The organism is Streptomyces sp. NPDC006012, assembly GCF_042871185.1.
In the GTDB taxonomy this organism is placed as follows: domain Bacteria; phylum Actinomycetota; class Actinomycetes; order Streptomycetales; family Streptomycetaceae; genus Streptomyces.
On the sequence record NZ_JBIAIE010000003.1, the window covers coordinates 472925 to 529782 of the forward strand.

47 protein-coding genes and 2 pseudogenes (1 of these 49 cut by a window edge) are annotated in these 56858 nt (G+C 71.9%); 29 read left to right on the plus strand and 20 right to left on the minus strand.

Annotated features, from left to right (window positions below):
• Positions 1-44 precede the first annotated feature (44 nt).
• The 3 genes from ACFYPJ_RS09055 to afsQ1 are packed head-to-tail and all read right to left on the minus strand — an operon-like array spanning position 45 to position 2979.
• The gene (locus tag ACFYPJ_RS09055; protein WP_389012720.1) at positions 45-647 is read right to left on the minus strand and encodes a hypothetical protein; all 603 of its coding nucleotides are present in this window, start codon (positions 645-647) and stop codon (positions 45-47) included.
• Positions 647-2305 carry an ATP-binding protein gene (locus ACFYPJ_RS09060; RefSeq protein ID WP_389012723.1) on the minus strand — a complete coding sequence of 553 codons (1659 nt, stop codon included), beginning with the start codon at positions 2303-2305 and terminating at the stop codon, positions 647-649. Before ACFYPJ_RS09060 ends, ACFYPJ_RS09055 begins: the two co-directional genes overlap by 1 nt.
• The gene (gene afsQ1, locus ACFYPJ_RS09065) at positions 2302-2979 is read right to left on the minus strand and encodes a two-component system response regulator AfsQ1 (protein WP_389012726.1); all 678 of its coding nucleotides are present in this window, start codon (positions 2977-2979) and stop codon (positions 2302-2304) included. The genes ACFYPJ_RS09060 and afsQ1 overlap by 4 nt, the downstream gene beginning before the upstream one ends.
• Positions 2980-3207: 228 nt before the next feature.
• Here afsQ1 and ACFYPJ_RS09070 point away from each other — a divergent pair, with 228 nt between their 5' ends.
• Complete coding sequence (locus tag ACFYPJ_RS09070) at positions 3208-3972, plus strand: SigE family RNA polymerase sigma factor (protein WP_389012729.1); 765 nt, start codon at positions 3208-3210, stop codon at positions 3970-3972.
• Positions 3973-4179: 207 nt separating this feature from the next.
• Here ACFYPJ_RS09070 and ACFYPJ_RS09075 read toward each other — a convergent pair whose 3' ends face one another.
• Positions 4180-4824 carry a uridine kinase gene (locus ACFYPJ_RS09075; RefSeq protein WP_389012983.1) on the minus strand — a complete coding sequence of 215 codons (645 nt, stop codon included), beginning with the start codon at positions 4822-4824 and terminating at the stop codon, positions 4180-4182.
• 161 nt (positions 4825-4985) lie between these two features.
• On the opposite strand from ACFYPJ_RS09075, the gene ACFYPJ_RS09080 reads away from it, so the two are divergent.
• The gene (locus ACFYPJ_RS09080; protein WP_389012732.1) at positions 4986-5396 is read left to right on the plus strand and encodes a hypothetical protein; all 411 of its coding nucleotides are present in this window, start codon (positions 4986-4988) and stop codon (positions 5394-5396) included.
• A gap of 135 nt (positions 5397-5531) precedes the next feature.
• On the opposite strand, the gene ACFYPJ_RS09085 is transcribed toward ACFYPJ_RS09080, so the two are convergent.
• From ACFYPJ_RS09085 to deoC, 3 genes are read right to left on the minus strand one after another with little or no spacing between them, the layout of a single operon-like run.
• Positions 5532-6497 (minus strand): aldehyde dehydrogenase family protein, encoded by a 966-nt coding sequence (locus ACFYPJ_RS09085; protein ID WP_389012734.1) that lies wholly within the window; start codon positions 6495-6497, stop codon positions 5532-5534.
• Positions 6490-7920, minus strand: a complete 1431-nt coding sequence (locus tag ACFYPJ_RS09090; protein ID WP_389012737.1) for an aldehyde dehydrogenase family protein — start codon at positions 7918-7920, stop codon at positions 6490-6492. The genes ACFYPJ_RS09085 and ACFYPJ_RS09090 overlap by 8 nt, the downstream gene beginning before the upstream one ends.
• 3 nt (positions 7921-7923) lie before the next feature.
• Positions 7924-8889 carry a deoxyribose-phosphate aldolase gene (gene deoC / locus ACFYPJ_RS09095; protein WP_389012986.1) on the minus strand — a complete coding sequence of 322 codons (966 nt, stop codon included), beginning with the start codon at positions 8887-8889 and terminating at the stop codon, positions 7924-7926.
• A gap of 191 nt (positions 8890-9080) precedes the next feature.
• On the opposite strand from deoC, the gene ACFYPJ_RS09100 reads away from it, so the two are divergent.
• From ACFYPJ_RS09100 to ACFYPJ_RS09150, 11 genes are all read left to right on the plus strand, one after another.
• Positions 9081-9827 (plus strand): PH domain-containing protein, encoded by a 747-nt coding sequence (locus ACFYPJ_RS09100; protein WP_389012740.1) that lies wholly within the window; start codon positions 9081-9083, stop codon positions 9825-9827.
• Positions 9828-10078: 251 nt separating this feature from the next.
• On the plus strand, positions 10079-10471 hold the full coding sequence (locus tag ACFYPJ_RS09105) for a hypothetical protein (RefSeq protein ID WP_389012743.1): 393 nt from the start codon (positions 10079-10081) through the stop codon (positions 10469-10471).
• Positions 10472-11021: 550 nt separating this feature from the next.
• Positions 11022-12038 carry a phosphate ABC transporter permease subunit PstC gene (gene pstC / locus ACFYPJ_RS09110; RefSeq protein WP_389012989.1) on the plus strand — a complete coding sequence of 339 codons (1017 nt, stop codon included), beginning with the start codon at positions 11022-11024 and terminating at the stop codon, positions 12036-12038.
• Between the two features lie 80 nt (positions 12039-12118).
• Positions 12119-13381: a phosphate ABC transporter permease PstA gene (gene pstA / locus ACFYPJ_RS09115; RefSeq protein WP_389012746.1), complete on the plus strand. Its 1263-nt coding sequence runs from the start codon at positions 12119-12121 to the stop codon at positions 13379-13381.
• Positions 13378-15078, plus strand: coding sequence for a phosphate ABC transporter substrate-binding protein PstS (gene pstS, locus ACFYPJ_RS09120; RefSeq protein WP_389012748.1), 1701 nt, complete (start codon positions 13378-13380; stop codon positions 15076-15078). Before pstA ends, pstS begins: the two co-directional genes overlap by 4 nt.
• Positions 15078-17537, plus strand: coding sequence for a hypothetical protein (locus tag ACFYPJ_RS09125; RefSeq protein ID WP_389012751.1), 2460 nt, complete (start codon positions 15078-15080; stop codon positions 17535-17537). The genes pstS and ACFYPJ_RS09125 overlap by 1 nt, the downstream gene beginning before the upstream one ends.
• 250 nt (positions 17538-17787) lie before the next feature.
• On the plus strand, positions 17788-18714 hold the full coding sequence (locus ACFYPJ_RS09130; protein ID WP_389012755.1) for a substrate-binding domain-containing protein: 927 nt from the start codon (positions 17788-17790) through the stop codon (positions 18712-18714).
• A gap of 100 nt (positions 18715-18814) precedes the next feature.
• Positions 18815-20494, plus strand: coding sequence for an Ig-like domain-containing protein (locus tag ACFYPJ_RS09135; RefSeq protein ID WP_389012757.1), 1680 nt, complete (start codon positions 18815-18817; stop codon positions 20492-20494).
• 252 nt (positions 20495-20746) lie between these two features.
• Positions 20747-21709 (plus strand): sortase, encoded by a 963-nt coding sequence (locus ACFYPJ_RS09140; RefSeq protein WP_389012760.1) that lies wholly within the window; start codon positions 20747-20749, stop codon positions 21707-21709.
• Positions 21710-21744: 35 nt separating this feature from the next.
• Positions 21745-22623, plus strand: coding sequence for a phosphate ABC transporter ATP-binding protein (locus ACFYPJ_RS09145; RefSeq protein WP_389012763.1), 879 nt, complete (start codon positions 21745-21747; stop codon positions 22621-22623).
• Positions 22620-23405, plus strand: coding sequence for a hypothetical protein (locus ACFYPJ_RS09150; RefSeq protein WP_389012766.1), 786 nt, complete (start codon positions 22620-22622; stop codon positions 23403-23405). Before ACFYPJ_RS09145 ends, ACFYPJ_RS09150 begins: the two co-directional genes overlap by 4 nt.
• Positions 23406-23578: 173 nt before the next feature.
• On the opposite strand, the gene ACFYPJ_RS09155 is transcribed toward ACFYPJ_RS09150, so the two are convergent.
• The 4 genes from ACFYPJ_RS09155 to ACFYPJ_RS09170 all read right to left on the minus strand — a co-directional run bounded on the left by ACFYPJ_RS09155 (position 23579) and on the right by ACFYPJ_RS09170 (position 28361).
• Positions 23579-24772 (minus strand): hypothetical protein, encoded by a 1194-nt coding sequence (locus ACFYPJ_RS09155; RefSeq protein ID WP_389012769.1) that lies wholly within the window; start codon positions 24770-24772, stop codon positions 23579-23581.
• Positions 24773-24925: 153 nt separating this feature from the next.
• Positions 24926-26557, minus strand: coding sequence for a phospho-sugar mutase (locus tag ACFYPJ_RS09160; RefSeq protein ID WP_389012772.1), 1632 nt, complete (start codon positions 26555-26557; stop codon positions 24926-24928).
• A gap of 192 nt (positions 26558-26749) precedes the next feature.
• Positions 26750-27574, minus strand: coding sequence for a purine-nucleoside phosphorylase (locus ACFYPJ_RS09165; RefSeq protein WP_389012775.1), 825 nt, complete (start codon positions 27572-27574; stop codon positions 26750-26752).
• A gap of 349 nt (positions 27575-27923) precedes the next feature.
• The gene (locus tag ACFYPJ_RS09170) at positions 27924-28361 is read right to left on the minus strand and encodes a gamma-glutamylcyclotransferase (RefSeq protein ID WP_389012777.1); all 438 of its coding nucleotides are present in this window, start codon (positions 28359-28361) and stop codon (positions 27924-27926) included.
• Between the two features lie 350 nt (positions 28362-28711).
• Between ACFYPJ_RS09170 and ACFYPJ_RS09175 the strand changes: the two genes are divergently transcribed.
• Both ACFYPJ_RS09175 and ACFYPJ_RS09180 read left to right on the plus strand, forming a co-directional pair.
• A complete protein-coding gene (locus tag ACFYPJ_RS09175) occupies positions 28712-30160 on the plus strand; it encodes an NAD(P)H-quinone dehydrogenase (RefSeq protein WP_389012780.1) in 1449 nt (482 codons plus the stop codon).
• 204 nt (positions 30161-30364) lie between these two features.
• A complete protein-coding gene (locus tag ACFYPJ_RS09180) occupies positions 30365-31285 on the plus strand; it encodes a DeoR/GlpR family DNA-binding transcription regulator (protein WP_389012783.1) in 921 nt (306 codons plus the stop codon).
• A 71-nt stretch (positions 31286-31356) separates the two neighbouring features.
• On the opposite strand, the gene ACFYPJ_RS09185 is transcribed toward ACFYPJ_RS09180, so the two are convergent.
• On the minus strand, positions 31357-31911 hold the full coding sequence (locus ACFYPJ_RS09185; protein ID WP_389012992.1) for a TetR/AcrR family transcriptional regulator: 555 nt from the start codon (positions 31909-31911) through the stop codon (positions 31357-31359).
• A gap of 424 nt (positions 31912-32335) precedes the next feature.
• Entirely contained in the window at positions 32336-34108 is a 1773-nt protein-coding gene (locus ACFYPJ_RS09190) for an acetyl/propionyl/methylcrotonyl-CoA carboxylase subunit alpha (protein ID WP_389012786.1), read from the minus strand.
• A 372-nt stretch (positions 34109-34480) separates the two neighbouring features.
• On the opposite strand from ACFYPJ_RS09190, the pseudogene ACFYPJ_RS09195 reads away from it, so the two are divergent.
• Positions 34481-34972 (plus strand): annotated as a pseudogene (locus ACFYPJ_RS09195) (hypothetical protein); the annotation flags it as partial.
• A gap of 100 nt (positions 34973-35072) precedes the next feature.
• Here ACFYPJ_RS09195 and ACFYPJ_RS09200 read toward each other — a convergent pair.
• The 4 genes from ACFYPJ_RS09200 to ACFYPJ_RS09215 form a co-directional block, all read right to left on the minus strand.
• A complete protein-coding gene (locus ACFYPJ_RS09200; protein WP_389012789.1) occupies positions 35073-35690 on the minus strand; it encodes a Maf family protein in 618 nt (205 codons plus the stop codon).
• Between the two features lie 74 nt (positions 35691-35764).
• A complete protein-coding gene (mmpB, locus tag ACFYPJ_RS09205) occupies positions 35765-35893 on the minus strand; it encodes a morphogenic membrane protein MmpB (RefSeq protein WP_389012792.1) in 129 nt (42 codons plus the stop codon).
• A 212-nt stretch (positions 35894-36105) separates the two neighbouring features.
• Positions 36106-36315, minus strand: a complete 210-nt coding sequence (locus ACFYPJ_RS09210) for an acyl-CoA carboxylase epsilon subunit (protein WP_389012795.1) — start codon at positions 36313-36315, stop codon at positions 36106-36108.
• Positions 36316-36359: 44 nt separating this feature from the next.
• The gene (locus ACFYPJ_RS09215; RefSeq protein ID WP_389012798.1) at positions 36360-37952 is read right to left on the minus strand and encodes an acyl-CoA carboxylase subunit beta; all 1593 of its coding nucleotides are present in this window, start codon (positions 37950-37952) and stop codon (positions 36360-36362) included.
• 113 nt (positions 37953-38065) lie between these two features.
• Between ACFYPJ_RS09215 and ACFYPJ_RS09220 the strand changes: the two genes are divergently transcribed.
• Both ACFYPJ_RS09220 and ACFYPJ_RS09225 read left to right on the plus strand, forming a co-directional pair.
• On the plus strand, positions 38066-38932 hold the full coding sequence (locus tag ACFYPJ_RS09220) for a biotin--[acetyl-CoA-carboxylase] ligase (RefSeq protein ID WP_389012801.1): 867 nt from the start codon (positions 38066-38068) through the stop codon (positions 38930-38932).
• A 332-nt stretch (positions 38933-39264) separates the two neighbouring features.
• A complete protein-coding gene (locus ACFYPJ_RS09225; protein ID WP_389012804.1) occupies positions 39265-40521 on the plus strand; it encodes an adenylate/guanylate cyclase domain-containing protein in 1257 nt (418 codons plus the stop codon).
• 12 nt (positions 40522-40533) lie between these two features.
• On the opposite strand, the gene ACFYPJ_RS09230 is transcribed toward ACFYPJ_RS09225, so the two are convergent.
• Positions 40534-41445, minus strand: a complete 912-nt coding sequence (locus ACFYPJ_RS09230; RefSeq protein ID WP_389012807.1) for a hypothetical protein — start codon at positions 41443-41445, stop codon at positions 40534-40536.
• 191 nt (positions 41446-41636) lie between these two features.
• Between ACFYPJ_RS09230 and ACFYPJ_RS09235 the strand changes: the two genes are divergently transcribed.
• The 3 genes from ACFYPJ_RS09235 to hutH all read left to right on the plus strand — a co-directional run bounded on the left by ACFYPJ_RS09235 (position 41637) and on the right by hutH (position 45400).
• The gene (locus ACFYPJ_RS09235) at positions 41637-42431 is read left to right on the plus strand and encodes an enoyl-CoA hydratase/isomerase family protein (RefSeq protein ID WP_389012809.1); all 795 of its coding nucleotides are present in this window, start codon (positions 41637-41639) and stop codon (positions 42429-42431) included.
• Positions 42432-42525: 94 nt separating this feature from the next.
• A complete protein-coding gene (locus tag ACFYPJ_RS09240) occupies positions 42526-43668 on the plus strand; it encodes a diguanylate cyclase domain-containing protein (RefSeq protein WP_389012812.1) in 1143 nt (380 codons plus the stop codon).
• A gap of 154 nt (positions 43669-43822) precedes the next feature.
• Positions 43823-45400, plus strand: a complete 1578-nt coding sequence (gene hutH, locus ACFYPJ_RS09245; RefSeq protein ID WP_389012995.1) for a histidine ammonia-lyase — start codon at positions 43823-43825, stop codon at positions 45398-45400.
• 84 nt (positions 45401-45484) lie between these two features.
• On the opposite strand, the gene ACFYPJ_RS09250 is transcribed toward hutH, so the two are convergent.
• On the minus strand, positions 45485-45826 hold the full coding sequence (locus ACFYPJ_RS09250; RefSeq protein WP_389012815.1) for an LAETG motif-containing sortase-dependent surface protein: 342 nt from the start codon (positions 45824-45826) through the stop codon (positions 45485-45487).
• Positions 45827-45935: 109 nt separating this feature from the next.
• Between ACFYPJ_RS09250 and ACFYPJ_RS09255 the strand changes: the two genes are divergently transcribed.
• The 5 genes from ACFYPJ_RS09255 (at position 45936) to ACFYPJ_RS09275 (ending at position 53686) form a co-directional block, all read left to right on the plus strand.
• Positions 45936-46280 (plus strand): hypothetical protein, encoded by a 345-nt coding sequence (locus ACFYPJ_RS09255; protein WP_389012818.1) that lies wholly within the window; start codon positions 45936-45938, stop codon positions 46278-46280.
• Positions 46281-46502: 222 nt separating this feature from the next.
• Complete coding sequence (locus ACFYPJ_RS09260; protein ID WP_389012821.1) at positions 46503-47747, plus strand: Ig-like domain-containing protein; 1245 nt, start codon at positions 46503-46505, stop codon at positions 47745-47747.
• A gap of 171 nt (positions 47748-47918) precedes the next feature.
• On the plus strand, positions 47919-49382 hold the full coding sequence (locus ACFYPJ_RS09265; RefSeq protein ID WP_389012824.1) for an ABC transporter permease: 1464 nt from the start codon (positions 47919-47921) through the stop codon (positions 49380-49382).
• Between the two features lie 65 nt (positions 49383-49447).
• Positions 49448-50131: an ABC transporter ATP-binding protein gene (locus tag ACFYPJ_RS09270; RefSeq protein ID WP_389012827.1), complete on the plus strand. Its 684-nt coding sequence runs from the start codon at positions 49448-49450 to the stop codon at positions 50129-50131.
• 309 nt (positions 50132-50440) lie between these two features.
• Entirely contained in the window at positions 50441-53686 is a 3246-nt protein-coding gene (locus tag ACFYPJ_RS09275; protein WP_389012998.1) for a S8 family serine peptidase, read from the plus strand.
• Positions 53687-53882: 196 nt separating this feature from the next.
• Here ACFYPJ_RS09275 and ACFYPJ_RS09280 read toward each other — a convergent pair.
• A pseudogene (locus ACFYPJ_RS09280) lies at positions 53883-54152 on the minus strand (hypothetical protein); the annotation flags it as partial.
• A 157-nt stretch (positions 54153-54309) separates the two neighbouring features.
• Here ACFYPJ_RS09280 and ACFYPJ_RS09285 point away from each other — a divergent pair.
• The 3 genes from ACFYPJ_RS09285 to ACFYPJ_RS09295 all read left to right on the plus strand — a co-directional run.
• Positions 54310-55356: an NAD(P)-dependent alcohol dehydrogenase gene (locus ACFYPJ_RS09285; RefSeq protein ID WP_389012830.1), complete on the plus strand. Its 1047-nt coding sequence runs from the start codon at positions 54310-54312 to the stop codon at positions 55354-55356.
• Positions 55357-55492: 136 nt separating this feature from the next.
• Positions 55493-55876, plus strand: coding sequence for a VOC family protein (locus ACFYPJ_RS09290; RefSeq protein ID WP_389012833.1), 384 nt, complete (start codon positions 55493-55495; stop codon positions 55874-55876).
• Positions 55877-56241: 365 nt separating this feature from the next.
• On the plus strand, positions 56242-56858 hold the 5' portion of the coding sequence (locus tag ACFYPJ_RS09295; protein WP_389012836.1) for a helix-turn-helix transcriptional regulator. The gene runs 208 nt beyond the window's last position; only the first 617 of its 825 coding nucleotides appear in the window; its start codon is at positions 56242-56244; its stop codon lies beyond the right edge, outside the window.

Consider the following 56858-nt stretch of genomic DNA (forward strand, 5'->3'; position numbering starts at 1 on the left):
CCGGGTCGGATCGTGCGGGCCGGGTTCCACTGGCCCCGCGCGGCTCAGGCGGCCGGCACCTCGCTGGACGGCGGCCGTGTGGTGCCCGGGCGGGAGCGGACGTCGTCGCTGCACTCGTAGCGGCGCAGCGGCCCGCCGTCCGGGCCGCCCAGGATCACCGAGCCGTCGCCCTCGGCCGCCGTGGAGTCGGAGAAGGTGCAGACGACCTGGGCGAGCGCGTACGAGGCCAGCTGCTCGGGTGCCGTGCTCAGCCGCAGCGTGTCCTCGGGGTCCTTGGCCCGCGGCCCGCTCACCGTCATGCCGCCCCGCACATACGTCGCGTAGCCCGCGTTCCGCTCGCCGTCGGACGGGGTCCGCGCGAGCTGGTCCAGCAGCGCCTGCGCCACCAGCACCCGGCGCCGGCTGTCCGCCGTGCCGGCCGGGACGGTCACCGAACGGTCCACGGTCACCAGGGACGAACCGCACAGCAGGAACACCTGCACGGGCACACCCCGCGTGGTCTGCGCCGACGGGTCCGGCTCCGACAGCGAGCACGGCACCCGTGAGGGCGCCCCGCCGAAGTCCGTCGGCACCTGTGTGGCGCGGATCCCGCAGCCGGCCAGCAGCACGGCGAGCACGGGGACGGCCAGCAGCCGCCGTATCCGCATCACGCCTCCCCCGCGTCGTCGCCCCGGCCGCCGCCGGCGTCGGCGGCGGCCGTCTCCTCGGTCCGCCGTGTCAGCTCGGAGGCGTCCCGGGGCAGCCGCAGCGTGAACACCGCACCGCCCTCGGGCGAGTTGGCGGCGCTGATCTCGCCGCCGTGGATGTGGGCGTTCTCCATGGCGATGGACAGGCCGAGCCCGCTGCCGTCGGAGCGCGGGCGGGACGCGCTGGCCTTGTAGAAGCGGTCGAAGACGTGCGGCAGCACGTCCTCGGGGATGCCGGGCCCGTGGTCGCGGACGGCGATGACGATCTGCGAGCCCTCGTGCGCCCCTGCTGCCCCGTCGGCCCCCTCGCCCCGGTCGGCCCCGTCGTCCGGTTGCTCGGCCACCCGCACCGAGACCCGCACCGGCGAACCGCCGTGCTTGAGCGCGTTGCCGATCAGGTTGGCGAGGATGACGTCGAGGCGGCGCGGGTCGAGCCGGGCGTGGATGCCGCGCTCGGCGTCCAGTTCCACCGCGTCCAGCCAGGCCCGGGCGTCGATGCAGGCCGTGATCTGGTCGGCGAGGTCCACGTCGTCCAGGACCAGCCGGGCGGTGCCCGCGTCGAACCGGGTGACCTCCATCAGGTTCTCGACCAGGTTGTTCAGCCGCCGTGTCTCGCTCACCACCAGCCGCACCGCGGGCTCGATCATCGGGTCCACGCTCCCGGACTCCGACTCCAGCTCCTCCTCCAGCACCTCCGTCACGGCGGTGATGGCGGTCAGCGGGGTACGCAGCTCGTGGCTCATGTCGGCGACGAAGCGCCGGGACGCCTCGTCCCGGGCGGCCATGTCGGCGACCCGCTTCTCCAGCGCCTCCGCCGCGTTGTTGAACGTCCGGGAGAGATCGGCCAGTTCGTCCGTGCCGGACACCCGCAGCCGGGTGTCCAGCCGGCCCTCGCCGAGCCGCCGGGCGGCCACGCCCAGCCGGTGCACCGGCTTCAGCACGGTCGTCGCGGCGGCCTGCGCGAGCAGCGCCGCGCCGATCAGCGCGAGCCCGGTGGCGATGCCGAGCGACCAGGCCAGGGAGTTGAGGTCCTTCGCCTCCGCCTCCAGGGACTTGAGCATGTAGCCGGTCGGACCGCCGCCGATCACCTTCGTGCCGGCCACCAGATACGGGGTGCCGTGCTCGTCGATGCGCTGCCAGTACAAGTGGTACGGGGACTTGTTGCCGGTGCCGTTGCCCGGCGCCTGCTGCTTGCCCACGGCGGTGCGCAGCGACTCGGGCACGTCCTCCAGCGCGAATCCGTTCAGCCCGCCGGAGTTCCCGTACACCGTCTTGCCGGTTGCGTCCTGGCCGACCAGCAGCACGCTGAAGCGCTCGCTGCCGCCCGCCATCTGGCTCGCGGTGCGCTGCAGTTCGTCCTGGGTGGGCTGCGCGGGCAGCGTACCCGCGCGGTTGTGCATCTCCTGCCGGAAGTCGCGCAGCGCCGAGTCCTGGGTCCGGGTGAGCACGGCCTCCCGGTTGAGCCAGTAGGCGATGCCGGACGCCGACACCGCGGCCGTCAGCGCGACCAGTGCGAAGACCACGACCAGCCGCAGCCGCAGACTGGTGAAACGCAGCCGTGACAAGGCTCCCCTGCGACCGTCGGCCCAGCCGCGGAGCCCTCGTTGCGCGTTGGTCACTGAGGGTCGTCCAGGCGGTAGCCGACACCACGGACGGTACGGATCAGCGTCGGGGAGGACGGCACGTCCTCGACCTTGGCGCGCAGCCGCTGGACGCACGCGTCGACCAGCCGCGAGTCACCGAGGTAGTCGTGTTCCCACACCAGCCGCAGCAACTGCTGGCGGGACAGCGCCTGGCCGGGCCGCCGGCTCAGCTCCAGCAGCAGCCGCAGCTCGGTCGGGGTGAGCTGGAGGTCCTCGCCGTTCTTGGTCACGGTCATCGCCGAACGGTCGATGACGAGGTTCCCGAACGTCGCCGAGTCGCTGGACTCCCGCTCCCCGCGGCGCAGCACGGCCCGGATCCGGGCGTCCAGCACCCGGCCCTGCACCGGCTTGACGACGTAGTCGTCGGCGCCGGACTCCAGCCCGACCACCACATCGATGTCGTCGTTGCGCGCGGTCAGCAGGATGATCGGCAACTGGTCCGTGCGCCGGATCCGCCGGCACACCTCGAATCCGTCGATGCCGGGCAGCATCACGTCCAGCACGATCAGATCCGGCCGCTGCTCACGCAGCAGTTTCAGACCGTCCTCGCCGGTGGCAGCGGTGGCCACCCGGTGTCCCTGGCGCGTCAGTGAGAGCTCCAGGGCCGTCCGGATGGCGTCGTCGTCCTCGATCAGCAACAGGGAAGGCACGAGGCTCATTCTGGCCCATGGAGGGGGTGTCGTACGACCTGTGGGTCGAGCGGATGCCCGGAAACCCCTATACCGCCACGGCCCGTGCACGCTCTGTGAATCCAGCGTGCCGGGCCCCTGTGACACGTCTGTGACAGTCGGGGGACATGGCCATGAAGTCGCCCCGGCAGGCTTTTCGGCACAGGCAAGGAAGAACCGAACACCGAAGTCCACGACAGGGGGCGTGAGATGAACACGCTGCACGGTATGAGCACCACCGCAGTGGTCACGCGCCTGCACGACGTGAACCGGGGTTCGGAGAAGTCCGGTGCCGGCACCTCGCTGCTCGGGGGAGGGCGGGGGTGCGTCCGCGGTGCCGGGCGCCAGCACACCGCGTACATGGCGGTGGTCGACGCACGTACGGGGGCCGGCAGCACCGAGGCCCACGGGGGAGCCGCGTACGGGGAGGACTCGGGGGAGCGCCGTTCGTCCAGCGAGGCGGAGTTCACCGCCTACGTCGAGGAGCGCCGCGCCTCCCTGTACGCCACTGCCTACCACCTGACCGGTGACCGGTTCGAGGCCGAGGACCTGCTGCAGAGCGCGCTGTTCTCGACGTACCGGGCGTGGGACCGGATCAGCGACAAGGCGGCGGTCGGCGGATACCTCCGCCGGACCATGACCAACCTGCACATCAGCGCCTGGCGGCGCCGCAAGCTCAACGAGTACCCGACCGAGGAACTGCCGGAGACGCCCACCGACACGGACGCGATGCGCGGCACCGAACTGCGTGCGGTCCTGTGGCAGGCGCTGGCCCGGCTGCCCGAACTCCAGCGCACCATGCTGGTCCTGCGCTACTACGAGGGCCGTACAGACCCGGAGATCTCGGACATACTCGGCATAAGTGTCGGCACGGTCAAGTCCAGCATCTGGCGGTCGCTGCGGCGGCTGCGTGAGGACGAGGTCCTCAGCTTCGGCCGTGACGAGGAGAGCGCCTTCGGCGAACTGGTCGCCTGAAGGTAGGGGGGCACGGGGGTCCCGAGGGGGGACACGGGGGCACGGGGGATACGGGGGAGACCTCGGGGGATGAGCGGGACTGGAGGGCCGGGGGGTCCGTCCAGTCCCGCTTTCCGTGTGTCCGGCCGGTCTCGCCCGCCCGTGTGCGCGTGCGGTTCCGCTTCCCGTGGGGCGGGGCGGCCGTGCCGGGGCCGGCCGTCGCGGCGCCTACGCCGGTGTCTGCCTCTGGTCCTCCGGCTGTGTCCGGGGGCGGGCCCCCGTCGCGGGCCGGGGCCGCGGGGCCGTGGCCGCCGAGGCCAGCCGGCCCAGCGCCTCGTCCCGGTCGCAGGCGTGCGCGCCCAGCGACACCTGGCGCGCGACGATCGACCGCTCCGCACGCATCAGCCGGACACCGCGGCGCAGCAGGAAGGGCACCGACTTGCGGCCCTCCCTCAGGTCCCGCAGGAAACGGCCGCTGAACGTGGCGAGCGGACCGCGGCTCAGGCACAGCGCGTCGGCCAGCAGGCCGAGTTCACGGCAGCGTGACACGATCTCGGCCGCGAAGACGCCCTCCGCCACGAACAGCGGGGTGCGCCCGATGTGCAGCGCCGTCTCGGCGGTGCGGGCGCTGCGCGCGATGTCGTAGACCGGGACGGTCGTCGACCCCGTGGCGCACAGCCGGGCGATGGCCTCGACGGCGACGTCGGCGTCCCAGGACAGCGGATGGTCCCAGTCGATGTCCGAACTTCCCGCCACCCGTGGCAGCGTCGGGTCGTCGCCCTCCTTGTAGAAGTCGTCGAGGCGCAGCACGGGCAGCCCGGAACGGGCGGCGACGCGGGACTTTCCCGAGCCCGAGGGGCCGCACAACAGCACCACGCGGGCGGGAGACGGGGGATGAATGCTCACGGAACACCAGTTTGACGTAAGACTCGGCTCTTGCCGACCCCGCGGGTCGGCTTTGGAGCGCACACCACACCTCAACTACCCTATGTGTCGAAATTGTTACTCTTTGCACTCATAAGGTGGCATCAGTGATGGCCGGACGCACCTCCTCCCAGCACCGCACGGCGCAGCGCGCCCTGATCGCCCTCGCGACCGCCTCGGCAGCCCTGGGCGCGGGTACGGCGACGGCGGCCGCGGCCACCGAACCGGCCGTGGACCTGCCGCAGCAGCCGGCCTCGCTCGGCCGCCTCGACGCGCAGGCGGGCCTGGCGGGCGTCACCGGCTCGGTCCCGTACGTCACCGGACCGGTCACCGGGCTCAAGCCCAACCCCCTCGCGGGCACCGGTGTCGATCCCCTCGACAACGGTGTCGGCACCCAGCTCGCCGACTTCAAGCCGCTGAACAGCCAGGCCGTGACCCGGCCGGTGGCCCAGGCCCAGTCGGTCGGCGCGATGCCGGTGGTGGGGCAGGCGGCGGGGCTGGTCGGGGGTGGGCAGGGCTGAGGTCCGTACACGACGGCGTACCGGGCGCCGGTCTCCTCCCGCGCGCCGGGAGGTGATCGGCCGCCCGGAGAGGAGAGCCGCGCCTCCCCCGGACGGAGGGGAGACGCGGCTCTCGGTTCGGGGCGCGGGCGGTGCTCAGTACGACGAGCCCGACGCGCCCAGCGAGCCCGTCGGATGCCAGACCGTCTTCGTCTCCAGGAACGCCGTCATGCGGTCGGTGCCCGGCACCGCCGACCAGTCGTCCACAGGCTGTGGACGCAGGACGCGCTTCAGGTTGTCCGCCGCCGCGATCTCCAGCTCCTTCGCCAGATCGGCGTCCGCGCCGGCCAGGTCGACCGCGTTGACGTCCTGGTGCGCGGCCAGCGGCGCCGCGATCTCCGCCGTACGGCCGGAGAGCACATTGACGACACCGCCGGGCACGTCCGAGGTGGCCAGCACCTCGGCGAGGGAGAGCGCCGGGAGGGGGGCGCGCTCGCTCGCCACGACCACCGCGGTGTTGCCGGTCGCGATCACCGGGGCGAGCACCGAGACCAGGCCCAGGAAGGACGACTCCTGCGGGGCCAGCACGGCGACCACGCCCGTCGGCTCCGGCGAGGAGAGGTTGAAGAACGGGCCCGCGACCGGGTTCCCGCCGCCGACCACCTGGGCGATCTTGTCGGTCCAGCCCGCGTACCAGACCCAGCGGTCGATCGCCGCGTCCACCTGCGCGGCGGCCTGCGCCGCCGACAGGCCCTCGGCGTCGGCGACCTCGCGCACGAACTGCTCGCGGCGGCCCTCCAGCATCTCCGCGACGCGGTAGAGGACCTGGCCCCGGTTGTACGCGGTCGCGCCGGACCACCCGCCGAACGCCTTGCGCGCGGCCACCACCGCGTCACGGGCGTCCTTGCGCGAGGCCAGGGGCGCGTTCGCCAGCCACTCGCCCTTCCCCGCCGCGTCCGCGGCTGATGCTCCTGCTGTCACCTCGTACACCCGGCCGCTCTCGGAACGCGGGAACTTGCCTCCCACGTACAGCTTGTAGGTCTTGAAGACGCTGAGACGGTTGCTGGGACTGCTGCTGGGACGCCGTGCGGCGGAGCCGCTCAGGGACACGTGGTCAGACATCGAGGTACGCCTCCAGGCCGTGGCGGCCGCCCTCGCGGCCGAAGCCCGACTCCTTGTAGCCGCCGAACGGCGAGGTCGGATCGAACTTGTTGAACGTGTTGGACCAGATCACCCCGGCCCGCAGCCGGTTGGCCACCGCCAGGATGCGGGAGCCCTTCTCCGTCCAGATGCCCGCCGACAGGCCGTACGGCGTGTTGTTGGCCTTGGCGACGGCCTCCTCCGGTGTGCGGAAGGTGAGCACCGACAGCACCGGGCCGAAGATCTCGTCGCGGGCGACGGTGTGCGCCTGGGTGACGTTCGTGAACAGCGTCGGGGCGAACCAGTAGCCGGCGGACGGGAGGTCGCAGGCCGGGGACCAGCGTTCGGCGCCCTCCGCCTCGCCCTGCTCGGCGAGCGCGGTGATCCGGGCCAGCTGCTCGGCGGAGTTGATCGCACCGATGTCGGTGTTCTTGTCCAGCGGGTCCCCGAGGCGCAGGGTGGCGAGCCTGCGCTTGAGCGAGTCCAGCAGCTCGTCGTGGATCGACTCCTGGACCAGCAGCCGCGAGCCCGCGCAGCAGACCTGGCCCTGGTTGAAGAAGATGCCGTTCACGATGCCCTCGACCGCCTGGTCGACGGGGGCGTCGTCGAAGACGATGTTGGCGCCCTTGCCGCCGAGTTCGAGGGTGAGCTTCTTGCGGGTGCCCGCGACCGTGCGGGCGATCGCCTTGCCGACGGCCGTGGAGCCGGTGAAGGCGACCTTGTCGACGTCCGGGTGCGCGACGAGGGCCGCGCCGGTCCTGCCGTCACCGGTCACGATGTTGACGACACCCCTGGGCAGGCCCGCCTGGCGGCAGATGTCCGCGAAGAAGAGGGCGGACAGCGGCGTCGTCTCGGCGGGCTTGAGGACCACCGTGTTGCCGGTCGCGAGCGCCGGGGCGATCTTCCACGCCAGCATCAGCAGCGGGAAGTTCCACGGGATGACCTGGCCGGCCACGCCCAGCGGCCGCGGCGACGGGCCGAAACCGGCGTGGTCCAGCTTGTCCGCCCAGCCCGCGTAGTAGAAGAAGTGCGCGGCCACCAGCGGCAGGTCGGCGTCCCTCGTCTCCCGGATGGGCTTGCCGTTGTCCAGCGTCTCCAGGACGGCGAGTTCGCGGCTGCGCTCCTGGATGATCCGGGCGATGCGGAAGAGGTACTTGGCGCGCTCGGCGCCGGGCAGCGCCGACCACGTCCCGAACGCCTTCCGGGCGGCGCCGACCGCGCGGTCGACGTCCTGAGCGGTGGCCTGCGTGTACTCCGAGAGCACTTCCTCGGTGGCCGGCGAGACCGTCTTGACCAGGTCTCCGCCCGAACCGTCGACGAACTCCCCGTCGATGAAGAGGCCGTACGACGGGGCGATGTCGACGATCGCGCGCGACTCGGGCGCGGGCGCGTACTCGAATGCCATGGGTCAGTCCACCGTTACGTAGTCGGGGCCGGAGTAGCGGCCGGTGGCCAGCTTCTGGCGCTGCATCAGCAGATCGTTCAGGAGCGAGGAGGCGCCGAAGCGGAACCAGTGGTTGTCCAGCCAGTCCGGGCCGGCCGTCTCGTTGACCAGGACGAGGAACTTGATCGCGTCCTTGCTGGTGCGGATGGAGCCGGCGGGCTTCACGCCGACCTGCACGCCGGTCTGGGCACGGAAGTCGCGCACCGCCTGGAGCATCAGCAGGGTGTTCGCGGGCGTGGCGTTGACGGCGACCTTGCCCGTGGAGGTCTTGATGAAGTCGGCGCCCGCCAGCATGCCGAGCCAGGACGCGCGCCGGATGTTGTCGTACGTGGCCAGCTCACCCGTCTCGAAGATGACCTTCAGGCGGGCCTGCGCGCCGCAGGACTCCTTCACGGCGACGATCTCGTCGTACACCTTCAGATACCGGCCGGCCAGGAACGCGCCGCGGTCGATGACCATGTCGATCTCGTCGGCGCCCGCGGCGACGGCCTCGCGCACGTCGGCCAGCTTGACGTCCAGCGCGGCACGGCCGGCCGGGAAGGCGGTGGCGACCGAGGCGACCTTGACGCCGGAGCCCGCGACGGCCTCCTTGGCGACGGCGGCCATGTCGGGGTAGACGCAGACGGCCGCGACCGTCGGGGTCGCATGGTCCGTCGGGTCCGGGTGGACCGCCTTGGCGCCGAGCGCCCGGACCTTGCCCGGGGTGTCCGCGCCTTCCAGCGTCGTCAGGTCGACCATCGAGATGGCGAGGTCGAGGGCGTACGCTTTCGCGGTGGTCTTGATGGAACGGGTACCGAGCGAGGCGGCGCGCGCCTCCAGGCCGACCGCGTCGACGCCGGGCAGCCCGTGCAGGAAGCGGCGCAGTGTGCTGTCGGACGCCGTGACGTCGGCGAGAGCGTGGGCCGCGAGTGCGGGATCAGTGGTGGGCATGGTCACCAGACGAGCATATCTACGCGCGTAGCGGCTGTACAGCCCCCTGAACAGGGCGGACGCGGGCGGCCGGCCGGTCCCGGCAGCCGCCCCGTTTCGCCCTGCGGACCACCCCTCTTCCGGCGCGCGGGCCGGGGCCCGACCAGGTGCCGCGGGGAGGTCCGCCGACGGCGTCGGGCAGAATCGGGACCATGACGACCCCGGACCACCCGTCTCCCACGCCGCAGTCCCCGCTGCCCACCGCCAAGGACCGGGTGTACCGTTCGCCCGCCGCGCTCGCCGGCGGGGTGCTGCTGCTCGCCCTCATGCTGTGGCTCGGCTTCGACGCGCTGTTCACCGGGCACGGCCGGGCCCCGTGGCTGGCCCTCGCCACGATGATCCTCCTCGCGCCGCTGCTGGCCGCCTTCACCCTGCGTCCGGCCGTGTTCGCGGGCGAGGACCGGCTGCGGGTGCGCAACCCGTTCCGGGTGATCACCCTGCCCTGGGGCGAGATCACCGGACTGCGCTCCGGTTACTCGAACGAGGTCGTCGTCAAGTCCGGCGCCAAGTACCAGCTGTGGGCCATCCCCGTCTCGCTGCGAGCCCGCAAGAAGGCGGTCCGGCGGCAGGCGCGGGCCGAGACGGCGGCGCGTCCCGGCGGCCGGTCCGGCGGGTCGGGCGAGTCCGGCACGTCCGGCCGCAGCCGGGCGGGCGCGGTGGCCGGTGCGGGCAGCGGCGCGGCCTTCGGCTTCGGCGGCGGCCAGGCGGACGGCGCCGAGCCGTCCGCGCCGGTGCGGGCGGAGACCGACCAGATCATGGACTACCTGCGCGAGACGCTGGAGCGCCGGCAGCAGGAGCGGACCGCCCAGGGCGAGATCACGGTGCGCTGGGCGTACGAGGTCGCGGGCCCGATGGTGGCCGGGGCGGTCCTGCTGGCGATCCTGCTCGCGATGGGCTGACCCGGGACGGCCGCCGGGGGACGGGCCGGGGGCCCTCGGCCGTCCGCGCGGCAACGTCGCCCCGACGCCTCGGTGAGCGCTTTCCCCGTGTCTTTCCTAGAGGTTGCCAAGGGGATACATCCGGATGAAGCGTGGCCGCGGCCGTCAGTTTTGTCCGCGCGCCCGTACTCCTGTCTCAGTAGATTGCAGGTGCCGCCCATAACGCCGTACCTGCGGGTTTTACTCTTCTATTGGGCGGCGGGGGTGGGGACATGGAGCGGTCCGGAGAGACGGCGAGACCCGCCGTCGCCGCGGCGGGAATGAGATGTCAGGTCGACATCGACGGCCAGGGCAGATTCGGCTGGCGCCTGGTGGCGCCCAACGGGCGGTCGGTGGCGGTGTCGCTCACCTGGCACGACACCCACGCCCGATGTCGCGCCGCGTTATACCGGCTGTGCACGTGCCACGCCGACATGGGCGGTGGTGTGCAGCACAGCTCCGACGGTGGCGGCTGGGTGTGGGCCGTGTGGGACCGGACGGGCCGGCACCTGGCCGGCTCGGCGCGTACCTACGAACGGCACGCGACGTGCCGAGCCTCCTACGACCGCTTCCGCGCCCTGCTGGCCGAACTGTCCCTGGCGGGGCCCGAATTGTGGGGCGATTGATCTGTGCCTCGGGCTGAGGCCCGAGGATTCCGGCCTTCTCGATCGTGCCGTGCCGCTACGCAGCTCCGGGCTCGGTCGGGAATCCGTGGCTTCCTGTCTTTTTGCGCTGCGCCGGGACCGCTCCTGGTCCTGCCGGTGCTCCGCAGGCCGATACCGCCGGTCCGGCGGCCGTCTTCACGTTGATCGCGGCGTTGGTGTCCCGGGGCATTCCCGTGTGCCGGCATATCGGCATACCGGCAGCCCCCGCGACGGGCCCGGGCCGAGCCGGCGTACTGGCACGGCCCGGTACCGGCCGCCCGGCCGAGGCGTGCCCGGCTGGATTGCCGGACCGCTCGCGCGGGCGGTCCGTGCGGGGCGGCCGGTGGGGGTGGAGCCCGGCCGGAGTCCGGGTACCGGACGGTTCTCGTGCGGCGCCCTAATCCCAACTGGTCTTGTTCGAGGGCTGGTTGAGGGTGGGAGGGGCGCGACGGATGTTGCCCTTAAGGGGGCTGTAGTTAACCTCTCGGGATGCGCATGTCAATGGACCGACCGCAGCGTCGGGGGCGTGCCCATGTTGAAGAGACAGCCCCTGCCCGCGTCCGCGGGGGCCGATGACGTACCGAGACGCCTGTACGCCGACCCTGGCCTGCCCGACCGGATCTTCCGCTTGGTGCTGCGCGGCGGCGGTGGCCTCGTGCTGGCCGTCATGCTGCTCGTGGGCGGTTTCCTGCTCTACCGGGCCTGGCTGGCGCTGGACAAGGCCGGCCTGTCCTTCCTGACCACCGCCCAATGGGCGCCGGACGCCGGACGGTTCGGTATCGCGGCCGTGCTCGTCGGCACCGTGCTGATCGCCGTCGTCGCTGTGGCGGTGGCCGTGCCGCTGGCCACCGGCGCGGCGCTGTACATCGCCGAGTACGCCCCGCCACGGCTGCGCCAGACGCTGATCAGCGTCGTCGACCTGATGGCCGCGGTGCCGTCGGTGGTCTACGGCCTGTGGGGCGTGTTCTTCCTCCAGGACAAGGTCCTGCCCACCGCCCGCTGGATCTCCGCGTACTTCGGCTGGATCCCCGTCTTCGATGTGAAGGGGGCCGAGGCGGACGATCCGCTGGCACCCGAGAGCGTCTACACCTCCTCGACCTTCATCGCGGGTCTGGTGGTCGGCATGATGATCGCGCCGATCATCTGCTCGATCATGCGCGAGGTCTTCTCCCAGGCGCCCGCCGGCGAACGCGAGGGCGCCTACGCGCTCGGTGCGACCCGCTGGGGGATGATCCGCAGCGTGGTGCTGCCCTTCGGGCGCGGCGGAATGATCGGCGGCACGATGCTCGGGCTCGGCCGCGCGCTCGGCGAGACGATCGCCGTGTACATGATCATCTCGCTGACCTTCGACATCCAGTGGCACGTCCTGCAGGCCGGTACCAGCTCGGTCTCCTCACTGATCGCCCTGCGCTACGGCGAGGCGAGCAAGTTCGGCATGTCCGCCCTGATGGCGGCCGGTTTCACCCTGTTCGTCATGACCTTGATCGTCAACTTCGCCGCCTCGACCATCGTCGCCCGCTCCCGTTCGGGCGCGGCGAGCGACGCCTGAGGCCGGCTTCTTCCCCTGCACCGCCAACCCCCCCACGGCGCGCGCCCGCAGTCCCTTACGCCACACAGGAATGAGCGACCATGACCGTTGCCCCTGAAGCGCCCGGTGCGCGTCAGGCGACCGGCCGCCCGCGCACCACACTGCCGGGCCCGTCCCGCAGCGCCGGTCCGGGCGGGGAGCGCCGTCGTGCCCTGACCCAGCTGCGTGCCTCCGACACGTACGCGATGGCCGGCGCCGCCGCCTCCGCGCTGTCCCTGACCTGGCTGCTGTTCGCCTGGCTGCTGCCCTTCGACGGCGCCGTCGGCTTCGTCGTCCTGGCCTACGGCCTCTTCCTCCTGATCTACGCCCTGCTGGTCTCCTTCGACGAGGACGGGCCCGCCATCGTCGACCGGATCGCGGCGGCGATCGTGCGGTCGATGGCCCTGCTGCTCGTGGTGATCCTCGCGTTCGTCGTGTGCTACGCGCTCGTCGAGGGCCGCAGCGCGCTGGTGCACCTGAACTTCTTCACCCAGGACATGAAGCTGGCCGGCCCGCTGGACCCGCTCAGCGTGGGCGGGGCGCTGCACGCGGCGGCCGGCACCCTGATCATGATCGTGATGGCGCTGGTGATCACGGTGCCGGCCGGAGTGGTCTGCGCGGTGTTCCTGAGCGAGGTGCCCGGTCCGTTCGCCCGGTTCGTGCGCACCATCGTCGAGGCGATGACCGCGTTGCCGTCGATCGTCGCCGGCCTGTTCATCTACGCGACCGCGATCCTGGGCCTCGGCCTGGACCAGTCGGGTCTGGCCGCCTCCCTCGCCCTCTCGGTGATGATGCTGCCGATCATCATCCGGGCCGCCGACGTCGTCATCCGGCTGGTGCCCGGCACCCTGCGCGAGGCCGGCTACGCGATGGGCACGAGCCGCTGGCGCACGGTCTGGCACGTGGTGCTGCCGACCTGCCGCTCCGGTCTGACCACCGCCGTGATCCTCGGCACCGCACGCGGCATCGGCGAGACCTCCCCGGTGCTGCTGACCGCGGGCTACACCAACGAACTCAACCTCGATCCGCTGCACGGCCCGATGGTCTCCCTGCCGCTCGCCACCTTCGAGTTCGTCAAGTCGCCCGAGCCGGCGATGGTCTCGCGCGGCTTCGGCACGGCGGCCCTGCTCATGGCGCTGGTGCTGCTGCTGTTCGTCGCCGCCCGCATCATCGGCGGCCGCGGACCGGGCCGGCTGTCCCGCCGCCAGGAACACCGGCGGGTGCTCGCCTCGCGACGTGACGCGCGTCGATTCGCCGAGCGCCCGGCGGCCCCCGCACCCACCCCGCACTCCGTCCTCCGTACCGAACCCGGGAGTTCGTCGTGAAACCCGCCACTCGTTTCCGTCTGGCGGCCACCGTGCTGTCATTGCTGTGCGCCCTGCTGGCCGTCCAGACGCCTGCCCACGCGGCCTCCTACGCGAAGATCACCGGTTCCGGTTCGACCTGGAGCTCCAACGCCCTCCAGCAGTGGATCCGCAACGTCAAGGCCAACTACGGCATGACGGTCAACTTCACGGCCAACGGTTCCTCGCCGGGCCGTGAGCAGTTCAGGAACAACACCGTCGACTTCGCGGTCTCCGAGATCCCCTACGGCCTCAAGGAGCAGGGCGTCACGGACGTGCCGCCGCAGCGCGGCTACGCCTATATGCCGATCGTGGCCGGTGGTACGGCGTTCATGTACAACCTCAAGATCAACGGCAAGATGGTCACCAACCTGCGGCTGTCCGGCGACGTCATCACCAGGATCTTCACGGGAAAGATCACCCGCTGGAACGACAAGGCGATCGTCGCGGACAACCCGGGCCTGAACCTGCCGCCCATCACGGTCGTCCCGGTGGTCCGCTCCGACGGCTCCGGTACCAGCGCCCAGTTCACCATGTGGATGTCCGATCAGTACCCGGACCTGTGGCGCGACTACTGCTCGCGCACCGGCCGCGGCAGCGGCAACTGCGGCATGACCTCCAACTACCCGCTGCTCAGCGGCTCCGCGATGATCTCCAAGGCCACGTCCCTCGGTGTCTCCGGCCACGTCCGCCAGCCCTCCGGCGAGGGGGCGATCACCTACGTCGAGTACTCCTACGCCAAGAACACCGGCTTCCCGGTGGCCAAGGTGCTCAACAGGGCCGACTACTACGTCGAGCCGACCGCCTCCAGTGTCGCCGTGGCCCTGACCAAGGCCCAGATCAACCAGAACAAGCAGTCCGTCAACTATCTGACGCAGCAACTCGGCAATGTCTACACCTACGGCGACGCCCGCACCTACCCGCTGTCCAGCTACAGCTACATGATCCTGCCGACGAAGGAGGAGTCCGGCTTCACCAAGGCCAAGGGCAACTCCCTGGGCACCTTCGGCCGTTACTTCCTGTGCGACGGCCAGCAGCAGGCGGACGACCTGGGCTACTCGCCGCTGCCGAAGAACCTCGTCGAGGCGGGCTTCGACCAGCTCCGCAAGGTGCCGGGCGCACCCACCGCCTCCATCAACATCAACGACTGCCGCAACCCCACCTTCTCGGGCGGCGTCAACACCCTGATCAAGAACGCCCCCTATCCCAAGAGCTGCGACAAGAAGGGGCCCACCCAGTGCACCACCGGTACCGCGGGCGCCGCGGGCACCAACACCCCGGTGAAGCCGGGCGCGCAGGGAGGTAACGGCTCGGGCGGCTCCGGATCGTCGTCCGGCGGCGGGTCCTCGGGCGGCTCCTCCGCCACGGGCGGCGCCACCGGCGGTACGGACACCGACGGCGACGGCAGGCCCGACAGCACCGCGAGCGCCGCGGCCGCCGCCGGTACCTCCGGGGGCGCCGTCGACCCCGACACCGGCCAGGTGGTCAGCGGCGACGGGACCGGCACCGGCGACACGTCCGTCGCCGCCAACCCGGTGAGCCTCGCCTCCGGCAACACCCTCGGGATGCGTGGCGCCCTGATGGCCCTGTCGGCCGTACTGCTCGTCGCGGTGGTCGTCGGACCACCGCTCACCGCGCGGGCACTGGCAGCCCGTGCACGCCGTAAGGGAGAGCTGTGATGAAGGGGTCGACGGCAGGGATGCCACCGGGCGGACGGCGGGTGGGCGCGGGCATCGTCTGCCTGCTGTCCGCGCTGCTGCTCGCGGTGCTGCCGCTGCCCCGGGCGCAGCAGGCGCAGGCGGCCACGACCGACAGCTCGGCGGTGACCAAGAGCGGCGCGAAGGGGAAGTACGACGACTTCTCCGGCCTCAAGGTCACGGTGCATCAGACGAAGGGGCTGAACTGGCAGGGCGTCAAGGTGTCCTGGACCGGCGGGAAGCCCGCGCCGAAGAACGCCAACAAGTACAACTTCCTGCAGCTCATGCAGTGCTGGGGCGACGACCCGGTGAAGGGGCCGGATCGCAGGCAGTGCGAGTTCGGCAACGAGGCCAGGGTCCCGCCGGGCGGCGGGCGGCTGGTCTCGCCCACGACCGACCCGCTGGAGACGGACGACTTCGAGACGGGCGACTTCGGGCAGACCTTCGCCCCCTTCCGCCCGGTGTCGGGGAAGGCGACCAGAACGGCGCTCGACACCACCTACTTCAGCTCGGGGGACACCAACTCCGTGTCGTGGCTGCCCAATGACGGCAGCGGCAGCGGCGAGACGGTCTTCGAGATGAAGTCCGCGCTCGAAGCGGAGTACCTGGGCTGCGGGGCGCGCAGGAGCCCGAGCGGAGCGATCGAGCCCTGCTGGCTCGTCGTGGTGCCCCGGGGCGAGCACGAGCCGGACGGCACCTCGAAGACCGGCACGGGGGTCATCACCTCGGCGCTCAGCCAGTCGAACTGGAACCAGCGGATCGTCTTCCGCCTCGACTTCCAGCCGGTCACGGACACCTGTGACCCGGACAAGCCGGAGCGCGTGATCATGGGCTCCGAGCTGGCCACCGACGCGGTCACCTCGTGGCAGAGCGCGCTGTGCGAGAGCGGCGCCGGCCGGTTCACCTACACCCAGTCCGGCGAGCCGCAGGCCCGCGCCGCCATCACGGCACCCGGTGCCTCCTCGGCGGGACTCGCCATGACGGTGGATCCGGTCGAGTCGGCCGCGGGCACGCCCCCGGTGGTGCACGCCCCCGTCGCGGTCAGCGGCCTGACGATCGGCTTCATCTGGATGTACGACGGGCAGCCCTTCGACTACGGACCGCTGAACGAGGTCAAGCTCAACCAGCGACTGCTGGCCAAGCTGCTCACCCAGTCCTACTCCAGCAGCCTGGTCTCCAACCAGGAACCCCAGCCCGCATACCTCTCGGGCAATCCGAAATACATCGGCGGGGACCCGGAATTCAAGAAACTCAACCCCGCCTTCGCGGGCGCCGATTACCAGTCGCCGATCGGTCTGGTGGTCAGTTCGGAGAACACCGACTCGGCCCGCATGGTCTGGGATTACATCCTGGCGGATCCGGCCGCGAAGAAGTTTATCGAAGGGGCGAAGGACCCCTGGGGTATGAAGGTCAATCCCGAATACCTCAAGGACGGGGTGGTCTCGGGCTCCCTGGACTACTTCCCCAAGGCGGACCTCACGTCCACGACGATCCCGTGCCCCGGCGGGCAGGCCGGACTGACGGCGGCCCGTACCGGGCTGGACGTGGTCCCCTACTCGCAGGACATGCACGACACGGCGGTGCGGGTCCGCCGCGGTGACATCGGCACCGCCTACGAGTGCAGCGCCACCCAGAACATCACCAGACTGACCCCGGTCGAGCGTGCGTATCCGGTGGACCAGCGCCAGATGGGCGTCGTGGACAGCGCGTCCGCCACGCGGTACCAGCTGAAGGCCGCCGCCCTGCCCAACGCCGACGGGGACTACGTCAAGCCGAGCGGCGACTCGCTGCTCAAGGCGGTCGCCAGGATGCCCGACCCGGACGTGGCGGGTGTCAAGACGCCCGATCCCGCCAAGATGACCGGCGGTGCCTATCCGCTGACCGCCGTGGTGTACGCGGCGGCCTCGCTGGACCAGGCGAAGGACGCGCGCCAGGACTACGCCAGGGTGATCCGGTACGCGGCCGGCCAGGGCCAGATCCAGGGCTCGGTGCGGGGCCGGCTGCCCTTCGGGTACGCGCCGCTGCCCACGGCCATGCGCAAGCAGGCGGAGCAGGCGGCCGACCGGCTGGAGAAGGGCCTGCCGGCCTCCGGCGAGTCCGCCTCCGGCGGCTCCTCGGGCGGGAACGGCGTCCATGGCGGCGGCGGTCTGCCGGGCGGCGGCGGTACCTCGGGCGACGGCGCGGACGGCGGCGCCGGCACCGGGACGGCCGGCACCGCGTCCGGCGGCGGCGCGTCCGACGGCGGCCGGCCCTCCGCGGTGCCGAGCGAGACCGACCCGGCCAAGCAGAACGTGGCCCAGTCCGGCGGGCTCACGCCGTCGGAGGTGCTCGGGCTGATCCGCTGGGTGCTGCTCGGCGTGCTGATCGCGGGCGGTGTGGCGGCCCTCGCCGGGCCGGTCATGCTCCGCCTCTCGGCCCGCAGGACGTCCGGCGGCGGCTGACCTTTCGGCAACATCCGGATTCCCCGGGGCTCAATCCGGCCCCGGGGAATCCGTACACCGCTTCGTGAATTCCCTTGGATTCACCTAGGAAATGGTCTCGTAACCTGATGAGCGAGTGGAATTGGTGGATGTCGGTGCGGATCCATGGAAAGTTTTTAGCTGTCGGCCGACGGGCCGGTAAAAGCAATAAAATCCGGATTCCGCTTGAACGTCCCATGCTCGCAATCCGTTTCCACGGAGGAGAACAGAAGTGAACGTCAAGTCCCGCGCTTTCGCCGGTGCCGTGGTCGGTGCCGCCGCTCTGGGTCTCAGTGTCATGGCCCCCGTCGCCTCGGCCGACCCGGCCCCCGGCGTCTACCGTGTGCTCGCCGGTGTCGGCTCCGACACGACCGAGGACGTCGCCAACGGCCTGGGTGACTCGGTCGACGCCGGTGCGACGATCGCGTCGTACGACGCGACCGGCTCGGCGACCGTCAAGACCCGCCTGAACGGCTGTGTGATCAACCGTCCGAACGGCTCGTCGGCCGGCATCACCGCGCTGAACAACGCCATCGACAACAACACCGGCTGCCTGGACTTCGCCCGCTCCTCGCGCGGTGTCGCCACCGCCGGCACGGACCTGACCTGGATCCCGTTCGCTTCGGACAAGCTGACGGTCGCGACCCGCGCCGACGGCCCGCTGGCCGACGTGAACGTCTCCACGACCGACCTGCGTGCCATCTACGCGTGCACCAAGACCACGCTGACCGTGGGCGGCGTCGCCCGCCCCGTGACCCCGCTGATCCCGCAGAGCGGTTCCGGTACGCGCAGCTTCTTCCTCACCCAGATCGGCAACCCGACCCTGGGTTCCTGCGTCCGCGAGATGCAGGAGCACAAGGGCGAGGCGCTGACCCAGGGCTCGGACATCGCCCCGTACTCCGTGGCGAAGTGGACCTCGCAGACCGGCGGCCTGATCGAGGACGTGCACGGTGACACCGTCCTGGGCACGATCGACGGCGCCGCGTACAGCCGTGACGTCTACAACGTGGTCCCGAGCGCCAAGCTGACCGACCCCACCATCGCCGCCACCTTCGTCGGCTCGAACTCCAAGGTCTGCAAGGCCACGGCCAAGATCACGGAGTACGGCTTCGGCGCTGCCGCCAACTGCGGCGACGTCTCCCTCAAGGGCGAGAACTGAGCACCGCGCCGTAACCCCGCACAACGGCCGGGCACCCAGTGGGTGCCCGGCCCGGCGGCGTATCCATCCGCAATCGAGACCCCCTGGGGGGGATCACCACGTGAACCATCGTCCGGCACAACTCAGATCACCGGTGGCGCTGCTGTCCTGCTTCGCGCTGCTGTGCGCCGCCCTGGCCGGGATCGTCGGCTTCGCGGGCAGGGCCAGCGCCGCGGGCACCACCCTCGGTTCGTTCACTCTCGGCCCGGCCACGGGGAAGATCTCCGACACTCTCCTGGCCACGTCCGCGCGATCGAGCACGGGCTGCCCCGATCCGGCCGCCGGGCAGAGCGCGAACTCGCCCTGGCTGTTCGTCATCAACCCCGTCGATCCCACGGGCGGGAAGGCGGTCGCCCAGGCCACGGCAGCGATAACGAACGGCCCGGATGCCTTCACCGTGAACCTCAAGTCGCCTGCCGCACCGGCGAGCCTGGAGACGGCGCTGCGCGGATTCGTCCCCACCGGGTCACTGGACGGCACCTACACGCTGGCCCTGCTGTGCCGGTCCGGACTCTCGACCGCGGCCAACTTCCGCGCCAAGGTCCAGGTCGCGGGCGACACCTGGACCCAGCTCCAGCAGCAGTCCACGGCACTCACCCTGGACGCGCCCGACGGCGTGGCCGTCAACGGGAACCTCAAGCTCACCGCCACGGTGACCCCGTCGGGAGCCCCCGGTTCGGTGGAGTTCAAGGAGGGCGACACCTCGCTCGGCACGGCCCAGGTGACCGACGGCAGGGCCGAACTCCCGATCAAGGCGCCGGCCGTCGGCGGCCCGCACACCTACACGGCCGTCTTCACGTCGTCCGACCCCGACGCCTACAGCAACGCGACGGCCACGGACCAGGCCGGCATCACCTACATCCTCACCGCCGAGGACACCAAGGGCGCCCCCCTCGGGGACAAGCCCACCCTCGCCATCGGCCAGAGCGCGAAGATCACCATTCAGGGCTTCACCCCCGGGTCCACGGTCAAGGTGATCCAGGAGTCGTCCGACGCGAAGCTCCCGGACGCCACCGCCGACGCCGACGGAGCCGTCGTCGACTACACGTTCACGGTTCCCGACCGCAGCATCCCCGGTGAGACGAACGTGTTCTTCGCCGAAGGCGGCTCGGCCAACAACCGGGCGAGCTTCACCTTCGTCAGCACCGACGAACCCTCCTCCCCGCCGCCGACCGACAACCCCGACCTCGACGTCACCGACGCCGACGGCAAGGCCCTGTCGGACAACCCCGACCTCGAACCCGGCCAGACCGTGAAGATCACCGCCCGCGGCTACACCGCGGACGCCGCGGTCAAGGTCACCCTCGCCGACAGCGAGGCGACGTTCGACGACGCCAAGGCGAACGCCACCGGGACCGTCGACAAATACGAGTTCACCGTCCCGAAGGACATCGCCGACGGCGACCACACACTGACGCTCGCCGAGGACAAGGCCGACGGGCACAGCCTCGACTTCGCCTTCACGACCGGCGCCGGCTCCAGCGAGCCGCCCGAGCCCAGCCCGTCCGCCACGGACACCAGCGCTACGGACACCGGCGGGGCGGACACCGGCGGCCTGTCCGGCGGGGGTGGCAGCGGCGGCGGTTCGGGTGGCGGCGGCTCCATGGCGTCCACCGGCGCCCAGGCCGGCACGATCGGCCTGGCCTCGCTCGCGCTGCTCTCCGCCGGTTCGGCCCTCGTGCTCCACATGCGCCGCAAGGGCCTGCTGACCTTCGGTGGCGACACCCCGCAGCACCACTGACCGGCCGGGCGGTCCGGAGGCACGCACCCGACGCGCCCCCGGGCCCGCCCGTCCGGCCGCCGTACGAAACGCCTCGTACGAAACCCCTCGTACGAAACCCTCGTACGAGACCGGTCGTACGAGACCCGCCGTACGCAACACGCAGCACGGAAACCGCCGTAGGCAACACGCCGCACGGAACCCGTCGTACGAGACACCCCGGACGAGTGGCCCCGTACGAAGGAAACCGTCCCGCTTCGAGGAGCGCACCCCGTGACCACGCTCGCCCCGCCGCCAGCCGACGCGTCGGCGCCCACCGACGGCCCGCCCGGACCACCACCGCCCCCGACCACCCGGGAGCCGCGCCGGGAAACCCCGCGGCCCCCCGCCCGCCCCGGGCTCGCACTCGCCGGGGCGGCCCTGTGCGTTCTCGCCGCCGTGCTCCTCGGCTTCGCCGCGAACCTGACGATCGTCGGCCACCTTCAGCACGCCCGTGACCAGCAGACGGCCTACGACGAACTGCGCAGAGAACTCGCCCTGGGCACCGCCCCGGTGGGCCAGCGCGACTACGAGGGCAAGCTCCTTGAGCCGGGTGCGCCCGTGGCACTGCTGAAGATCCCGGCCCTCGGCCTCAAGGAGGTCGTGGCGGAGGGCACCACCTCCGAGGTACTGATGGCGGGACCGGGCCACCGCCGGGACACCCCGTTGCCCGGCCAGGCCGGCACGTCGGTCGTCATGGGCCGCCAGTGGGCGTACGGCAGCCCCTTCCTCGACCTGCCCAAGCTGCCCGTCGGATCCCGCATCGAGACCACCACCGGCCAGAGCAGGTCGGTCTACGAGGTCACGGGCGTCCGCCGGGCCGGTGACGAACTGCCCACCCCGGTCACCGGGGGACAGGGGCGGCTCACCCTCATCACCGCGACCGGAGCGCCGTACACGCCGAGCGGTGTGATCCGCATCGACGCCAAGCTGATCACGCCGGTGCAGCCCAACCCGCCGCGTGACCTCCAGCCGGGCTGGATCGCCGATTCCGAGCAGGCGCTCGGCACCGACTCCGGCGCCTGGCTCGCCGTCTTCCTGTGGTCGCAGGGTCTGCTGATCGCCGCGCTGCTCGCGGTGTTCTCCTTCCGCGTCTGGGGCCGCTGGCAGACCTGGATTTGCGCGGGCCCGCTGCTGCTCGCCCTGGGCCTTGCCGACTCCCAGGCCATCACCGCACTTCTGCCGAACCTGCTCTGAACCACCGGACCCCGCACGGAAGTTGACATCAGGACATGTCCACCACCGAGAACCCCGACCTCGTCGACACCGCCGTCCAGCCGCCCGTCGCGGAGGCCGCCGGCGGCCACCGTGCCACCGGCACCCTCGTCGCCGGCGGTCCCGCCACCCTGCGCGCCGACTCCGTCTCCGCCTGGTTCGGCGACCACAAGGTCCTCGACCGGGTATCGCTCACCATGCCCGCCCGTGAGGTCACCGCGCTCATCGGCCCCTCCGGCTGCGGCAAGTCGACCTTCCTGCGCATCCTGAACCGCATGCACGAACTGATCGGCACGGCCTCGCTGGCCGGCCGGGTACTGCTCGACGAGGAGGACATCTACGACCGCGGGCGACGCATCACCCACGCCCGCCGGCAGATCGGCATGGTCTTCCAGAAGCCCAACCCCTTCCCGGCCATGTCGATCTACGACAACGTGCTGGCCGGCCTCAAGCTCAACGCCATCAAGGCCACCCGCGACGGCAAGGACGACCTGGTCGAGGAGTGCCTCACCAAGGCGGGCCTGTGGAAGGAGGTCAGGGACCGGCTCCGGCAGCCGGGCGGGGCCCTCTCCGGCGGTCAGCAGCAGCGTCTGTGCATCGCCCGGTCGCTGGCGGTGCGCCCCCGGGTACTGCTCATGGACGAGCCCTGCTCGGCCCTCGACCCGACCTCCACCCGGCGCATCGAGGAGACCATCGCGGAACTCAAGGCCGAGGTCACCATCGTCATCGTCACCCACAACATGCAGCAGGCCGCCCGCGTCTCGGACAGCTGCGCCTTCTTCCTCGCCTCGCACGGCACGCCCGGCGTGATCGTCGAACACGGGGACACGGACGCGATGTTCAACGCCCCGCGGGACGAGCGGACCTCCGACTACGTGAACGGACGGTTCGGGTGACGGGCCCGCACCGTCGTACCTCCCGCACCCGGCGCCGTCCCGTCCTGCCGGCGCTGGCCGGGCTGCTCGCCGCACTCCCGCTCGCGGCCTGCGGCCAGGGCGGCACGCCGCCCGGGGTCCCGGCCGCGCGGGCGCAGGCCACCGGCGCCGCGCCGGGCCCTGCCGCCGGCGCGCAGAGCGGGTCCGCCGCGCCCGCGCCCGCCACCGGTTCCGCGCCCGCCGCGCGCCCGGCGCGTCCCACCGGCACCGCGCGCCCGCCCGCGCCGGATCCGGCCGGCACCCGTATGCCCCCGGTGCGGGCCCCCGCCGCCACCGGCCGGACCAGTGGCCCCGACCTCTCCCGGCCGCCCACCCGGTCGCCGTCGACGTCCACCGTCCCCGAGCGCGCCGCCGCCGGCCCGGCCCCGAAACCGGGCCGTGCCGTCCTGCGGATCGGCGACTGGTCCGCGTACGTCATGCGCGGCGGCCAGGACGAGGTGGACGCCTGCGGGGACGCCGTGCAGTGGACCGGACCGGAGACCGGCACCGAGGACGGGTACGAGATGAGCACCGTGGTGATCGTCGGCCACGACTACTGCAACGGCTTCGGCCGCTTCGCCACCCTGCCCAAGGGCACCCGGATCACGCTCAGCACCGTCCACGGGACCTGGACCTACGAGGTGTACGCCAGCTACCTCACCCCCGGCCGGGGCGCACCCGCCGCGGGCCTGTACTGGGGCGACCTGACCCTTCAGTCGTGCGTGGGTCCGGACACCGGTTTCAGCTACCTCGTGCGCCTCTGAGCCGGTCTCTGGACCCGCCTCTGACCCCGTCCCCGAGTCCGCCTCCGAGCGCCCGCCTCCGAACCCGTCTCCCGGCCAGGGGGCACCACCGTCCCCTTCCACAGCTTCCGCAGGTGTTCACCTCCGCTCGGCCCCTCGGAGTCGGCCAGGGGCCCTGTCGCCCCCGCCCTGGCTCAGGGCGCGCTCGGCCACACCAGCAGCATGTACGCGCCGCAGTACGCCGAGCCCGCCACGGCCGTCGCCAGCACCAGCGCCCGGTACCGGTCGGAGGCCCGCGCCAGATGCACGGCCAGCGGCAGCAGCAGCGGGAAACCGGGCAGCAGGAAGCGGGCGCGCGGGAAGTACACGCCGCCGCTCAGCAGGACGATCACCAGCAGCACACCGGTGAACACCAGCAGCGGCAGCGGCTGCCGGTCCCACACCGTCAGCGCGAACAGCACCACCGACACCAGCATCGTCAGGGTGACCACGATCAGGAACAGCTCCGGCCGCGACTGCTGGCTGAACAGCTCGCGCAGTCGGCGCAGGGTCTCGTGGCCGCCGTCCAGCTCGTTGTGCCACATCCGCTGCACGGCGAAGTAGCCGTCCCAGCGGCCGAGCCGCAGCCCCACCCAGCACAGGTACGCGCACCAGCCGGCCGGAGCCAGCAGCACGGCGGCCAGGGCCCGGCCCGAGAACCGGCGGCGCAGCGAGAGCAGGGCGGCCACACAGACCGCGGCGGCCAGCGCGATCCCGGTGGGCCGGGTCAGCCCGGCCAGGCACGCGCCCGCCGCGGCCCACAGCCAGCGCTCGTCGAGGACCGCGAGCAGCGTCCACGCCGTGAAGGCCGTGAACAGCGACTCGGTGTAGCCCATCCACTCCACCAGCCCGACCGGCAGCGCCGCCCACAGCGTGGTGAGCAGGAACCCGGCCGTCCGCCCGGCGAGCCGGTCACCGACGGCGAACACGCCCCAGGCCGCGACCAGCGAGGCCAGTACGGCGATCCCCAGCCCGGTGCTGGCCAGGCTGCCCGGCGTGACGACGGCGACCGCCCGCACCAGCAGCGGGTAGAGCGGGAAGAACGCCAGGTTGTTGTGGTCGAACGCGACGCCCAGCTCGTGCGTGTACCCGTGGCCGGCGATCCCGAGATACCAGCGGGAGTCCCACTCCGTCGCCAGCATCGGCCAGACGCCGCGCCCCCGCTCGTGCGCCCAGACGGCCAGGAACAGCAGCCCGGCGACGTGCACGGCGAGGAAGGCGCCCAGCGCGGGCGCCGCGCGCCGCAGCCCGTGCAGCAGCGCCCGGGAGGACGCGCCGGCCGGGACGGGGGGCCGCCGGGTGCCCGGGATGTGTCCGCTGGGGGCGGTTTCGGGGGCGGTCGAAGACACGCGGCGGCTCCAGTACTCGCGGTGGGCGGCGGTACGGTTCACCGTTCCCGCACAGCGCGCCGGAGTGCGGCCGGTGCATCAGCCGTAGCCCCGAAATCACCCTTTGGGGTGCCCCTCGGTCCCCGGCGCACCCCGGAAGGGGCGACCGGTGCCTCAGATACCGGCGGCCGTGGACAGGTCCCGCTTGAGACCGGCCAGCAGCCCGGCCGCGCGGGCGCGGGCGGCCGGCAGCCCGGCGCGGTCGGCGACCGGGACGACGACCTCCAGGTAGCACTTCAGCTTGGGCTCCGTGCCGCTGGGCCGTACGACGATCCGGGCGCCGTCCAGGGTGTAGCGCAGGCCGTCGGTGGGCGGCAGCCGGTCCGTGCCCCGGGACAGATCCTCGGCCCGGGTGACGGCGAGGCCGCCGAGACGGGCCGGCGGGTGCGCGCGCAGCCGCGCCATGGCGTCGGCGATGACCGGCAGGTCGCGCACCCGGACCGAGAGTTGGTCGGTGGCGTGCAGCCCGTGCTCCACGGCCAGGTCGTCGAGCAGGTCCGGCAGGGTCCGCCCCTGCTCCTTGAGTTCGGAGGCCAGTTCCGTGACGAGCAGGGCGGCGGTGATGCCGTCCTTGTCCCGCACGCCCTCCGGGTCGACGCAGTAGCCGAGGGCCTCTTCGTAGCCGTAGCGCAGCCCGGCCACCCGGGCGATCCACTTGAATCCGGTCAGGGTCTCCGCGTAGGGCAGCCCGGCCCGCCCGGCGATCCTGCCGAGCAGCGAGGAGGACACGATGGACTCGGCGAAGGTGCCGGTGGCGCCGTGCCGTACGAGGTGCGCGGCGAGCAGCGCGCCGACCTCGTCACCGCGCAGCATGCGCCACGCGCCGCCGTCCCGGACGGCGACGGCGAGCCGGTCGGCGTCCGGGTCGTTGGCGATGACCAGGTCCGGTTCGCTCACCCGGGCCTGGGCGAAGGCCAGGTCCATCGCGCCGGGCTCCTCCGGGTTGGGGAAGGCGACGGTCGGGAAGTCCGGGTCGGGCTGCGCCTGTTCGGCGACGAGGACGGGGGCCGGGAAGCCGGCGCGGGCGAAGGCGGCGCGCAGCACCTCCGTGCCGACGCCGTGCAGCGCCGTGTGGACGGTGCGCGCGGTGCGCGGCGAGCCGTCGGTGAGCACGGCGGAGGTACGGGCCAGATAGGCGTCCAGGACGGAATCGTCGAGGATCTCCCAGCCCGCCTCGGGGCGCGGGACGTCGGCGAGGGAGGCGATCGCGTCGATCTCGGCGGCGATCCCGCTGTCGGCAGGCGGCACGATCTGCGAGCCGTCCCCCAGGTACACCTTGTAGCCGTTGTCGCGCGGCGGGTTGTGACTGGCAGTGACCTCCACGCCGGCGACGGCCCCCAGATGCCGGATCGCGAAGGCGAGGACGGGCGTGGGCAGGGGCCGCGGCAGCACGGCCGCGCGCAGGCCGGCGCCGGTCACCACGGCCGCGGTGTCGCGGGCGAAGTCGGCGGACTTGTGCCGGGCGTCGTAGCCGATGACGACGAGCCCGCCGGCTTCGCCCTGCTTCTTCAGGTACGCGGCGAGGCCGGCGGCGGCACGGATGACGACCGAGCGGTTCATCCGCTGCGGACCGGCACCCAGCTCGCCGCGCAGGCCCGCGGTGCCGAACTGGAGGGTGCCGCTGAAGCGGTCGGCCAGCTCCGCGTGGTCACCGGCGTCGATGAGCCGGGCGAGTTCCGCGCGGGTGTCCGGGTCGGGATCCTCGGCCAGCCAGGTCCGGGCCCGCGCGAGGAGTTCGTCGTGCACGGTCGGTCAACCTCCGTTGCTCGTGCATGCCGGTCGAACGCGTCCGGCACATCGGGGTATCCCCGCTCGACGAGCCGGGGAGCGTCTTGCCGACGGGGGCGTGCGGGGCATGGCCCGACGGGGGCGTGCGGGCCACGGCGGGCGTCCGGGGCCCACCGCCCCGGACGCCCGCCGCGACCTGCTCCTGCCGCCCTACAGCCGGCCCAGCACCTGGGTGAGCAGCGAACCCATCCGGGCCGCGCTGTCCCGGCCGGCCTGGAGGACCTCCTCGTGGTTGAGGGGTTCGCCGGTCATGCCTGCCGCGAGGTTCGTCACCAGCGAGATGCCCAGCACCTCGGCGCCCGCCTCGCGCGCCGCGATGGCCTCCAGGGCCGTCGACATGCCCACCAGGTCCGCTCCGATCACCCGGGCCATCCGGATCTCGGCCGGCGTCTCGTAGTGCGGGCCGGGGAACTGCGCGTAGACGCCTTCCTCCAGCGTCGGGTCGATCTCCTTGCACAGGGCCCGCAGCCGGGGCGAGTACAGATCGGTCAGGTCGACGAAGTTCGCTCCGACGATCGGGGAGGCCGCCGTCAGATTGATGTGGTCGCTGATCAGCACCGGCTGTCCGGGCCGCATGCCCTCGCGCACTCCGCCGCAGCCGTTGGTGAGCACCACCGTCTTGCAGCCCGCCGCGACGGCCGTGCGCACCCCGTGCGCCACGGCGGCCACGCCCCGGCCCTCGTAGTAGTGGGTGCGGCCCAGGAAGACCAGCGCCCGCCGGTTGCCGATGGTGTACGACAGGACCTTGCCGCTGTGTCCCGCGACCGCCGGCGGCGGGAAGCCGGGCAGTTCGGTGATCGGGAACTCGGCGTCGGGAGCGCCCAGGGCGGCGACGGCGGGACCCCAGCCGGAGCCCATCACGAGGGCGACGTCGTGGGTCTCGGCGCCGGTGAGTCCGCGCAGGCGCGCGGCGGCGGCGTCGGCGGCGGCGTGCGGGTCGCCCTGGATGTCGTCCGTAGGAAGAGATGCGTTCACGCGGATGAGAGTAGCCGGTTCGGGCCTACGCGCGTAGATGAAGGGTGTATGAGAATACGATCGTTGTCTTGTCGTTTCCGGCGAACGCGCTGCTCCGGGCGGCTCGCCGCGCGCCCGGCCGTCGGGCCTGTCGCGAGCCGCGGCGGCCCGCGCCGTGCGGCGGACGTGGTACGGGTCGGCGCGACCCTGTGCCTGGTGGGGGCCGTGCCCCTTCCGCGTGCCGTACGTGCTGGTGGGGGCCGCGCGCCCTGCCGCGTGCCGCAGGTGCCGGCCGGAACCGCGCGCCCTCCCGTGGCGCGGTGGCCCTGGGGGGTTCGGTCTTCAGCGGCGAGTCGGCGGCGGACACCCCTCAGCAGGGGCGTTTGCGCAGCTCCATCACGTAGTCGTGGGGTGCGCCCGCGGACTCGGCCGCGTCGGCGATCTCACCCAGATAGCGGGCCGCGGGCAGCCCGCCCTCGTACCCGTTGAGCACGTATCCCCACGCCATCTCCTCCCCGTCCAGCGTGTGCACCCGGACGCGCAGCCGCCGGTAGATGCCGAGCCCCACGCCCTCCCACCGGTCCATGGGCTGCTCGTCCATGGGCGCGATGTCGTACAGGCCGACGAAGACCTGGCACAGCGGATCCTCGACGATCGTCGCCAGCGCACCTTCCCAGCCGAGTTGCTCGCCGCCGAAGGTCAGCCGCCAGCCGTTCAGCCAGCCGGTGGCACGCAGCGGCGAATGCGGGGCGCGGCGGGACATCAGCCGCGCGTCGAGATTGCCGGCGTATGCGGCATAGAGCGACATGGGTCGAGGGTACGGCAGCGGCAACATCCGTCCCGCGAGCCCCTTGGGTCCCTAGTGCACCTATTTATACCGCTTTCTTCTTTCTCCTCCGCGGCCCATGGCACCCCTGGACCGGTGGGGGACGCCCCCCGGCCGCCGGACCGCAGGGTGCCGTGCACGACGTCGTCGCCCAGTGCCGTCCGCGGCCGGGACGGGCGCGGAGCGGTCGCACCGCACCGGCTGCACCGGCTGTCCCCGCCCCGACGCCCTGGCCCGGCCGGCTTCCTCCCGCCCTTGCCCTCCCCGCCCCAGATAACGGAACGCCTACCACCGGCGCCCCCGGCCCGTGCTGTTTTGAGGGGTGCGGAACAATGGGATACGTGACTCGGATCGTGATCATCGGTGGCGGACCCGGCGGATATGAAGCGGCGCTGGTGGCCGCGCAGCTCGGCGCGGAGGTGACCGTCGTCGACTGCGACGGCCTGGGCGGCGCGTCGGTGCTGACCGACTGCGTGCCGTCCAAGACCCTGATCGCCACGGCCGAGGTGATGACCACCTTCGACTCCTCCTACGAGGAGCTGGGGATCATCGTGGCCGACGACACCCCGCCGCTGGAACAGGCGGCCGGGGTGGTCGGCGTCGACCTCGGCAAGGTCAACCGCAGGGTCAAGCGGCTGGCGCTCGCCCAGTCCCACGACATCACCGCCTCCGTCACCCGGGCCGGCGCCCGGGTCATGCGCGGCCGGGGCCGCCTTGAGGGCATGCAGGCCCTCGACGGCTCCCGCAAGGTCGTCGTCACCGCCGTCGACGGCAGCGAGGAGACGCTCACCGCGGACGCCGTGCTGCTCGCGACCGGCGGTCACCCCCGGGAACTGCCCGACGCCCGGCCCGACGGCGAGCGCATCCTGAACTGGACCCAGGTCTACGACCTCACCGAGCTGCCGAAGGAACTGATCGTGGTCGGTTCCGGCGTCACCGGCGCCGAGTTCGCCGGCGCCTACCAGGCCCTCGGCTCCCGGGTCACCCTCGTCTCCTCCCGCGACCGGGTGCTGCCCGGCGAGGACCCGGACGCCGCCGCCGTCCTGGAGGACGTCTTCCGCCGCCGCGGCATGAACGTCCTGGCCCGCTCCCGCGCCGCCGCCGCCAAGCGGGTCGGCGACGTCGTCGAGGTCACCCTCGCGGACGGGCGGGTCATCACCGGCACCCACTGCCTGATGGCCGTCGGTGCCATCCCGAACAGTGCCGGACTCGGCCTGGAGGGTGCGGGCGTCAAGCTGAGCGAGTCCGGGCACATCTGGACCGACAAGGTGTCCCGCACGACCGCCCCCGGCGTGTACGCGGCCGGTGACGTCACGGGCGTCTTCGCGCTCGCCTCCGTCGCCGCCATGCAGGGGCGGATCGCCATGTACCACTTCCTGGGCGACGCGGTGGCCCCGCTGGACCTGAAGACGGTCTCCTCCAACGTCTTCACCGACCCGGAGATCGCCACCGTCGGCTACACCCAGGCCGACGTGGACGCCGGCCGGATCGACGCCCGGGTCGTGAAGCTCCCGCTGCTGCGCAACCCGCGCGCCAAGATGCAGGGCATCCGGGACGGCTTCGTCAAGATCCTCTGCCGCCCCGGCACCGGGATCGTGGTGGGCGGTGTGGTGGTGGCGCCGCGCGCCTCGGAACTGATCCATCCCATCTCGATCGCCGTCGACAACAATCTGACGGTCGAGCAGATCGCGAAATCCTTTACGGTCTACCCATCACTTTCGGGTTCGATCGCCGAGGTGGCCCGCCAGCTCCACACCCGCAAGGAGACCGGCGAGGGCTGATGCCGGGCGGGTCGACTCCCCGCTGGTCACGGGGAGTTGGCGGGCATGCGTGAGCCATAGTCGGTGCTGACAGTGCTTATACCACCTCGCGACCGGTGCTGCGAACAACTTCTGTTATTCGGCGCAAACTGCTGAAAGCAGACGGTCGTTGGGGTTACTGTCAGTTTCGTGTTCGCTGCAGAACGTCGCCAATTGATCCTTGAAATGGTGCGAGCGAACGGAGCCGTGTCGCTCCGTGAACTCGCCCGCGTCGTCCAGACCTCCGAAGTGACCGTACGACGGGACGTGCGCGCACTGGAGGCAGAAGGACTCCTAGACCGCCGGCACGGCGGTGCGGTATTGCCGGGCGGATTCACGCGGGAGTCCGGCTTTCCGCAGAAATCACATCTCGCGACCGCCGAGAAGACGGCCATCGCCGATCTCGCCGCAGGACTCGTCGAAGAGGGCCAGGCCATCGTGGTCGGCGCCGGGACCACCACGCAGGAGCTGGCCCGTCGGCTCGCGCGGGTGCCCGGACTGACCGTCGTCACCAACTCGCTGCTGGTCGCCCAGGCACTGGCGCACGCCAACCGCGTGGAGGTCGTGATGACCGGCGGCACCCTGCGCGGTTCCAACTACGCCCTCGTCGGCTCCGGTGCCGAACAGTCGCTGCAAGGGCTCAGAGTCTCCAAGGCGTTCCTCTCCGGCAGCGGCCTGACCGCCGAACGGGGACTGTCCACGTCCAACATGCTGTCGGCGTCCGTCGACCGCGCACTGGTGCAGGCCGCGGCGGAGGTCGTGGTGCTGGCCGACCACACCAAGCTGGGCACGGACACGATGTTCCAGACGGTGCCGACCGATGTCATCACCCGCCTGGTCACCGACGAGCCCCCGGCCCACGACGACCGCGCCGGAACCGAACTCCAGGCCCTCGCCGACCAGGGGGTGCAGATCGCCGTGGCCGGGGCGTCGGGAAGCCCGGGGGGTGACCAGGTCCCGGCGCGTCAGCAGCGCCGGGACGTGCCCCTGCCCGGCCAGCGGCGCGGCCAGGTACCGGCTCCCGGGCTGCGTACGGCCGCCGTGCTCGGCGGCGAGGCGCCGACGGCCGCTGACCGTGCCCGCGTCGCGGACCTGCGCCGACGCTGAACCAGGACCGGCCCGGGTGCCGAAGACCAGCACCGGGCCGCCGCCGCTCGCGGCGCGCGGCCGACGTCCTCCTACGGCGTCAGGCCGCGCAGCGTCAGCCGCAGGAGCCGGTCCGCCAGGGCCGGGTCTTCCGGGGACTCCGCCGCCGCGAGCCCGATCGCATGGGTGAGCTGAAGCAGGTCACCGATGGTGACCTCGGCTCGCACGGCGCCCGCATCCCGGGCCCGGGCGAGCAGCGCGCCGCCCGCCTCACGGATCGGTGTGCCGCAACGGGCGAGCGCCGAACCGGAGTCGGCGGAGTCGGACGACACCGACATCAGCGCCAGCGCGAGACCGCGGTACGCCCCGGCGTGCGCGACCACCTCGCGCAACCACGTCACCAGGGCCGAACAGGGCTCGGGGGCGTGCAGCAGCTCACGTGCGCGGGCGACGAGTTCGCCCACCGCGTCCTCGAAGACCGCGCTCAGCAACGCGTGCCGGTTGGGGAAGTGCCGGTACAGCGTGCCGATCCCGACCCCCGCGCGACGGGCGACGTCCTCCAGCGACGCGTCCGTACCGTGCTCGGCGAACGCGGCCCGGGCCTGCGTCAGCAGCCGCTCGTAGTTGCGCCGGGCGTCGGCACGCATGGCCCGCGGGACCCCGCCCGTCTCCTGGGCGATCACACCCGCCATGCCACCCACTCCTTCCCACCCCAAACCTGCCCCCAGCATGCCACCGCCCCCACCAGCGACAAGAAGAACCACACCCCCACCCCCACCCGGCCCCCGTCAGGGGCGCGGGGAACTGCGCGAGAGCCCCCCACGTACCCGCACGTGCTCTGACGACCCTGGCCCCTGTCAGGGGCGCGGGGAACTGCGCAAAAAGCCCCCACGCACCCGCACGTCCTTTGACCACCCAGGCCCCCGCCAGGGGCGCGAGGAACTGCGCGAGAGCCCCTACGCACCCGCACGTACCCACCCGCCCCCACGGAGTGGAATGCCCCCACGGACCGGGCTCACCGGTCCGTGGGGGCATACGCGCAAGCGCGGATGCGCAAACGCGCGGATGCGATCAGTCCTTGATCTCGCAGATCACCGCACCCGAGGTGAGCGACCCACCGACCTCCGCGCTCAGCCCCTTGATGGTCCCCGCCTTGTGCGCATTCAGCGGCTGCTCCATCTTCATCGCCTCAAGCACCACCACCAGGTCGCCTTCCTTGACCTCCTGGCCCTCCTCGACCGCGATCTTGACGATCGTGCCCTGCATCGGGGAGGCGAGCGCGTCACCGGAAGCCACCGGCCCGGACTTCTTCGCCGCCCGGCGCTTGGGCTTGGCACCCGCGGCCAGACCCGTACGGGCCAGGCTCATACCGAGCGAGACGGGCAGCGACACCTCAAGGCGCTTGCCGCCGACCTCGACGACGACGGTCTCGCGGGCGCCGTCCTCCTCCGCCTCCGCGTCGGCGGGCGCCGCGAACGGTTTGATCTCGTTGACGAACTCGGTCTCGATCCACCGGGTGTGGACCGTGAACGGCTCGGCGGAGCCCGTCAGCTCGGGGCCGAACGCCGCGTCCCTGACCACCGCGCGGTGGAACGGGATCGCCGTAGCCATGCCCTCGACCTGGAACTCGTCCAGGGCGCGGGCGGCCCGCTCCAGGGCCTCCTTGCGGGTACGGCCGGTGACGACCAGCTTGGCGAGCAGCGAGTCCCAGGCGGGGCCGATGACCGAGCCCGCCTCGACCCCGGCGTCCAGGCGGACACCCGGACCGGCCGGCGGGTCGAAACGGGTGACGGTGCCCGGCGCGGGCAGGAAGTTGCGGCCCGGGTCCTCGCCGTTGATGCGGAACTCGAAGGAATGGCCGCGCAGCTCCGGGTCGCCGTAGCCCAGTTCCTCGCCGTCGGCGATGCGGAACATCTCCCGGACCAGGTCGATGCCGGCGACCTCCTCGGTGACCGGGTGCTCGACCTGGAGGCGGGTGTTGACCTCCAGGAAGGAGATCGTGCCGTCCGCGCCGACCAGGAACTCCACGGTGCCGGCGCCGACGTAGCCGGCTTCCTTGAGGATGGCCTTGGACGCCGAGTACAGCTGCTTGAGCTGGGCCTTGGAGAGGAACGGCGCGGGGGCCTCCTCGACCAGCTTCTGGTGGCGGCGCTGGAGGGAGCAGTCACGGGTCGACACGACGACCACGTTGCCGTGCTGGTCGGCGAGGCACTGGGTCTCCACGTGCCGCGGCTTGTCCAGGTAGCGCTCCACGAAGCACTCGCCCCGGCCGAAGGCGGCGACCGCCTCGCGCACCGCGCTGTCGTACAGCTCGGGCACCTCTTCGAGGGTCCGGGCGACCTTCAGGCCGCGTCCGCCGCCGCCGAAGGCCGCCTTGATCGCGATGGGCAGCCCGTGCTCCTCGGCGAAGGCGACGACCTCGTCGGCGCCGTTCACCGGGTCGGGCGTGCCGGCGACCAGCGGGGCGCCCGCGCGCTGCGCGATGTGCCGGGCGGCCACCTTGTCGCCCAGGTCGCGGATGGCCTGCGGCGGCGGGCCGATCCAGACCAGGTCCGCGTCCAGGACCGCCTGAGCGAACTCGGCGTTCTCGGAGAGGAAGCCGTAGCCGGGGTGGACGGCGTCCGCGCCCGATTCGCGCGCCGCGTTCAGGACCTTCGCGATGTCCAGGTAGCTGGTGGCCGGGGTGTCACCGCCCAGGGCGAATGCCTCATCCGCGGCGCGGACATGCAGAGCGTCACGGTCCGGGTCCGCGTAGACGGCCACGCTCGCGATCCCGGCATCCCGGCAGGCCCGGGCCACGCGGACAGCGATTTCGCCACGGTTGGCGATGAGCACCTTGCGCACGATTGAGGCTCCCTCCTTGAAACAAGCCGAGTTTAGGGACTGCCGACACGGCACTTCGACCCGTCCCCACTGGTGAGCTTGCCCACACGGAGCGTGATACGTGGCCCGCTCGACCCGCGAAAGCCCTAGTCGCACCGCGGTACGCAGGACTTCACCGGAAAACCCTAGTCCTCTCATGTGGTCGAGGTCTCTGTGAGAGCGTGCTGCGGCACACTTCGTTTCTTTGTGGAGTCCCTACGAATGGCCCAACGGTTTACTGGCGTCGGCACAACTCTTGTGCCCCGGTTTACCGGTTAGTAGCGTTCGCGGCGTCCCGGACGTACTCCAGGTAACAGCGATTCTTGCCCGGTGGGCCGAAAGTGGGTGGGGCCGGTGGTGCGCAGACCGGTGGCGTGGACCGTGGCGGTCGTCCTCCTCGTCGAGGCGTTGTCCGCCGTGGCGCTGAACTGGTTCCTGGCGGTGGTCGTCGACCACCAGCGCATGTCCCTGGCCGGCCTCGATCCGGGCGCGATGGCGATGTCCTCGAAGATCGGCGGAGTGGTCTTCGCCGTCTACCTCGCGCTGTGCGCCCTGGTCTCGCTGCTCGTCGCGCTCCGCGACCGGGCCCCGTCCGGCCTCGGCCGCGCCCTGCTGGTCAGCGTCGCCGTGGTGCACGGGCTGCTGGGCGCGTTCGCCTGGGCGCTGCTGGGCGTGGGGGCGTTCCTGGTCATGGTGGTCGTGCTGGCACTGGTCGTACTGCTGCTGATGACGTACGACGGACTGCCCGGCCCGGCGCAGCCGGCGGGCGGCGGCACGCCCGGCGACGGCGGCGGCGCACCGCGGGCCGCGGACGGCCCGCGGGCGGCAACCGGGGAGCCGGCGACCGGGAGCCCGGACCCGGCGGCCGGGACGGGGGCCGGACGGCCACAGGACGCCGTGGAGCCCGAGCCGCAGGACGACGTGCCCGCGTCCGCCGCCTCCGGCGTCACCGCGTGGGTGCCCACAACTCCGTGATGCCGACGCCCAGTTCGGACAGCAGCCGGCGCACCAGGGGCAGGCTGATGCCGATCACGTTGCCGTGGTCGCCGTCGATCCCGTCGATGAACGGCGCCGAACGGCCGTCCAGGGTGAACGCCCCGGCGACGTGCAGCGGTTCGCCCGACGCGACGTAGGCGGCGACCTCGGCGTCGGTCGGCTCACCGAACCGTACGACCGTGGATGCCGTCGCCGACACGTACCGCTTGCTCGTCGTGTCCCAGACGCAGTGCCCCGTCTGGAGGATCCCGGTCCGCCCGCGCATCGCCTTCCAGCGGGCGGTGGCCTCCTCGGTGTCCGCGGGCTTGCCCAGCGCCTGACCGTCCAGTTCCAGCACCGAATCGCAGCCGATCACCAGCGCGCCCTGGACCTCCGGCCGGGCCGCCACCACGGACGCCTTCGCCTCGGCCAGTGCCAGCGCCAGTTCGGCGGGGGTCGGCGCGCTGACCGCGTCCTCGTCCACGCCGCTGACGATCACCTCGGGGTCGAACCCGGCCTGCCTGAGCAGACCGAGCCGGGCGGGGGACTGGGAGGCGAGCACGAGCCGACGGCGCGGGTGGTCTGTCATGCGGTCAGCGTAACGGCGTGGATCCGGCCCACCCTCCCCGGCCCGGGGACGGGCCCGCACGGACCCGCGCGGGGTCAGCTCAGGCCCGCGACGAGCATCGCGAGCACCATCGCCAGCGCCACGAGGAGACCGAGCCGCCGCAGCATGGCCTGCGTGTGACGCAGTTCCTCCGGCGGTTCGTTCTTCGGGTCGGACCAGAGCATGCCACCAAGCGTGGGGGCGGGGCGGGGCGGGCGCCTGAGTACGGGTACTCAATCGCCGGCCGCTGGGCTGTGGGTGCGTGCGGGGCGGGGTCCCTTTGGCCGGTTGACGGTGTCGGGGATGCCGTGCGCGGTCCCCCGCGCCCCTTCGGAGGCGCGGGGCCCGCGCAACCGGGGCCCCTCGGCCCCTCGTGCCCCCGGGCCCGGGAGTTCTCCTAGGACGGCCAGTACGTCCGGGTCCAGGACGTCGGGCCGGGGTGGGGGACTAGGGCGGTGGTGATGCGGGACGGGTCGGACCACGCGTCTCCGGGGGCTGCCGCGCCCGACGGGGCGGCAGCCGCCGCCGCGGCGCGGGCCCGGACCACCGCCAGCGCGGCGGCCAGCTCCTCCGGGGTCGGATTGCCCCGTACGACCTTGATGTTCATGCCGGCTCCCAACGGGTCCAAGGAAAACTGGAGCGGATGGATCTCTACAGCGGAATGTTGCCGTGCTTCTTGGGGGGCAGGGATTCCCGCTTGGTGCGCAGTTGACGCAGCCCGCGCACGATGTGGCTGCGCGTGTCGGACGGCAGGATCACCGAGTCGACGTAGCCGCGCCCGGCCGCGACGTACGGGTTGAGCAGGGCGTCCTCGTACTCCTGGATGAGCCGCGCCCGGGTCGCCTCGGCGTCGTCCGCCTCGGCGATGGTGCGGCGGTGCAGGATGTTGACGGCGCCCTGCGCGCCCATCACCGCGATCTGGGCGGTCGGCCACGCCAGGTTGAGGTCGGCGCCGAGGTGCTTGGAGCCCATGACGTCGTAGGCCCCGCCGAACGCCTTGCGGGTGATCACCGTGATCAGCGGGACGGTCGCCTCCGCGTAGGCGTAGATCAGCTTGGCGCCGCGCCGGATGATGCCCGTGTGCTCCTGGTCCACGCCCGGCAGGAAGCCCGGCACGTCGACGAAGGTGATGACCGGGACGTTGAAGGCGTCGCAGGTGCGCACGAACCGCGCGGCCTTCTCGCTCGCGTCGATGTCGAGGCAGCCCGCGAACTGCATCGGCTGGTTGGCGACGATGCCGACCGGGCGCCCCTCGACCCGGCCGAACCCGGTGAGGATGTTCGGCGCGAACATCGCCTGCGTCTCGAAGAACTCGGCGTCGTCCAGGACGTGCTCGATCACCGTGTGCATGTCGTACGGCTGGTTCGCGCTGTCCGGCACCAGCGTGTCCAGCTCGCGGTCCTCGTCCGTGACGGCGAGGTCCGCCTCCTCCGGGAAGACCGGGGGCTCGCTGAGGTTGTTGGACGGCAGGTACGACAGCAGCTGCTTGACGTACTCGAAGGCGTCCTTCTCCTCACCGGCCATGTGGTGGGCGACGCCCGAGGCGGTGTTGTGGGTGCGGGCCCCGCCCAGCTCCTCGAAGCCGACGTCCTCGCCGGTGACCGTCTTGATGACGTCCGGGCCGGTGATGAACATGTGCGAGGTCTGGTCCACCATGACCGTGAAGTCGGTGATCGCGGGGGAGTAGACCGCCCCGCCCGCGCACGGGCCGACGACCAGGCTGATCTGCGGGATCACCCCGGAGGCGTGGGTGTTGCGGCGGAAGATCTCGCCGTAGGCGCCGAGGGAGGCGACCCCCTCCTGGATCCGCGCGCCCCCGGAGTCGTTGATCCCGATGACCGGGCACCCGGTCTTCAGGGCGAAGTCCATCACCTTGACGATCTTCTGACCGTAGACCTCGCCCAGTGCCCCGCCGAAGACGGTGAAGTCCTGGGAGAAGACCGCGACGGGACGTCCGTCCACGGTCCCGTAGCCGGTGACGACGCCGTCCCCGTACGGCCGGTTCTGGTCGAGGCCGAAGTCGGTGGACCGGTGCCGGGCGAACTCGTCCAGCTCGACGAACGACCCCTCGTCCAACAGCAGCTCGATCCGCTCACGGGCCGTCAGCTTCCCCTTGGCGTGCTGCTTCTCGACGGCGCGAGCGGAGCCGGCGTGCGTCGCCTCCTTGATACGGCGCCTGAGATCCGAGATCTTCCCGGCGGTCGTATGAATGTCGATCTCGTGACGCGCTTCCGGCTCGGACATCGGGATGCGGCTCCCTGCCTGCTCAAAAGAGTACGGACGGTTACTCATCCGTAGAGTAGTGCTGGGCCCTACCGGTCGGCAGTGCGGTGTTTCCCACACCTAGGCTGGCTTGCATGACGCCGCGAGATCCAGCCGACGCGAACGACACCCCGTGGTCCGACCTCGACCGCCCGCCCCTCAACGGCATGGCACTGCGGCGCGGGCTGCTGCGCGCGGGCGGCCTGTGGACCGGCCTGGAGGTCGTGCAGCGCACCGGCTCCACCAACAGCGACCTGGTGGCCCGGGCCACGGCGGGCGGCCTGGCGGAGGGCGCGGTGCTCGTCGCCGAGGAGCAGACGCAGGGCCGGGGCCGGCTGGACCGCCGGTGGACCGCGCCCGCCCGCTCCGGCCTGTTCTTCTCGGTGCTGCTGCGGCCCGCCGAGGTGCCGGTGGCCCGCTGGGGCTGGCTGCCGCTGCTCACGGGCGTCGCCGTGGCCACCGGACTGAGCCGGGCCGCGGGCGTCGACACGGCGCTGAAGTGGCCCAACGACCTGCTGGTGACAGTGGGCGGCGAGGAGCGCAAGGCCGGCGGCATCCTCGCCGAGCGGGCCGGGGACGACGGCGTGGTCGTCGGCGTCGGCATCAACGTCACCCTGCGGGCCGCGGAGCTTCCGGTGCCGCAGGCCGGGTCGCTGGCGCTGGCCGGGGCGGTGAGCACGGACCGGGACCCGCTGCTGCGGGCCATGCTGCGCTCCCTGGAGGACTGGTACGGCCGCTGGCGCTCGGCCGGCGGCGATCCCTCCGCCAGTGGTCTGCAGGAGACCTACGCGGCGGGCTGCGCCACGCTGGGCCGCACGGTGCGGGCGGAACTGCCCGGCGACCGGGCGATCACGGGCGAGGCCGTGGCGGTGGACGGTGACGGCCGCCTGGTGATCGCGACGGCGGCGGGCGTGCAGGAACCGGTGGGCGCCGGGGACATCGTGCACCTGCGCCCGGCGTGACGCGCTCGAACCCCCACGGCGATCCGCCGGCTCCGGGGCTCGCGTGAGGGGGTGCGGTGAGCTGCGCGGGGCTCCCGCAAGGGGGGCGCGGGCAACTGCGCGGACGGCCGGGACGGGCCTGCGGCTGCGTACGGCGGCCAGTGCCCTCAAACTGATTGCGGGGGGCCTGGGGCCATGAGCCCCGGTAGGCGTCCACCACAGTTTCCGACCCGACTTGCCGGCACCGGGCGGTGTGCCATCCCGGGGAACCTGACGGAGTGAGCTGGCGCACACCTGCCGTAGAGTTGAGGCCGGTCGATACCTGACCGCGGCAGATCAGAAGGGCAGCAGGCGTGACCGTCGACGACACGGGCTCCGGTGCGGACGCGGGCCGCCGGGTGGATCCGCCCGCGGTCTCGGCTGCGCTCGACCGGGAGGATTCCCGCCCGGCCCCGCTCGACCGGGAGGATTCCCCTCCCGCCCCGCTCGACCGGCAGGACGACCAGCGGGCCCCGGCCGCGTTCGACCGGGGGGAACTCCAGCACATCGCCTCCGGCGAGGACCCGCTCACGCTGCGGCTGGAAACACTCATCCTGGGGGCCGAACGGCGTTACACCCCCTTTCAGGCCGCCCGCAGCGCCGGCGTCTCGATGGAACTGGCCTCGCGCTTCTGGCGGGCCATGGGCTTCGCCGACATCGGCCAGGCCAAGGCCCTCACCGAGGCCGACGTCCTCGCGCTGCGCCGGCTCGCCGGCCTCGTCGAGGCGGGCCTGCTCAGCGAGGCCATGGCCGTGCAGGTGGCCCGGTCCACCGGGCAGACCACCGCGCGGCTGGCCGAGTGGCAGATCGACTCCTTCCTGGAGGGGCTGACCGAACCGCCCGAGCCCGGCATGACCCGCACCGAGGTCACGTATCCGCTGATCGAGCTGCTCCTGCCCGAGCTGGAGGAGTTCCTGGTCTACGTCTGGCGGCGGCAGCTCGCCGCCGCCACCGGCCGGGTCGTGCAGGCCGGCGACGACGAGGAGATGGTGGACCGGCGGCTCGCGGTCGCCTTCGCCGACCTCGTCGGGTTCACCCGCCTCACCCGCCGGATGGAGGAGGAGGAACTCGGCGAACTCGTCGAGGCGTTCGAGACCACCGCCGCCGACCTGGTCGCCGCCCGCGGCGGCCGGCTCATCAAGACCCTCGGCGACGAGGTGCTCTACGCCGCCGACGACGCGGGCACCGCCGCCGAGATCGCCCTGCGCCTCATCGAGACGATGGCCAACGACGAGACCATGCCGGAGCTGCGCGTCGGCATGGCGTTCGGCACGGTCACCACCAGGATGGGCGACGTCTTCGGTACGACGGTGAACCTCGCCTCCCGGCTGACCTCGATAGCGCCGCGCGACGCGGTCCTCGTCGACAGCGCGTTCGCCGAGGAACTGATCCGCAGCGGCGAGGCGCCCGCCTCGGAGGCGGAGGCGGCCGAGTTGGCGGCGACCGCCGAGAAGGAGGGCGAGGAACCGCCTGCGTACCGTTTCGCGCTCCGGCCGATGTGGCAGCGCCCGGTCCGCGGTCTCGGAGTGGTCGAGCCCTGGCTGCTCACCCGGCGCGACGGCGAAGGCTGACCGGAGCGCCCGTCACCGCCTTCTGGCCAGCGGTGTGTCGATGCACAGGCCGATGACCGGCACGCACACGCCGCCCGGCCGGCTCGGCCGGGGACTCGGGGGCGGGGCCGGCGCGGTGGATGTCCGGCTCGGTTCCGGTGCGGGCGGGCGCGGGGTGCTCGGAGCGGCCGTCGGCGACTGCGGCCGGGTGGAGTGGGACGCCGAGGGGCCGGACGTGGCCGCGGACGGATCCGTCCGCGGGACCGGGCCGGGGAGCGACCCCGGGACCGCTCCCGGATCCGTCGCAAGGCCCGCCGGGGCGCCGGGGGACGTGGCGGCCGGGACCAGAGCGCCGTCGGCCAGGCCCCGAGTGGGGTCCGTCGCAGTGGTGCCGGCGCCGTCGGCGGACGCGTGCGGCGACCGTCCGGCGGTGGCGGCCGGGCCCGGCCGGGACTCCGCCTGCGCGGTGACCGGATTGCCGGGCGGCTGCTCGGGCGCGACCCGTACGAGGCCCAGCACGCCGATGGCCAGCGCGAGACCTCCGGCGGCGAGCAGGAGCGGGCGGCGGCGGGGCCGCCGGTGGCGCCCGCGCCGGGTCACGAGCAGGGGGCGGACACCGCCGCCCTTGACACCCGGTCCCTCCGAAGCCCCAGCCGCCTCGTCCGGCACGCGCCGCGCCTCGTCCGGTTCATCCAGCGCGCCGGGCTCATCGGGCACATCGGAGGCATCCCGTACGGAAGTGGCGGCCGTCGGTCCAGCCGGACCGGCGTCCGACCCGTCCGACCCGTCCGATCCGTCCGTACGGTCGGTGCCGGTGCCGGTGCCGGCGCCGGTGTCAGCGGCCTTGTCGGCTGCGGTTGCCGGTCCGGCCGGGCCGTCCGATGCCTCGGGTATGGCGGCCGTGCCGGTTGCGTCCGTGTGCGCACCCGTGTGCGTCTGCGTCATCGCGATCCCTCTCCGCTCGCGCCCCCGATGCGCCGTGGCGCAGCGCACGCTATGCGCTCCCCTGGGCGGTCGAAGTGGAGTCGGGCGGATTGTCACTCGAACGGGGAGCCGGGGCCGCCTCTTTCCCCGGCGGGGGCAGACTGCGATGATCGGTCCGTCGAGAAGTTAACCCGCGTTAACCGGAGGGTGTCATGAGCGAGGAGCGGTTCGGGGAGTCCGTACTGGTGCGGCGGCACGAACACGTCGCGGAACTGGTGCTGGACCGGCCCAAGGCCATGAACGCCGTCTCGACGGAGATGGCCCGCTCCCTCGCGGGCGCCTGCGCGGCGCTCGCCGCCGACCGGGACGTACGCGTGGTGGTGCTGACGTCGTCGCACGAGCGCGCGTTCTGCGTAGGGGCCGACCTCAAGGAGCGGAACTCCTTCACCGACGCCGATCTGATGCGGCAGCGGCCGGTCGCGCGGGGCGCCTACACCGGCGTACTGGAACTTCCCGTGCCGACGATCGCCGCCGTGCACGGTTTCGCGCTGGGCGGGGGCTTCGAGCTGGCGCTGTCCTGCGATCTGATCGTGGCCGACACCACCGCCGTGGTCGGGCTGCCCGAGGTGTCCGTGGGGGTGATTCCGGGCGGCGGCGGCACCCAGCTGCTGCCGCGCCGGGTCGGTGCGGCGCGCGCGGCCGAGCTGGTCTTCTCGGCGCGGCGGGTGGCGGCGGCCGAGGCCCGTGAGCTGGGGTTGGTGGATCAGCTGGTGGACGAGGGCCGGGACCGGGAGGAGGCCCTGGCCCTGGCGGCCCGGATCGCGGGCAACTCACCGGTCGGCCTGCGCGCGGCCAAGCGGGCGCTGCGGCTCGGGCACGGTCTTGACCTGCGGGCCGGGCTGGAGGTCGAGGACGCGGCCTGGCGCTCGGTGGCCTTCTCCGGGGACCGGGCGGAGGGGGTCGCGGCGTTCAACGAGAAGCGGACGCCCCAGTGGCCGGGGGAGTGACCTGGGCGATGGGCCGGCGAGGTGCCGCCTGGTAAAAACACCTGTTCGGCACTTCGATGTCCCCATTCATACCAAACGTCCCTAACCTGGAGTGATGGGTGAGGACAAGCGGCTCGCGGCCGTCGTGGCGCTGGCCCAGGGGATGGCGGCGGCGCACACTCCTCAGGAGTCCTGGCGGGCCGCGGCGGTCGGCGCGTGCCGGGCGCTGGACGGGAGCTTCGCCGCGCTGTCGGTGTGGGAGCGCGAACGCGGCCGGCTGCGGGTCCTCGTGAACGTGGGGGAGCGGGCCCCGGACGAGGAGGAGTTCCCGGAGAACGAGACCTACCCGGTCCACCAGTTCCCGGAGATCACCGAGTTCCTGCACGAGCGCTGGGCGCTCGGCGGCGGCCCGCACGCCTGGGTGGAGACCGCCGAGGGGGCCGTGGCCGGCCGCCCCGGCCACCACCACCAGCGGGTCACCGCGCTGCGCCGCCGCGGGCGCGGCTGCTGCGTGGTCGCGCCGGTCGTGCTGCACGGCCGTGCCTGGGGCGAGCTGTACGTGGCCCGCGCCATCGGGGCGCCCGGCTTCGACCGGTCCGACGCCGGTTTCGCCACCGTGCTGGCGGCGGTCGTGGCCGCCGGGATCGCGCAGACCGAGCGGCTGGAGGAGGCCCAGCGGCTGGCGTACACCGACGCGCTCACCGGGCTCGCCAACCGCCGGGCGGTGGACATGCGCATGGACGAGGCCATCGAGCGGCACCGCGCGGAGGGCGTCGTGGTCAGCCTCGTCGTCTGCGACCTCAATGGGCTCAAGCGGGTCAACGACACCCAGGGGCACGCCGTCGGGGACCGCCTCCTCGAACGCTTCGGCTCCGTGCTGTCGCTGTGCGGGGCGATACTGCCGGGCACCCTCGTGGCCCGGCTGGGCGGCGACGAGTTCTGTCTGCTGGCGGTCGGGCCGCCCGCCGGCGACGTGGTGAAGGCCGCCGACGAACTGTGCCGGCGTGCCGCGGAACTGGAGCTGGGGGAGGGAGTCGCGTGCGGGGTCGCCTCGACCGAGCACGCCATCGGCCCGGTGCGTTCCGCGCGCCGGCTGTTCCGGCTCGCCGACGCGGCCCAGTACCAGGCCAAGGCGGTGCGGGCGGACCGGCCGGTCGTCGCCGGCCGGGAGGGTCCGGAGGACCCGGTCATCCGCCTCGCCGACGAGCCGTCGCCCGCGCGGGCCGAGCGGCGCCGCTTCCGCGGCCGTCGGCCATGAGCCCGGAGGGTCCGGATGACCTGCTGCCCGGCCGGCGGTGAGCTGCCGCGGGGCGCTCCACGGTGCGCCGTGCGGGGCGCCTCGCGGTAAGGGGCAAACCTGTCCTCCACTAGTGACACCAAGACATTCAATGCGTACGCTCCTGAATATGGATATGCATACTGTGGTGGTGGGGACGTCCGGCGTGACCGCGTCCGACGTTCTCGCCGTGGCGCGCGGTGACGCCCGGGTGGAGTTGTCGCCGGAGGCAGTGGCGGCCCTCGCGGCGGCTCGCGAGATCGTGGACGCGCTGGCGGCCGAGCCCGATCCGGTCTACGGCGTGAGCACCGGCTTCGGTGCCCTGGCGACCCGGCACATCGGCCCCGAACTGCGTGCCCAGCTACAGCGCAACATCGTCCGCTCGCACGCCGCGGGCATGGGTCCGCGGGTGGAGCGCGAGGTCGTACGGGCCCTGATGTTCCTGCGGCTGCGGACCGTCTGCTCGGGACACACGGGCGTACGGCCCGAGGTCGCCCAGACCATGGCCGACGTGCTGAACGCGCGGATCACCCCGGTCGTCCACGAGTACGGCTCCCTGGGCTGCTCCGGCGACCTGGCCCCGCTGTCGCACTGCGCGCTGACCTTGATGGGCGAGGGCGACGCCGAAGGGCCCGACGGCACCGTCCGGCCCGCGGGCGAACTGCTCGCCGAGCACGGCATTCGGCCGGTCGAACTGCGGGAGAAGGAGGGCCTCGCCCTCCTCAACGGCACCGACGGCATGCTCGGCATGCTGATCATGGCCCTCGCCGACCTCGACACCCTCTACAAGTCCGCCGACGTCACCGCGGCCCTGTCCCTGGAGGCCCTGCTCGGCTCGGACCGGGTGCTCGCGCCCGAACTGCACGCCATCCGCCCGCACCCCGGCCAGGCCGCGAGCGCCGCCAACATGCTCGCCGTGCTCAAGGGCTCCCAGCTCACCGGCCTGCCCCGAAGGGCCGGCGCCGCCCGTACCGGGGGCAGCTCCATCCCGTACGAGGCGCCCCGGGTCCAGGACGCCTACTCCGTGCGCTGCGCCCCGCAGGTCGCGGGCGCCGGGCGGGACACCGTCACGCACGCCCGGCTGGTCGCCGAGCGGGAACTGGCCGCGGCGGTCGACAACCCCGTCGTGCTGCCCGAAGGGCGCGTCGAGTCGAACGGCAACTTCCACGGCGCCCCGATCGGCTACGTCCTCGACTTCCTCGCCATCGCCGCCGCCGACCTCGGTTCCATCGCCGAGCGCCGCACCGACCGGCTGCTCGACAAGAACCGCAGCCACGGCCTGCCGCCGTTCCTCGCGGACGACGCCGGTGTCGACTCCGGGCTGATGATCGCCCAGTACACCCAGGCGGCCCTGGTCAGTGAGATGAAGCGGCTCGCCGTACCGGCCTCCACGGACTCCATCCCGTCCTCCGCCATGCAGGAGGACCACGTGTCCATGGGCTGGTCGGCCGCGCGCAAGCTGCGTACCGCCGTCGACAACCTCTGCCGGATCATCGCCGTCGAGCTGTACGCCGCGACCCGGGCCATAGAACTGCGCGAGGGGGCGACCCCGGCACCCGCCTCGCAGGCGGTGGTCGAAGCGGTGCGGGCGGCGGGGGTGCAGGGGCCCGGTCCGGACCGGTTCCTCGCGCCCGACCTGGCGGCTGCGGACGCGTTCGTGCGCAGCGGAGGGCTGGTCGCCGCGGTGGAGACGGTCACCGGGCCGCTGCAGTAGTCGACTGCCGGGTGCCGGGTGCCGTCCGGGCCCCCGGCGGCCCGCCGTCCGCCTCGCCGGTGCCGGTGAGGCGTCGAGCGGACTTCAGAATTCGAGCCGTTCACGCCGTATCGAGTAGCCCACGAAGCCCGCGCCCACGACGAGGAGCGCGGCGCCGGCAGCCACGTAGGGGGTGGTGTCGAAGCTTCCGGTGTCGGCCAGCCGGACGCCGTCCCCGGTCTGCGCACCGGTCTGCTCCCCGGTCCCGGCCGCGGTCCGGGTGTCCGCCGCGGACACGGCTCTGGCCTGCTGGGTGACCTGCGTCGTCGCGGAGCCGGCGCTCGCCGGGACCTCTGGCGTGGCGGTGGCGGACGGGACGAACCACAGGGCGCCCAGGAGGGTGCCCGCGGCAGTGGCGGTCAGCAGCGAACGGCGAGCGGATGACACGGAATATCGATCCCCTTGTGGCGCTGGCGAATTGGCCGTGCGGAGCGATGTTAGTGAAAATGGCGGGTCACGGGAAAGTCACGGGAGGTTTCGGCCGTACGCTCCCGTCATGAGCACTCCAGAGACATCACGTTTTGTGCGCCTTCGGGTGGAGCTGGTCCTCGAAGTCGCGGACGCGGACGCCGTGACCAAGGCCGCCGTGCGCCGGGTGGTCGAGGACCCGGAGCTGCCGGACGACGAGCGCGCGCAGGCCGAGAGCGCTGTGACGGAAGACACCGCGGAGGCCCTTGCCTATCTCGTGGATCCGTTCGACCTGGTCAATGAGGTGCCGGGGGTCGAACTCCAGCAGGCGTCCTGGTCGAGCGAGCGGATTGAGTACGACCCGGATTCGCCCGAGTGGGACCTCGACGAGGATGATGGTGAGGAGGACGACGAAGAGGACCGTATCGGCTGAGCGTTCGGGGGAATTCGTTGCCCCGGACGGCAACCGCCGTCCGGGGTTTTGTCGTCTCAAGGAGCGCGCGGACCGGTACACGCACCACCACTGCCTTCGGCGAACGTGGTGCGCCCCACATGCCAGAAGGGTGTGGAACGGGACGAAGCGGTCGTAGCGTTAAAAGCTCCCAGTGGAGCTTTCGGGGTTTTCGCGGAATCGGCAATGATGGAGAAGCGTGTGATGACGGACAGTACGCGGCGCAGGGGCCTGATGGCCGCGTCCGCTCTGCTGGGCAGTGTGCTGTTGCTCTCGGGATGCTCCGGCAGCAACGCCAACGCCGACGGCAACCAGGACAGCTCACAGGCCAAGGTCGACGAGGCCGCGGCCCAGAAGACGTCCGAGGCCCAGATCGCGATCACGCCCAAGGACGGCTCCGACAACGCCTCCATCAACAACTCCGGCATCGTCAAGGTCACCAAGGGCACGCTCAGCGGCGTGACGGTGACGACGGCCGACGGCGCGGACGTCAAGGGCGAGCTGTCCGCCGACAAGACGAGCTGGCAGCCCACCGCCCAACTGGAGCGCTCCACCACCTACAAGGTCGCCGCCGAGGCCAAGGACTCCGAGGGCCGGGTCGCCCACGAGAACGCGTCCTTCAGCACGGTCTCCCCGTCCAACAGCTTCATAGGAAGCTTCACGCCGGAGAACGGCTCCACCGTCGGCGTCGGCATGCCCGTGTCGATCAACTTCGACAAGGCGATCAGCAACCAGGCCGCCGTCCAGAAGGGCATCGCGGTCACCACCAGCAGCGGCCAGGAGGTCGCCTGCCACTGGTTCAACGCCAACCGCATGGACTGCCGTCCGCAGAACTACTGGGCCGAGAACTCCACCGTCACCCTGAAGCTCGCCCTCGACGGCGTCGAGGGGGCCAAGGGCGTCTTCGGTGTGCAGCAGAAGACGGTCACCTTCCACATCGGCCGCAACCAGGTCACATACGTCGACGCGCAGACCAAGCAGATGAAGATCACGCAGGACGGCAAGACCATCAGGACCATCCCGATCTCCGCCGGTTCGCCCGACAACAAGACGTACGAAGGCATCATGGTGATGTCGGAGAAGTACAAGGAGACGCGCATGAACGGCGCGACCGTGGGCTTCACCGACGACGACGGCAAGGGCGAGTACGACATCAAGGACGTGCCGCACGCCATCCGGCTCACCAACTCGGGCACCTTCGTGCACGGCAACTACTGGGGCGCGAAGTCGATCTTCGGCTCGGTGAACACCAGCCACGGCTGTGTCGGCCTGTCCGACACCAAGGGCGCCAACGACCCGAACACGCCCGGATCGTGGTTCTTCACCCACTCGATCCTCGGTGACGTCGTGGTCGTCCAGAACACCGGCGACAAGACGGTCGCCCCGGACAACGGCCTCAACGGCTGGAACATGTCCTGGGCGCAGTGGAAGGCGGGCTCGGCCGCCTGAGGCCCGGCTCCGGCCGCCGCGCCGCCCACCCCGTGACCGATGCCACCCCGAGGGGTGGCATCAGTCATGTTCCGGCAAAACCACGCGGAATGAGGGCCGTACGACGGCCTTCTCATCCTTCTATTATTTCGGCCTTATGCTGCCATCAGGGTCCGTCCCTACTTTGCGGGCATGTTCTTCACCTACCTGAGGCGCGAACTGCGCCGCCGCAGAAAGGCGGCCCTCGTCGTCGCCTCCGGGCTCGCGCTGGGCATCGCGCTCGTCATCGTGGTCAACTCCGTGTCCAACGGCATGGGGAAGGCCCAGGACAAGGTCCTCCAGTCGCTCTACGGCCTCGGCACCGACATGACGGTCACCAAGGCCACGGACCCCGGCACCGGCGACGCGCAGCGCCCGCGCTTCCGGTTCGACGCCCGGAACAACGACGACGACGCGACACAGAGCAGTGACCGGGTCCTGGTGCAGGGCTTCACCACCCTGCCCGACTCCACCGTCACCAAGGTCGCCGCCCAGCACGGCGTCTCCAACGCCGTGGGCGGGCTGAACCTCAACGTGATGAAGGTCAGCGGCCAGTTCACCCGCGGCCAGTTCCAGCAGAAGGGCGGCGGCGGTGGCGGTGGCATGCCCGGTGGCATGGGCGGCGGTGGCATGCAGGGCGAGGTCAAGGGCGGCGGAGCAGACTTCGACATCAACTCGTACACGGTCTGCGGCACCGACGTCACCCGCACCGGGCTCGGCCCGCTGACCTCCTCGAAGATCACCAGCGGCCGGACCTTCAGGACCACCGAGACCGACGCCAAGGTGGCCGTGGCCGACTCGGCCTACGCCAAGGAGAAGAACTACAAGGCCGGCAGCACCGTCACCGTCAAGGGCACCAAGTTCACGGTGATCGGCATCGCCACCGCCGACAGCGGTGACCCGGCGGCCGACCTGTACATCCCGCTGCAGCAGGCGCAGACGCTGGCCGGCCAGAAGGACAAGGTCACCACCATCTATGTGAAGGCGGCCGACTCCCAGCAGATCGACGCCGTCAAGAGCGGCATCCAGAAGAAGGTCCCGGGTACGACGGTCACCACCTCCGCCGACTTGGCCAAGACCGTCTCCGGTTCGCTGTCGACCGCCTCCGGCCTCGCCACCAGCGTCGGCAAGTGGCTGTCGATCGCGGTGCTGGTGGCCGCGTTCCTGGTGGCCGGTCTGCTCACCTCGTCGGCCGTGTCGCGGCGGGTGCGCGAGTTCGGCACGCTGAAGGCGCTGGGCTGGACGTCGAGCCGGGTGACCCGGCAGGTGGTCGGCGAGGCCGTCGTCAACGGACTGGTCGGCGGTGTCCTCGGCATCGTGCTCGGGGTGGCGGGTGCCTGGGCGGTCAGCGCGATCAGCCCCACCCTGAAGGCACAGCTCGGCGGCACCGCGGGCGGCGGCCCGGGCGGCGGCCCGGGGGGTGGCGGCGGTGGCTTCGGGCAGGTCCGGCAGGCCGCCTCGAAATCCCTGGAGGTCGCCCTCACCGCGCCGGTCAGCGTCACCACCATCCTCGTCGCGGTCGGCCTCGCCGTGGCCGGCGGACTGATCGCGGGCGGGTTCGGCGGCTGGCGGGCGTCGCGGCTGCGTCCCGCGGACGCCCTGCGCCGGGTCGAGTAGGCGCACCGCCGCCCGCGCCCCGCCACCACCCGACCCCCATCCGCATTCCAGGAGTTGTCCCACCCATGTACGAACTCAAGGACGTCACCAAGCGCTACGCGCGCGGCAAGGACACCGTGCACGCCCTCCAGGGCGTCGACCTGACCATCGGGGACGGAGACCGGCTGGTCATCCAGGGTCCCACCGGCGGCGGCAAGTCGACGCTGCTGCAGATGCTCGGCGGCCTCGACCGGCCCACCTCCGGCGAGGTGATCCTGGACGGCGTCGACCTCGGCAGGCTGTCCGAGGCCAGGCTGACGAAGGTGCGCAGCGAGAACATCGGCTTCGTCTTCCAGGCGTTCAACCTGATCCCGACGCTGACCGCCCAGGAGAACGTCGAGACCGCCCTCGTCCCGCTCGGCGTGCGCCCGAAGGACCGGCGGGAACGGGCCGCCGAGGCGCTGACGTCGGTCGGCCTCGGTGAACGGCTCGGCCATCTGCCCGCCGAGCTGTCCGGCGGCCAGCAGCAGCGCGTCGCCATCGCCCGGGCGCTCGTCAAGCAGCCGAAGGTACTGCTCGCCGACGAACCCACCGGCAACCTCGACGAGAGCATGCGCGACGAGATCATGGACGTGCTCGAACGCATGTGGAAGGAGCACGGGCTGACCTTCGTCATGGTCACCCACGACTCGTCGATCGCGCAGAAGGCCCCGCGGCTCGCGACCATCCGCAAAGGGCAGATCACCGTCAAGGAGAACGCGGGCACCTGAGCGCAATCCGGTGGCACAACATCGCTGACTGACCGTCAACCATGCGATCACGTAACGGTGTTCCGGCTGCCGCGTAACAGTCTCCGCGCGGTTTTCTCACCCTTCTCTCAACTCTTGAGCACGTTGATCAGCCCCCGCCATACTCCGTATGCCGGGGGCTGACGCACATGCGTACGGAATTGCCCCCGGACGGGTGAACGGGGAATTCGCCCGATACTCCATCTCCCAGGGGGAGTCTTGCGCAGACACCTGAACAGGGCGGCGGTGGCCACCGTGGCCACTGCCGCCGCCGTCGCCCTCGCCGCGGGAATGACCACCCCGGCGTCGGCGAAGCCAGGGCAGCAGCGGGCCGCCGCGGGCTCGTTCACACCCGGGCACCACGTCACCCTGATCACCGGCGACCGGGTCACCCTCGACGCCAAGGGCCGGGTCACCGGCCTGGACCGGGCCAAGGGACGCGAGCACATACCGTTCGAGTTCCGCAAGGCCGCCGGGCACACCCTCGTCGTGCCCGCCGACGCGGCCCGCCTGGTCGCCTCCGGCACGCTGGACCAGCGGCTGTTCGACGTGACCGAACTCGACCGGGCCGCCACCCGCAAGTCGCAGCGCAAGGGCCTGAAGGTCATCGTCGGCTACCGCGGCACGGCAACCGCCGCCAAGACCGACGTCCGTGACGCGGGCACCCTGCGCCGGAGCCTCACCGCCCTCAACGCGGACGCCGTACAGACCCCGCTCGCGGCCGCCTCGCGGCTGTGGAACGCGGTCACCGACGGCGACCGGTCCGCCGCCGGCATCTCCCACGTCTGGCTCGACGGCGTGCGCGAGGCCAGCCTCGACAAGTCCGTGCCGCAGATCGGCGCCCCCACCGCGTGGGCGGCCGGCTACACCGGCAAGGGCGTCAAGGTCGCGGTCCTGGACACCGGCGTCGACGCCACCCACCCGGACCTGAAGAACCAGGTCACCGCGTCCGCCAACTTCACCCAGGCCGCTGACGCCACCGACCACTACGGCCACGGCACGCACGTCGCGTCCATCGTGGCCGGGACCGGCACCAAGTCCGGCGGCACGTACAAGGGCGTCGCCCCCGACGCCCGGATCCTCAACGGCAAGGTGCTGGACGACAGCGGCTCCGGCGACGACTCCGGCATCCTGGCCGGCATGGAATGGGCGGCCCAGCAGGGCGCCGACGTCGTCAACCTGAGCCTCGGCGGCTACGACAGCCCCGGGATCGACCCGCTCGAAGCCGAGGTGAACAAGCTCTCCGAGCAGAAGGGCATCCTGTTCGCCATCGCCGCGGGCAACGACGGCCCCGAGTCGATCGGTTCGCCGGGCAGCGCGGACGCCGCGCTCACCGTCGGCGCCGTCGACGACAAGGACGCCCTGGCCGAGTTCTCCTCCACCGGCCCGCGGATCGGCGACGGCGCCATCAAGCCCGACGTCACCGCGCCCGGCGTCGACATCACCGCCGCCGCGGCCCCGGGCAGCGTCATCGACAAGGAGGTCGGCCAGAACCCGCCGGGCTACCTGACCATCTCCGGTACGTCGATGGCCACCCCGCACGTCGCGGGCGCCGCCGCGCTCCTCAAGCAGCAGCACCCCGACTGGAACTACGCCGAGCTGAAGGGCGCGCTGACCGGCTCCACGAAGGGCGGTAATTACACGCCGTTCGAGCAGGGTTCGGGCCGTATCCAGGTCGACAAGGCCATCGGGCAGTCGGTGATCGCCGACCCGGTGTCGGTGAGCATGGGCACCCAGCAGTGGCCGCACACCGACGACCAGCCGGTCACCAAGCAGGTGAGCTACCGCAACCTCAGCGACAAGGACGTCACGCTCGACCTGTCCGTCACCGCCACCGACCCCAAGGGCCGGCCGGCCCCGGCGGGCTTCTTCACCCTCGGCGCGGACAAGGTGACCGTCCCCGCGGGCGGCAGGGCCGCCGTCGATCTCACCGCCGACACCGAACGGGGCGGCACCGTCGACGGCGCCTACTTCGCCTATGTGACGGCGACCAGCGGCGACCAGCACGTGCGCACGGCCGCCACGGTGGAGCGTGAGGTGGAGTCGTACGACGTCACGCTGAAGGCCGTCGGACGGGACGGCAAGCCGGCCCCGAACTACGAGGCGCTCCTGGACGGGCTCGCCGGCCTGGGCGCGGACAAGTCGTTCCGCCCGTACGACGCCTCCGGCACGGTGACGGTGCACGTGCCCAAGGGCACGTACGCCCTCAACACCGAGGTCTACGTGGACCCGGACGACGTCGACAAGGGCGTCGACTGGATCGCCCAGCCGAAGCTGAACGTCACCAAGGACCAGACGGTCACCCTGGACGCGCGCAGGGCCAAGCCGGTGGACGTCACCGTACCCGCCGCCGCCAAGCCGGAACTCTTCGTGACCTCGTTCGGCGTCACGGCGGCCGGCGGCGGCCACTCCTACGGCTGGATCCTGAACTCGTACGACAACTTCCGCACCGCCGGCCTGGGCCCGCAGATCACCGACGGCTCGCTCCACCAGAGCTGGGAAGGGCACTGGAGCAAGGGCGGCACGGAGCAGTACGACGTCACCGGCGGCGGCACCGTCAAGCAGCTCGCCACCGGTTACACCAAGCACTACAAGGCCGCCGACCTGGCCACGGTGAAGATCGCCATGGGCGCGGCGGCGAGCGGCAAGAAGGGCGTCGTCACCGCGTTCGGCTGGCTGCCCGGCCCCACCGACGCCTTCTCCCTCAACATCCTGCAGCGCACTCCGGGCACCCGCACCCTGCACCTGTCCACCGCGGGCGGCGCGAAGTGGGAACTGGGCTTCAGTCAGATCGGCGGCCTCGACCCGGACGGCTTCCCGGTCGAGGACGCCGTGGTCACGCTGGGCGAGCCGCAGGCGTTCAAGGCCGGCCAGACCTACTCGAAGACCGTCAACACCGCGGTCTTCGGGCCGCACCTCAACGCCGACTACGGCGTGTTCCGCGACGGCAACGAGATGTACGGGCTGGTGCCGCTGTTCTCGGACGGATCCGGGAACGCCGGTTCCTCGGCGGTCACCTCGGTGAACACGACCCTGTACCGGGGCAGCACCAAGGTGGGCTCCAACGACGACCCGCTGTCCGGCCTGGAGGCGTTCAAGGTGCCTGCCGGTGAGGCCGCGTACAAGCTGACCACCTCGGTGCAGCGCAGCGCCAAGGTGGCGAACGCCTCCACCCGGATCACGGCGAGCTGGACCTTCCGTTCGAAGAAGCCGGCCGGCAACGAGGCGGCCAAGCTCCCGGTCTCCACCCTCCGCTTCAAGGCCAGGACCGGTCTGGACAGCCGGGTCCCGGCGGGCCGGACGGTCACCTTCCCGGTCACCGTCGAGGGCGCCGCCGCGGGCAGCAACCTCAAGTCGCTGACGGTGTACGTGTCGTACGACTCCGGCCGGACCTGGAAGAAGACGAACGTCCGGCAGGGCAAGATCACCGTGAAGAACCCGGCGAGGGGGAAGGCGATCTCCTTCCGCGCCGCCATCGCCGACAAGAAGGGCAACAAGTCGGCGCTGTCGATCTACAACGCGTACTTCGGCAAGTAGCCGAGCGCTGCCGGCAGGTACCAAGCGGCTGAGCGCTGCCGGCAGGTACCAACTGCTGGCCGAACACTGCCGGCAGGTACTCAGTACGCCTGAGGGGCGTGGCGGATCCGTTCCGCCACGCCCCTCTCCGCGTTCACGGCGTCACGCCGTCACGCCGTCACAGCGCCACTGCGTCATTGCGTCATTGCGTCGATCCTTATGGCGAGGAGGACGACGTCACCCGGGTCGCGTCCGTGCCCCAGCCGGCCGGCAGCCGCAGGGCCTCCGCCGACGCGGAGTCCGGCTCCGCTCCGTGGTACCGCTCCACCTGATCTGGGCGGAAGGTGCACACGATGTCGATCGCCTTCTGCTCCCAGTCGACGAACAGGCTGCGGTAGTCGGGCCGCAGGAACACCAGCCGGGCCCAGTTGCGCTCGCCGGGCGGCAGTTCCGCCCAGTCCCCGAAGACCGCCGCCGCCATCCGGTTCCGCGGTGGCATGCCCCGGAGGCTGACCCGGTCAGTAGTAGGAACAGCGGACGTAGGCGAAACGGTGGTCTGGGTGGAATGCCCGGCCCGCAGCACGCTGGAACGCGTCCCCGGCCGGAAAGCAGCCGGGCACTCCCCCCGCAAGGAGATAGTCGGCATGACCACTGTTGCCGCATACGCCGTACCCGCACCGAAGGCCCCCCTCGAACAAACCCTGATCGAGCGCCGCGAGGTCGGCGAGTACGACGTGCTGATCGACATCAAGTACGCGGGCATCTGCCACTCGGACATCCACACGGGCCGCGAGGAGTGGGGCACGGCCCTCTTCCCGCTGGTCCCCGGCCACGAGATCACCGGCGTGGTCGCCGAGGCGGGCCCGGGCGTGACGAAGTTCGCGGTCGGCGACCGCGTCGGCGTCGGCTGCATGGTCGACTCCTGCCGCACGTGCGACAACTGCAGGGCGGGCCAGGAGCAGCACTGCACCGGGTCGCTCGGCATGGTCGGCACGTACAACGCGCACGGCCGGGACGGCGAGCCCACCTACGGCGGCTACTCGCGGAAGATCGTCGTCGACGAGCACTACGTCCTGCGCATCCCCGACGGACTGTCGCTGGACGTGGCCGCCCCGCTGTTGTGCGCAGGCATCACCACCTACTCCCCGCTGCGCAGTGCGGGCGTCGGCCCCGGCAAGAAGGTCGCGGTGCTCGGCATGGGCGGCCTCGGCCACCTGGCCGTCAGGGTCGCCCACGCCATGGGCGCCGAGGTGACCGTCCTGTCGCAGTCCCTGCGCAAGAAGGACGACGGCCTCAAGCTGGGCGCCGACCACTACTACGCCACCAGCGAGCCGAGCACCTTCGAGCGGCTGGCGGGCAGTTTCGACGTGATCCTTTCGACGGTCTCGGTGGCGCTGGACTTCGACGACTACCTGCCGCTGCTGAAGACCGGCGGAGCGCTCATGAACGTGGGCGCACCCGAGTACCCCGTCTCCGTCAACCTCTTCTCGCTGATCATGGGCAACAAGAAGCTGGTCGGTTCGCTGATCGGCGGTATCGCCGAGACGCAGGAGATGCTCGACTTCTGCGCCGAGCACGCGGTCGGCGCCGAGATCGAACTGATCCGCGCCGAGCAGGTCAACGAGGCATGGGACCGGGTCGTCGCGAGCGATGTCCGCTACCGCTTCGTGATCGACGCTTCCACGATCTGATCGATCACCATCTGTTCACACGGCCAGGACGGCCTTCGATCTCAACATACGCACGACCAGCGCTCCGTTCACTCAATAAAGTAAGCCTTGCCTTAGTTGCCGTCGGAGTATGTTGGATGACAAGGAGGTCTCAACGATGACCGTGAACCTGAACCACACCATCGTCTCCGCGCGGGACAAGCAGGCATCGGCCAAGTTCCTCGCTGACATCCTGGGGCTCCAAGTGAGCCCGCAATTCGGTCCGTTCACGCCGGTCGAGATTCCCAACGGCGTGACGCTGGACTACATGGAGACGGCCGACGCCATCACCAGCCAGCACTACGCCTTCCTCGTCTCCGAGGAGGACTTCGACGTGATATTCGCCCGCATCAAGGACGCCGGACTCACCTACTGGGCGGACCCGGCGCACAACCGCCCCGGCGAGATCAACACCAACGACGGTGGCCGCGGAACCTACTTCGAGGATCCCAACGGCCACAACCTGGAGATCCTCACCCGGCCGTACGGCAGCGGCAGCTGAACCGGGCGGAAGCGGAAACGTAGACCGTCGCAGGTAGGCGCAGAGCGACACGGAGAGAAGCGCGAAAAGCAGGCGCGGAGAGACGCGCGAAGAGAAACAGGAAGGGACGCGCGAAGAGAATCAGGAAGGGACGCGCGAAGAGGACTTCCTGGCGGAGCGGCTGGGGTGACGGCGGGGGCGGCGGCCGGGGCAGCAAAGTTCCCGGTGGCCTTCAGCGGGGCGGGGGTGGTCCGAGTCGGGACCGGCCCGCAGGAACGGACCGTGTCTCCTGTCCCGTACCCCGGCCCGTCCAGCGGAGTGTTCAGTTCTGCGCGGTGGGCCGGACGACGATCTCGTTCACGTCGACATCGTCTGCCACACACGTCATGCCGAACCCGACGGAGCAACGCCGCGAACTCGCCGTCTTCCTGCGCAGCCGCCGCGAACGCATCACCCCCGGCCAGGTCGGCCTGCCGCCGACCGGCCGCCGCCGCACCCCGGGCCTGCGCCGGGAGGAACTCGCCCTGCTCGCCGGGATCAGCGCGACCTGGTACACGTACCTGGAACAGGGCCGGCCCATCCGGGCCTCCGAGCAGGTGCTCGACGCCCTGGCCGACGCGCTGCGGCTCGACCGGCACGAGCGCGCTCATCTGCGCAGGCTCGCCGGGCACGCGCCGCCCGCCGAGGAAGAGTCGCCCGCCCCGCTGCCCGCCGAGGTGGCGGCCGTACCGCGGCTGATCGACCCGCACCCGGCGTACCTCATCGACGGCGTGTACGACGTGCTCAGCCACAACCGGGCCGCCGAGCTGGTGTTCCCGCACCTCACCGGGGCGGCCGGCCGCCCCGCGAACTTCGTCCGCTGGGTCTTCCTGGAACCGGCGGCCCGGGAGGTCGTGGTCGACTGGGAGCCCGAGGCCCGCGGCCTCCTCGCCCGCCTGCGCACCCTGGCCGGCCGCCGTCCCGCAGACCCGCGCTTCGCCCGGCTGGTCGACGAACTCCACGA

What these genes read in the sequence shown, in the direction of transcription:
- ACFYPJ_RS09055 (WP_389012720.1), bottom strand. Translation starts at nt 647, where the DNA reads ATGCGGATACGGCGGCTGCTGGCCGTCCCCGTGCTCGCCGTGCTGCTG.
- ACFYPJ_RS09070 (WP_389012729.1), top strand. Translation starts at nt 3,208, where the DNA reads ATGAACACGCTGCACGGTATGAGCACCACCGCAGTGGTCACGCGCCTG.
- ACFYPJ_RS09080 (WP_389012732.1), top strand. Translation starts at nt 4,986, where the DNA reads ATGGCCGGACGCACCTCCTCCCAGCACCGCACGGCGCAGCGCGCCCTG.
- ACFYPJ_RS09085 (WP_389012734.1), bottom strand. Translation starts at nt 6,497, where the DNA reads ATGTCTGACCACGTGTCCCTGAGCGGCTCCGCCGCACGGCGTCCCAGC.
- ACFYPJ_RS09090 (WP_389012737.1), bottom strand. Translation starts at nt 7,920, where the DNA reads ATGGCATTCGAGTACGCGCCCGCGCCCGAGTCGCGCGCGATCGTCGAC.
- deoC (WP_389012986.1), bottom strand. Translation starts at nt 8,889, where the DNA reads ATGCCCACCACTGATCCCGCACTCGCGGCCCACGCTCTCGCCGACGTC.
- ACFYPJ_RS09100 (WP_389012740.1), top strand. Translation starts at nt 9,081, where the DNA reads ATGACGACCCCGGACCACCCGTCTCCCACGCCGCAGTCCCCGCTGCCC.
- ACFYPJ_RS09105 (WP_389012743.1), top strand. Translation starts at nt 10,079, where the DNA reads ATGGAGCGGTCCGGAGAGACGGCGAGACCCGCCGTCGCCGCGGCGGGA.
- pstC (WP_389012989.1), top strand. Translation starts at nt 11,022, where the DNA reads ATGTTGAAGAGACAGCCCCTGCCCGCGTCCGCGGGGGCCGATGACGTA.
- pstA (WP_389012746.1), top strand. Translation starts at nt 12,119, where the DNA reads ATGACCGTTGCCCCTGAAGCGCCCGGTGCGCGTCAGGCGACCGGCCGC.
- ACFYPJ_RS09125 (WP_389012751.1), top strand. Translation starts at nt 15,078, where the DNA reads ATGAAGGGGTCGACGGCAGGGATGCCACCGGGCGGACGGCGGGTGGGC.
- ACFYPJ_RS09145 (WP_389012763.1), top strand. Translation starts at nt 21,745, where the DNA reads ATGTCCACCACCGAGAACCCCGACCTCGTCGACACCGCCGTCCAGCCG.
- ACFYPJ_RS09170 (WP_389012777.1), bottom strand. Translation starts at nt 28,361, where the DNA reads ATGTCGCTCTATGCCGCATACGCCGGCAATCTCGACGCGCGGCTGATG.
- ACFYPJ_RS09175 (WP_389012780.1), top strand. Translation starts at nt 28,712, where the DNA reads ATGGGATACGTGACTCGGATCGTGATCATCGGTGGCGGACCCGGCGGA.
- ACFYPJ_RS09180 (WP_389012783.1), top strand. Translation starts at nt 30,365, where the DNA reads ATGGTGCGAGCGAACGGAGCCGTGTCGCTCCGTGAACTCGCCCGCGTC.
- ACFYPJ_RS09185 (WP_389012992.1), bottom strand. Translation starts at nt 31,911, where the DNA reads ATGCGTGCCGACGCCCGGCGCAACTACGAGCGGCTGCTGACGCAGGCC.
- ACFYPJ_RS09200 (WP_389012789.1), bottom strand. Translation starts at nt 35,690, where the DNA reads ATGACAGACCACCCGCGCCGTCGGCTCGTGCTCGCCTCCCAGTCCCCC.
- mmpB (WP_389012792.1), bottom strand. Translation starts at nt 35,893, where the DNA reads ATGCTCTGGTCCGACCCGAAGAACGAACCGCCGGAGGAACTGCGTCAC.
- ACFYPJ_RS09210 (WP_389012795.1), bottom strand. Translation starts at nt 36,315, where the DNA reads ATGAACATCAAGGTCGTACGGGGCAATCCGACCCCGGAGGAGCTGGCC.
- ACFYPJ_RS09215 (WP_389012798.1), bottom strand. Translation starts at nt 37,952, where the DNA reads ATGTCCGAGCCGGAAGCGCGTCACGAGATCGACATTCATACGACCGCC.
- ACFYPJ_RS09220 (WP_389012801.1), top strand. Translation starts at nt 38,066, where the DNA reads ATGACGCCGCGAGATCCAGCCGACGCGAACGACACCCCGTGGTCCGAC.
- ACFYPJ_RS09230 (WP_389012807.1), bottom strand. Translation starts at nt 41,445, where the DNA reads ATGACGCAGACGCACACGGGTGCGCACACGGACGCAACCGGCACGGCC.
- ACFYPJ_RS09235 (WP_389012809.1), top strand. Translation starts at nt 41,637, where the DNA reads ATGAGCGAGGAGCGGTTCGGGGAGTCCGTACTGGTGCGGCGGCACGAA.
- ACFYPJ_RS09240 (WP_389012812.1), top strand. Translation starts at nt 42,526, where the DNA reads ATGGGTGAGGACAAGCGGCTCGCGGCCGTCGTGGCGCTGGCCCAGGGG.
- hutH (WP_389012995.1), top strand. Translation starts at nt 43,823, where the DNA reads ATGCATACTGTGGTGGTGGGGACGTCCGGCGTGACCGCGTCCGACGTT.
- ACFYPJ_RS09255 (WP_389012818.1), top strand. Translation starts at nt 45,936, where the DNA reads ATGAGCACTCCAGAGACATCACGTTTTGTGCGCCTTCGGGTGGAGCTG.
- ACFYPJ_RS09260 (WP_389012821.1), top strand. Translation starts at nt 46,503, where the DNA reads ATGACGGACAGTACGCGGCGCAGGGGCCTGATGGCCGCGTCCGCTCTG.
- ACFYPJ_RS09265 (WP_389012824.1), top strand. Translation starts at nt 47,919, where the DNA reads ATGTTCTTCACCTACCTGAGGCGCGAACTGCGCCGCCGCAGAAAGGCG.
- ACFYPJ_RS09270 (WP_389012827.1), top strand. Translation starts at nt 49,448, where the DNA reads ATGTACGAACTCAAGGACGTCACCAAGCGCTACGCGCGCGGCAAGGAC.
- ACFYPJ_RS09275 (WP_389012998.1), top strand. Translation starts at nt 50,441, where the DNA reads ATGACCACCCCGGCGTCGGCGAAGCCAGGGCAGCAGCGGGCCGCCGCG.
- ACFYPJ_RS09285 (WP_389012830.1), top strand. Translation starts at nt 54,310, where the DNA reads ATGACCACTGTTGCCGCATACGCCGTACCCGCACCGAAGGCCCCCCTC.
- ACFYPJ_RS09290 (WP_389012833.1), top strand. Translation starts at nt 55,493, where the DNA reads ATGACCGTGAACCTGAACCACACCATCGTCTCCGCGCGGGACAAGCAG.